We start from the raw sequence: 56980 nt of genomic DNA on the forward strand, positions 1-56980 counted from the left end.
AAGCCTCCGCGGCGGGTGCCGGGAGGCTTTTAATATTTACACAGAGCTGACTTGTATCAGTCGCCTTTGCCAGGCTCAGCGGAGAAGTAGAGGTCGAGCTTGCCCTCGACGCCGTCCATCTCCTTGGCTTCCGGCAGCGGATCGCGCTTGACTGTGATGTTCGGCCAGATAGCAGCATATTCCGCATTGATTTTCAGCCACTTGTCGAGGCCCGGCTCGGTATCAGGCTTGATTGCCTCGGCGGGACATTCCGGCTCGCATACGCCGCAATCGATGCATTCGTCAGGGTTGATGGCGAGAAAGTTTTCACCTTCGTAGAAGCAATCCACGGGGCAGACTTCAACACAATCAGTGTATTTGCAGCGAATGCAATTATCGGTCACGACATACGTCATGAAGAACTCCAGAATATGCAGGCCGGGTCAGTGGCTTTCGAACACAAGCCTTCGCCCGGAATTCAGACAGGGCATTTTCGCAAGTGACGTAATGCCTTTGACCCAAGATAGCAAGGATAAACCATGCTGAAAAAAGCGAGCAAAATAGTCGTTTATTCTAATCTGGATCGTTATCGCTCTCCGAGATGAACCTGTCTAGCGCCCGGCGTTCCTTCTTGGTCGGACGACCGCTGCCTGGCTGGCGAACAGCCTGCTCCAGCAGGGTCAAGCGATCCTTCGGTTCGCGGGGAGGGGTTTGATCGTCATACAGAAGCCTGGCCTCTTCATAAGGCCCGCGCCGCTCGCCCGCCGCCTTGACGATGAGAATGCGGTCCATCCGCTCGACGGAGATATCGAGCTTGTCACCGGGCTTCACCATGTGGCTGGCTTGGCGGATGGGCGCGCCATTGACCCGGATATTGCCCGACTGAATGTAGCTCTGGGCAATCGATCGGGATTTTGCCATACGGGCGAAGAACAGCCACTTGTCGAGGCGCTGACGCCCGGCTTCGAGTGGCTGTTCCTTTTGACCCATAGACTTACTTCTTCAGCTGCTCCTTGAGAGCAGCGAGCTTGGCGAAAGGCGAATCCGGATCCATCGGCTTTTCCTTGCGCGGTGGCTTTGCCTCGAAACGCTGCTGACCCTGCGGCTTGCCGCCGCGATCGTTGCGTTCGGGACGATCCTTGCGCTCGCCCCGATCAGGACGATCGCCACGATTGTTGTTGCCGCGTGCCTTATTGTCCGGACGGCCGCCTTCGCGCTTGCGATCGCCATCACGGTTAGCGTCACGATTGGTATTGTGGCGGTTGCCTGGACGACCTTCGCCCGTTTCGCGACGTTCGCCTTCGCCGCGGTTACCAGCACTGCGGTTGCCCGGGCGGCGGTTATCGCTGCGCTGATTGTCGTTGCGGCCACCTGGACGCCACAGAAGGACCGGCTTCGGCTCAGCGTTTTCAGCCGTCGCTTCCTCGCTCTTGCCTTCTTCAGACGTGCTTCCTTCGGTTTTCGGCTCTTCAGCCTTCACCTCTGCAGCTGTTTCGACCGGCGCTTCGGCAGAGACTTCCTGTTCGGAGGCATCGGAGGCGTCCGCATCGTCATTTGCAGCGTCTTCAGCTGGAGCGGCGTCTGTCGCACCTGCCTTGGCAGGCTCGCCGCTCTGTGCGGCCAGGAAAGTCGCTGCCTCTTCTGCAGAGACCTGATCGGCACGGTAGCCGAGACCCTTGAGAATCTCTTCCATGTCGTCCAGCGTCGCGCCGAGGATCGACAGCATTGCTGTGGTGGTGGTGAAGCGGCGACCGTCATAGGCGCCTTCTGGGCGCGGTTGCTGACCGGGCTTCCACTGCAGCAGCGGACGGATGAGGTCTGCCAGGCGCTCAAGAATATCGATGCGCACGGCGCGCTTGCCGAGGAAACGGAAACCAGCAAGCTTGTAGAACATGCGCTCGAAGCCGGGATCGGTCACCACCGAGGTGCGGCCAGCGGCCAGAACCGGAATGAGATCGCCATAGCCCGGCTTGCCAAGTCCGTCATTCTTCAAGGCCCAGAGCAGTGTCACGAGCTCGGCAGGCGCCGGCTTCAGAAGTGCAGGCAGAAAGACGTGATAGGCGCCGAAGCGGATGCCGTAACGGCGCATGGAAGCGCGCGCGTCCTGATCGAGCGTCTTGACCTCCTCGGCCACATCACGACGGAACAGGATGCCGAGATTTTCGACCAGCTGAAACGCCAGGCCCTTGGCAAGACCCTGCAGGTCTTCGGCACGAGAAATATCGTCGAGCGGCTTCAGAACCGTTGCGATCTGATGATTGACGAAGCGCTCGATGCGGGCAAGTGCGTGGTCACGCGCATTGCCGCTCAACTGCTCGTCGGCCAGCATGATGACGCGTGGCTTCATGATGTTGTCGCCGGCGGCCAGACGCGCCACGGGCTCACCGAGCCAGCGGACGAGGCCGTCCGAGCTCAAGGCGAGGTCGCCGTTGCCACTGGCATGGAGACGGGCGGCACGCGCCTCGTACTCCAATGCGAGCGCCTTTTGCGCTGCCGCCTGCACGGCCTTGGCATCCGGGCCTTCGGTTCCCGAAACCGGGGTGAACCGGAATCCCGCCAATTGACCGACATGATGTCCTTCTACGAAGACATCACCATTCACACTGATTTCAGCTTCAAGCATCGCATTCTCTCTTAGGCGCCTCATGAGCACAGATGTCCTGCGATCAACAAAGCGTTTCGTCAACCTTTCATGTAGCGCATCGGACAATCGATCCTCGATTTCCCGTGTCTTTTCTTGCCAGTGTGTCGGATCGGCAAGCCATCCTGGGCGGTTGGATACATACGTCCATGTTCTGATCTGCGCAATCCTGGCGGAAAGCGTGTCGATCTCACCGTCTGTCCGGTCGGCGCGGCGCACCTGTTCGGCCATGAAATTCTCATTGACCGTACCGCGTTTCACCAAATCGAAATAGAGGGTCGAAATCAGATCGGCATGTTGTGCAGGCGCGATGCGGCGATAGTCCGGCAAAGCGCAGGCTTCCCACAATCTTTCGACACGCTCCGGCGTCGTGGTGACGTCGATGATCTCCGGATAGCGCGCCAGATATTCAAGCGCCTGCTGGTCGATGGCGGGAAGCGCACGTGACAGGCCCTGCACCGTTGGTGCGGCGTCAAGGCTCGCCTGGAGATTTCTGATAGATGAGAAATCGAAATTCTTGGTGCGCCATTGCAGCACTTTGACCGGATCGAACTCGTGTGATTCGATCCGCTCCACCAGTTCATCGTCCAGCGGATCGACCCGGCCCGTGACGCCAAAGGTGCCGTCGCGCAAATGACGTCCGGCACGACCGGCGATCTGGCCCATTTCAGCCGGGTTCAGATTGCGGAACTGGTAGCCGTCGAATTTACGGTCCTGGGCAAAGGCCACGTGGTCGACATCGAGGTTCAGACCCATGCCGATGGCATCGGTCGCGACAAGGTATTCCACATCGCCATTCTGATAAAGGCCGACCTGGGCGTTGCGGGTGCGGGGAGACAGCGCGCCAAGAACGACGGCAGCACCGCCGCGCTGACGACGTACCAGTTCGGCAATCGCATAGACCTCGTCGGCGGAGAAGGCGACGATGGCCGAACGCTGCGGCAGGCGGGTGATCTTCTTCGAGCCCGCATAGAAGAGCTGTGAGAGGCGAGGGCGCTCGACCATCACGATGCCCGGCAGCAGCTTTTCGAGAATGGGCCGCATAGTGCCGGCACCCAAAAGTAGCGTCTCTTCCTTGCCGCGCAAGTGCAGGATGCGGTCGGTGAAGATGTGGCCGCGTTCCAGATCGCCCGCGAGCTGTACCTCGTCGATGGCGACGAAGGCGGCATTGGTTTCGCGCGGCATCGCTTCCACTGTACAGACGGAATATTTGGCGCGGGGAGGGGAGATCTTCTCTTCGCCGGTGATCAGCGCGACGTTGTTGGCGCCGACCTTTTCCACCAGTCGCGTATAGACCTCGCGCGCCAGCAGGCGCAGCGGCAGGCCTATGACCCCGCTTCCATGCGCCACCATTCTTTCAATGGCATAATGGGTCTTGCCGGTATTTGTCGGTCCAAGAACGGCCGTTACACCGCGGCCGCTCAAGATCATGGGGCGAAAATTCAACGTACTATCCGCGAAAACGACGATGCTGCTACTCTTCGGACACGGCGTGAGGGCGCCCGCATTTTAGTCCTTCACACATGGCAATCGAGAGGGCCAAACGCAAGGACGAAAGCGTTATCAGCGGCGTCTTCGCTCATTTGATTGCCGGATACGGTCGCGCAAAACGCTTTTTTACCGAGAAACGCCAAAGCCACAAGATTCGGAACAGGTTGAGAACGAATCAGAGACGAATCGCTGACTCCAGAAGATTCAGTCTTTGTTCACGGCAAGATGTGGCTTTCTCTGCCGTCAAAGCCACCAGATGCTGAATCAGATGTCGCTAAAGAACGATGCCGGCTACAGAGGTTGTCCCGCCAGCAGTTTTGGGCCATTGCGATCCGAGGTTCCGGCAGCTTGGCCGATAAAGTAGGATTTGAGCGCTGGAATCCGGTCGACGAGGCCAAGCCCGAAATCGCGCGCGACGCGGATAGGGCCGACATCGTTTGAAAAAAGACGGTTCAGCACGTCGGTTGTCACGCCCATACGCACGGTATCGAAGCGGCGCCAGGACTGGTAGCGCTCCAGCACGTTGAGAGAACCGATATCGAGCCCGATGCGATCGGCCTCGACGACGGTTTGCGCCAGCGCTGCCGCATCCTTGAAGCCAAGATTGAGCCCTTGGCCGGAAATTGGGTGAATGCCGTGAGCGGCGTCGCCGGCCAGCGCAATGCGCGGTGCGACGAAAGCGCGGGCGAGCGTGAGGCCAAGAGGGAAAGCGCGGCGCGGACCGACAGGGCGGATGGGTCCGAGCTTGTGGCCGAAGCGCCGCTCAAGCTCTTCTTCGAAAATCAGATCGTCGGACGCAACGAGACTGTCGGCGTCCGCAGTACGTTCGGTCCACACCAGCGAGGAGCGATTGCCTTTAAGCGGCAGGATGGCGAATGGGCCGGACGGCAGGAAATGCTCTTCCGCGCAGCCATTGTGCGGGCGTTCGTGCTCGACAGTGGTGACGATGCCAGACTGGTCATAAGCCCAGTGGACAGTCTTGATGCCAGCCATGTCGCGCAGCGCCGATTTGACGCCATCACAGGCAACCAGCAGACGTGTCTCAACCGACGACCCGTCGGAAAGAGAAATCATGTTGCTTTGTGGTCCTGCGGAAAAGCCGGTAACGCTAAGGCCATGGCGTATCTCGATGCCGAGTCGCTCGCAAAGACTACGCAGAGCGCCGACCATGGCGACGTTCGGCACCATATGCGCAAAGGGCTGGCCTTCCGCCACATCGCCATCGAAGGTCAGAAACACCGGACGAACGGGATCTGCCGTGCGCGAATCCGTCACGATCATCTTGTTGATCGGCTGTGCTTCCGGCTCCAACTCCTGCCAGATGCCGAAGACATCCAGCATGCGGCTTGCGGCCGCAATGATTGCGGAAGCCCGCACGTCTTTCTTCCAGACGTCTTCGGGCGCAGCCTCGATGACCTGTATGCCCAGATGCGGCGCTGCCTGCTTGATGGCGACAGCAACGCTCAAGCCCACATATCCGCCCCCGGCAATCACGACATCAAGCATTGCGTCTTCTCCTGCGCCTCGCGTTCTTGTGCATAGTGTCCTCCCATTATAGACCATCCCATCACGTCTTCATACAGCCGGAGCATGCCGAAATGTCGCATTCTTCTCATTCATCAAGCCCGATGGAAAATCTTGTAGCCACGCTTGATCTTGAAAAACTTGAAGAAAATCTCTTCCGCGGCACCAGTCCGCAGGTCGGGTGGCAGCGTGTCTTTGGCGGTCAGGTCATTGCGCAGGCATTGATGGCAGCGCAGCGAACGGTGGATGCGGACCGCTATATCCATTCGCTGCATGCCTATTTCATGCGGCCGGGTGATCCTCTCGTGCCGATCGTCTATCAGGTCGATCGTATTCGCGATGGGGCAAGTTTTGCCACGCGACGCATCGTTGCCATCCAGCATGGCCATGCGATCTTTTCCATGTCCGCCTCGTTCCAGATTGAGGAAGGCGGTTTCGATCATCAAAGCGAAATCCCGAACGTCCCGCAGCCGGAAAGCCTGATGAGCGAGGCGCAGTTGCAGGAAGCCTTTCTCGCTAATGCGCCGCCTGCGATCCGCAAATACTGGGAGAACAAGCGGCCGATCGAAATCCGCCCTGTGTCGCTCACGCATTATATTTCCAAGGAAAAGCTCGACCCCAAGCAGGATATCTGGGTGAGAGCGGTCGGCGATGTGCCAAACGACAGGCATTATCAGGCAGCCGTTCTCGCCTATCTTTCCGACATGACGCTGCTCGATACGTCGCTTTATGCTCATGGAACGACCATCTTCGATCCGACGATCCAGGTAGCGAGCCTCGACCACGCCATGTGGTTTCACCGCCCCTGCAAGTTGGAAGACTGGCTGCTCTACACGCAAGACAGCCCGAGCGCATCTGGTGCTCGCGGATTGACCAGAGGCAGCCTTTTTACCCGCGACGGCGTCCTTATTGCCTCGATGGCGCAAGAGGGCCTGATTCGCAAACGAGCAAATGACTAAAAAATACTCAAATTAAAAAAATCGCCCATAAATTGCTCGCCTAAAGTGCGGACAATTGCCTGTTTTGCGGCCGAATTATTTATAGTCTTTACTTTTCAATTGCTTATGTCCCTCGTGCGCAAACTGGCACGGCCTTTGAATATAGAGTGGCAGTCGCTGTTACTGATCTGCCAGCGGCAAGGAGAGTCGGCTCCATGCCGAGCACAAACAAAGGATGGGAAACCAGATGAAAATTGTGATGGCCATTATCAAGCCGTTCAAGCTGGATGAGGTGCGCGAGGCTCTCACCGCCCTCGGCATTCAGGGCCTGACCGTCACCGAGGTCAAGGGTTACGGACGTCAGAAGGGGCATACCGAGATTTATCGCGGTACCGAATATGCGGTCAGCTTTCTTCCCAAGCTGAAGATCGAGATCGCGGTGGCGTCCGACGTCGTGGAAAAGGCAGTCGATGCAATCGCATCCGCGGCCAAGACGGGGCAGATCGGCGACGGCAAGATTTTCGTCTACTCGATTGAACAGGCAGTGCGTATCCGCACCGGCGAAACGAACACAGAAGCGCTTTAAAGCTCGGCTGACAGGGGAGTCCTCACACTATGAACTTCAAGAAAATTTCCACACTCAGCGCGCTTAGCGCCGGTGCGGCAGCCCTCCTGGCGCCGGTCATGTCTTTTGCACAAGACGCCGCGGCCCCCGCAGCGGCCGCTGCCGCCGCGGTCCCGGACAAGGGCGACACCGCCTTCATGTTCCTCTCCACCCTTCTGGTGCTGTTCATGGCCGTTCCGGGTCTGGGTCTGTTCTACGGCGGTCTGGTTCGCGCCAAGAACATGCTTTCGGTTCTCATGCAATGCACGGTCATCGCTGCGACCGTCATGATCGCCTGGGTCGCCTACGGCTACTCCTTCGCTTTCGGCGGTTCTGAAAGCCCGTTCTTCGGCGGCTTTGCCAAGCTCTTCCTCGCTGGCGTCACCAAGGATACGACCGCTGCGACCTTCTCGCAGGGCGTCGTCATTCCCGAATACATCTTCGTGATGTTCCAGATGACGTTTGCAGCCCTGACACCGGCGCTGATCATCGGTGCCTTTGCCGAACGCATCAAGTTCTCTGCCTCGATCCTCTTCTGCCTGCTCTGGGTCACCTTCGTCTACTTCCCGATCGCCCACATGGTGTGGGATGCCAAGGGCTATCTCTTCGGCCTCGGCGCACTTGATTTTGCTGGCGGCACGGTCGTTCACATCAATGCCGGTGTCGCCGGTCTCATCGGTGCGATCATGGTTGGCAAGCGCACGGGTTACGGAAAGGACATGATGGCTCCGCACTCCATGACGCTGACTTATGTCGGTGCAGCCATGCTGTGGGTTGGCTGGTTCGGCTTCAACGCCGGTTCCAATCTCGAAGCCTCCGGTGGCGCGATGCTCGCAACCGTCAACACCTTCGTCGCCACGGCTGCTGCCATTCTCTCCTGGTGCCTGGTTGAAAGCTTCACGCGCGGCAAGGCTTCCATGCTGGGTGCGGCTTCCGGTATGATCGCCGGTCTCGTTGCCATCACGCCTGCTGCCGGTATTGCTGGTCCGATGGGCGCGATCATCATGGGTCTGCTCGTCTCGCCGATCTGCTACTTCTTCGTCTCGGTGGTGAAGAACAAGTTCGGCTACGACGATACGGCTGACGTCTTCGGCGTTCACGGCGTTGGCGGCCTCTTCGGCGCTCTCGCAACCGGCATCTTCGCCAGCGCGTCTCTCGGTGGCGTCGGTTATGCCGGCGAACAGACCATGGGCGGTCAGTTCATGGTTCAGGTTCAGGCTGTCGTCATCACCATCCTGTGGACGGGTATCGGCTCTGCGATCCTCTACAAGATCGTCGACATCATCGTCGGCCTGCGTGTGCCGGTCGAAGCAGAACGCGAAGGTCTCGATCTCGCGTCCCACGGCGAAGCTGCCTACCACAACTAAGATCATTCGGGTGCCTGCGCACCCGAACCTTGCTTTATCGAAGCCCGGCGATCGCCTCGCCGGGCTTATTCTTTTTGACGCGCTGAGCTTGGTAAACGAGTTTTCCCGTGGTTAATGCCGCATTAACCACCATGCCGCTACTTTGCCCTGTCATCCCTGCTTCGGTCACGAAGCTCCGGAAACACTAAGGACGACAGGTTCAACATATGGGCAGAGTGAATTCTCCGACATTCGAGGGCCGCGACAATCGCTTCGTGCTGACGGCATTCGTCGTGCGACAGATCATGGCGCTGTGTGGTTTTGCCGTTCTGGCAGCATTGGCGCTGGGCGTGACGGCACTCGCGACCTGGAATGTGGCTGACCCCAGTCTTTCCTACGCGACCTCCAACGAGCCCACCAACCTGCTCGGACATAGCGGCGCGATCTTCGCCGATATCATGATGCAGTTTCTCGGCCTGTCGTCGCTGATTGCCATGTTGCCTGTGCTGTCTTGGGCCTTCGTGCTGATTTCCGGCCGAAAACTGACGCGTATGCCAGTCCGTTTGACGGCGTGGATCGGCGGTGCCTTTATCGCTTCGGCTGCGCTTGGCTGTTTTCCGGCCCCTCAGACATGGCCGCTGCCTAACGGGATCGGCGGCGTCATCGGCGACATGATCCTGCGTTTCCCTGCGCTTTTTCTCGGTGCTTATCCTACTGGCACCACAGCGACCGTTCTTGGCTCCATTCTTGCCGTGCCTGCTGCCTGGCTGATGCTGATCGCCTCCGGACTTCTTGGCGCCCTGGATCAGGATGCTGAGGAGCCCTTCGCGCCGCAGGCTGCCACTGCCAGCAAGGTCCGCAAGGTTCAGGAGATCGAAGAGGACGACGAAGATGACGGCGAGGGCTTCTTCGCCAACGCCCTGGCCTTTGGCGCGCTTGCTCATTACTGGTACATCACCCAGGCAAGGTTGCGCCGTATTCTGCGTCTCAAGCCCAAGTCGCTCACCAATGAGTTCGAGCAGCCTTACGATTTCAACGACTACGAATTCGGGACACTAAACGAGCCATCGCGATTGAAAACAGCGATCAACCGTCTGGAAAGAGCGGAGCCGTCCTTCGAGGAACGGGCAGAAGCGCGTGCCCGACGGCAGGCACCATCCGCCAACGGCGGCGATCTCGACGAGCCCTTCGATGACGAGGATAGCCTGCCGGATGGCATACTCTCCGGCGATGCGCCCTTTGCCGCGCGACCCGCACCGGGAAGCCCAACGCGCATTACCGCGCCACCTGCCCGACCAAAGCCGAGCGAGCGGGTTGCACGCGAAGCGCAAACCTCCTTCATCTCCCCGGATGGCTTCCAGGTCCCCTCAATCCACCTGTTGGCCGAGCCAAAGAATGTCGTCAAAGACAACACGCTGAATGCAGACGTGCTGGAGCAGAATGCCCGCCGTCTGGAAGGCGTACTGGAAGATTTCGGCGTCAAGGGCGAGATCATCCACGTGCGTCCTGGCCCGGTCGTAACACTTTATGAGCTTGAACCTGCGCCCGGCATCAAGTCTTCGCGCGTCATCGGTCTGGCGGACGATATCGCCCGCTCGATGAGCGCCATTGCCGCCCGCGTTGCCGTCGTTCCTGGCCGCAACGCCATCGGCATCGAGCTTCCCAACCGCACGCGCGAGACGGTTTTCTTGCGCGAACTGGTCGGCTCGCGCGATTTCGAAAGCAGCAAGGCCAAGCTGCCCATGGCACTCGGCAAGACCATCGGCGGCGAAGCCGTCATCGCCGACCTCGCCAAGATGCCGCATCTTCTCGTTGCCGGTACCACCGGCTCGGGCAAGTCGGTGGCGATCAACACCATGATCCTGTCGCTCGTCTATCGCATGACACCGGAACAGTGCCGCCTGATCATGATCGATCCGAAGATGCTCGAACTGTCGATCTATGACGGCATCCCGCATCTGCTCTCGCCTGTCGTCACCGATCCGAAGAAGGCCGTCGTCGCCTTGAAATGGACGGTGCGGGAGATGGAAGAGCGCTACAAGAAGATGTCGAAGATCGGTGTTCGCAACATCGACGGCTTCAACACCCGCGTTCAACAGGCGCTCGATAAGGGCGAAGTTCTGATGAGAACCGTACAGACCGGCTTCGACCGTCAGACCGGCGAAGCCATGTATGAGACGGAAGAATTCGATCTGAAGCCGCTGCCCTACATCGTCGTCATCATCGACGAAATGGCCGACCTTATGATGGTCGCGGGCAAGGATATCGAAGGGGCAGTTCAGCGTCTGGCGCAGATGGCGCGCGCCGCCGGCATTCACGTCATCATGGCGACCCAGCGTCCGTCCGTCGATGTCATCACCGGTACGATCAAAGCGAACTTCCCGACGCGCATATCCTTCCAGGTCACCTCCAAGATCGACAGTCGCACCATTCTTGGTGAGCAGGGCGCGGAGCAACTGCTCGGCATGGGCGACATGCTCTATATGGCGGGCGGCGGGCGCATCCAGCGCGTTCATGGTCCCTTCGTTTCGGACAATGAAGTGGAGGAGATCGTCTCTTACCTCAAGACGCAAGGTTCGCCCGACTATCTCGAAGCGGTCACCGAAGAGGATGAGGACGAGGATGGTGGCGGTCCCGCAGGGACCGGCAACATGGCCGAGTCCGACGACCCCTACGATCAGGCCGTGGCCGTCGTATTGCGTGATGGCAAGGCCTCGACATCTTACGTCCAGCGCAGGCTTGGTATCGGTTACAACCGGGCTGCCTCGCTGATCGAACGGATGGAACAGGAGGGCATCATCGGCCCTGCCAACCATGCCGGAAAGCGCGAAATCCTCGTGCCGACGGAGAATGATTAAGCCTCACGTACCGGATGCGCCACCGCGGGTTGGTCTTTGGCACCCGCCGCCTGTGTGCCGGTTCAGTAACCGCAACCAGGCGTGTGCTTTCGACGTTATAGCCGTCGCTCCATGTCATGAAGCCGCCGTGTTTTTTCGGCACATGGAATGCGATGAAGGAGAACAGAATGAAGAATACCCGCTCGGTCGTTTCCGCTCAGCATTCCGGCCTTGAAAGCAGCATGACGCGCAGAGCTGTGATGACACTGTTTTCGGCAGCGGCAGCCTCTGTAGCGCTCTCGCCGGTCGCGGCTTTTGCCCAGGGTGCAGGTGACGGCGCAACGGCGCAGAAGATCGCCAATCACTTCTCGTCGGTCAAGACGATGATGGGCGAGTTCGTTCAGTTCGGCCCGCGTGGCGAACAAACCGGCGGCAAGTTTTATATTTCGCGGCCCGGAAAACTTCGCTTCAACTACGAAGACCCGTCGCCCATGCGCGTGATTGCGGATGGCCGCAACGTCGTCATCGGCAATATGAAGCTGAAGACCTGGGATCTCTATCCGCTGTCCAAGACGCCGCTCAGCCTCTTGCTTTCCGACAAGATCGACCTTAGCAACCAGAAGGTTCGCAGCGTCAAGGAAGAGTCCGATCTGATCACTATCGTTCTCGGTGATAAAAGCATTTTCGGCGATTCCACCATCACGCTGATGTTCGACCCGAAAACCTTCGACCTCCGTCAATGGACGACCACGGACGCTCAGAACAAGGACACGACCGTGATGATCTTCAACGTTCAAACGGGCGTGAACCTCGACGACAAGGTTTTTGCCATCAACTACGAAGACGTCCGCAAACGCGGCTGACGATCGCTCGGCAGAAAGCGGTTTCCGTTTTATGTCCGATGTTATAAGCCTGCCTCCACTCAAGACGAGACGGAGCGTGAGGCATGGCTTTTTCAATAACCACCTGGAACATCAACTCGGTGCGGCTACGCATGCCGATCGTCGAGCAATTCCTGGTGCGTTACAAGCCAGACGTTCTCTGCTTGCAGGAAACCAAGTGCCCGAACGGCGAATTCCCGCTGAAGCCTTTGCGAGCGCTCGGCTACGAGCACATCATTATTCACGGTCAGAAGGGCTATCACGGCGTTGCAATCGCTTCGAAGCTGCCGCTCACAGAAGATCATCGCCAGGATTACTGCGGGGTAGGGGACGCCCGCCATATCTCCGCGCTGGTAGAGGTCGGCAGTCGCCGCATTCGCCTTCATAACTTTTATGTCCCGGCAGGTGGCGATGAGCCGGACCGGTCGATCAATCCGAAGTTCGGCCACAAGCTCGACTTCGTGGAAGAGATGAAGGTGCTGAGCGCTGACAGTAGGCCTGGCACTTCGTCTATCCTGGTCGGTGACTTGAACATCGCTCCGTTGGAAAACGACGTGTGGTCGCATAAGCAATTGCTGAAGATCGTCAGCCATACGCCTGTCGAAACGGAGGGGCTCATGGAGGTGATGAAGCGCGGCAACTGGCTCGACCTGATGCGGCTCAACGTGCCGGAGACGGAAAAGATCTACACGTGGTGGAGCTATCGGGCCAAGGACTGGGAGGCCGCCAATCGCGGCCGCCGTCTTGACCATATCTGGTCATCGCAGGATTTGGGCCCGTCGCTCGACCGCATAGAAATCCTGAAGGAAGCCCGCGGTTGGAACCGCCCTTCTGACCACGTGCCTGTCACGGCACATTTCAAGTTCTGAAGATAGCGCCTCTTAGAGAAAGCGCTTTTGCATCGCAGCCGCACTGGAGGCGAGCGCCGCGATATTTCCGCGGATGCGCTCGGTCACCACCTGTGCCACATCCGGAAATTCCTCGATCATACGATGGAAAAGAATACGGGTGATGCGGATGACCTCGGAATCCTGGCGCGCAACGGCCGTAAACTTGCGTTCGCACAGGGTGAAGAGCGCGAGTTCCGACAGAAGGCAGCCACTGCCGACCGTTGCCTGGATTTCGCGCGTACCGTCACGGTCCTCGGTCCAGAGATCGAAGCTTCCATGACAGACGACAAAGGCGCATTCGGCGGGAGAGTGCTGGCGAAAGAGCATATGCCCTTCAGCAACGCGCCGGCGCTCTGCGCCAAACGCGATCAGCCTCAGCTGGTCCTCGCTGAAACCCTGAAACAGCGGCACCTGCGCGAAAAGCTTGATATCGTCGTTCAACGCCATGAGCTGGTCCAGATGGGAGATCGAAGTCGGAAGCCGCGTCTCTCAAACAAGGGCACACGGTCCGACTGGTTTTCAACCAATGTGAGCGCCAACACAAGGGGGCATGCCACAAAAGGCCCTAAGGGACGATTTTGTAGCCGCCGTTCTCGGTGACGAGAATTTCCGCATTTGACGGATCGCGCTCGATCTTCTGACGAAGCCGATAGACATGGGTTTCAAGCGTGTGGGTGGTGACACCCGAATTGTAACCCCAGACCTCTTCCAGCAAAACGTCGCGTGTAACGACGGCGCTGCCAGCGCGGTAGAGGTAGCGGATGATGGCTGCTTCCTTTTCCGTCAGACGGATCTTCTTGCCGTCTTCCGTGGTCAGCAGCTTCTGGCTTGGCTTGAACTGGTAAGGTCCGACAGTAAAGACCGCGTCTTCGCTTTGCTCGTACTGGCGCAGCTGCGCACGGATGCGAGCAAGGAGGACTGCGAAGCGGAAAGGTTTCGTCACATAGTCGTTCGCGCCAGCCTCGAGACCCAGTATGGTGTCGGAATCGGTATCGTGGCCGGTGAGCATGATAATGGGAGACTTGAAGCCGTTCTTGCGCATCAGCTTCACGGCTTCGCGCCCGTCCATGTCCGGCAGGCCCACATCCATGATCAGCAGATCGACCTGCGCGGATTTTACCGTCTGTATAGCGTCGTTGGCGCTCGCGCCAGTGAGAAGCGAGAACTCATCATAGGGCGAAAGCTGTTCGGCAAGGGTGTCGCGCAGATCGTCGTCGTCATCTACCAGAAGCAATGTACGGGCGGTCATAGAATGCCTTCACCTTTCCTATTTAATTTCCAAACCAATTCAGCGGTTTGCGCGCTTCGCGTCAACCCTTGTGCGGCAATAACGCCGTGCTATGACGTCAGGGTGAAGCATCTTCAAAGCAAAATCTCGTGAAGAAGAGTGATGACCAGAAAGATTAAATCTCGAGCCCCACTTCCAAGACTTCTCGTTCGTCCCTCCCCTTTAAGCAAAAGTCGAGCGATCGTTCAGCTAGGTCACTTAACGTTTCAGGCTGCGATTGGTCGCAAGGGTCGCACCGCTTTCAAGTGCGAAGGCGATGGTAAAACACCGATTGCCCAGATGCCGCTGCTTTACGGCTTCATCCGGGGAGAGCGTATGCGGACGGTTCAAACTCGCTTGACATTGCGCAGGGCGGTAAAGTCGATGTTGTGGTGTGATGAGCCAAGCGATCCGAACTACAATCGGATGGTCAAGGCTCCGTTCAAACCGAGCCATGAGGAGATCTGCAGGGAGGACGGCCTTTACGACGTCTGCCTGGTTCTCGACTGGAACGTCAGATGCAGGCAGCGCAATCGTGGCTCAGCCATCTTCATGCATATGATCCGTCCGGGTTACGAGCCGACTGCCGGCTGCGTCGCGCTTCACCCAAGAGATATGCGCCGTCTTTTGTCGCACCTTCATAGAGGACAGATTATCCAGGTTTTATAGTGCCTTAGAGAAAGATCGACGCATCGAGAGACCCTCAACACAGAATGGCCATCTTTGCGAAAGAAACAAAAAACCCGCCACGAAGCGGGCGGGTTTTTTGACATTCTGTAAGTGACAAGCCTTAAGCGGCTTCTTCTTCCGGCGCGTCGTCTTCTTCGACGGCCTTGCCGCGCTTGGGGCCTTTATTGAGGTTGACCTCGACAAGGCGAACAGCTTCGGTCTCGGACATCTTGTTCACGGCTGCAATTTCGCGGGCCATGCGGTCGAGAGCGGCTTCGTAAAGCTGACGTTCGGAGTAGGACTGCTCAGGCTGGTTCTCGGCGCGGTAAAGATCGCGAACCACTTCTGCGATGGCGATCAGATCGCCGGAATTGATCTTGGCGTCATATTCCTGCGCGCGACGCGACCACATGGTGCGCTTGACACGTGCCTTGCCCTGAACAACCTTCAGCGCACGCTCAACGAAATCCCCTTCGGACAGCTTGCGCATGCCGATGCTGACAGCCTTGGCGACAGGCACCTTGAGGCGCATCTTGTCTTTCTCGAAATCGATGACGAAAAGTTCGAGCTTCATGCCCGCGACTTCCTGTTCCTCGATTGCCGAAATGGTACCGACACCGTGAGCGGGATAAACGATCGCTTCTCCGGTTTTAAAACCGTGGCGCGCTGGAGATTTCTTCTGCTGGGTCGTCATTCGTTTTAAAAACTCCCTGTTACATACACCCGGGGGTTTCCGGGGTCGGGTCGGTCAGGCCCGGATGAGACGGGGGAAACCGTCAGGTGACTCCGCACTGGTCCAGCCAAGCACGCAAAAAGAACCCATCTTGCAATCTGGGGATCGATAACACAAAAGTAGGATATGTCACGGAAACCGCGTGCAATTGATGATTTGCTTTCGTGGTGTTTTAGGGCACACAAGTGCCGCGCTGTGGATCAGTTTTATCTGTCTACCACAAAAATACGTGGAAATCAATAATTTGCTTCCACCGTGACTCTGGAGTCACAACAAGGATTATTCAGACGTTAACATCAAGCGCACAATAAACCATCGAAATCGAGCGGCCAAGCGGGGTCAATCGATTAAATTCCAAGCGCTTCTTTAAATTGTCGATTGCCACTTAAACTATTCATAATTCCGAGCCAATATCCGATTCGAGTTTGGGGAAAATCATGATTTTTCTCCCTTTTATCGTCGAGATGGACGGATTTTCGGAAGAAAGAAGGCAAAATGGGCTACCGAAGCAACCCAAAACGCGACAAACAGCTCGAAAAAGCAAAAAATCTGGCGCAAGCCAATGGCAAGCCCTTTATCGATCCAACTACACTTTTTAGTCGTGCCAGCACTGACGATATCGAATACTATTCGCCGGAGATGCTGGCGCTCGCGGCAAGCCATACATCGAGCGAATTGTCGCACTGGAAAGACGGTCGTCCCTATATCGGCATTGCGCAGGTCGAGGGTGTGTCTCCGCGTGAGGTCCCGGTTTCCGTTCTCACGATCATCGGGGGCAATATGCCCTTCCTTTATGACTCGATCATGGGGGAAGTGACCAGCAGCTATCGTAGCCTTTATCTCGCAATCCATCCTATCATGGTGGCCGATGCCCAGGCGATTGGCGGCTATAGGCTGGCCGATCCGGACACCGATGCAGCGCAAGACACTATCAGCCTCATCCAGCTGCATATCGCGCCAATCTCATCTCAGGCTGCAGACGCATTGAAAGAGCGGCTTCGCTTTGTTCTAGCCCAGGTTCAGTCTGCCTATAGCGACTGGAAGCCAATGTTGGCCAAGCTCGATGAGGCGCTGCACGAATTGAAGGAGCGCGGTTCCTCGCGCCGCAAGGCTGACCGCGCAGAAGCCACAGAATTCCTCGAATGGCTACGCAAGGACAATTTCACTTTTCTCGGCATGCGCGACTACATCTATTCCGGCAAAGGAAGTTCGGCGAAGATCGAGCGCGGCGACGGTGTCGGTCTCGGAATCTTGAGCGATCCTGATGTGCGCGTGCTGCGGCTTGGCAAGGATGCTGTTATGACAACGCCGGAAATCCTGGCGTTTCTGGACGGCCCGGATTTTCTCATGGTCACCAAGGCCAACGTCAAGTCGCTCGTCCATCGCCGCGCCTATATGGACTATATCGGCATCAAGCGTTTCGACGCTGATGGCAACGTGATCGGCGAACTGCGCATCGTTGGCCTGTTCACTGCAACCGCTTATACACGCTCGGTCAGGGATATACCCCTTCTGCGCGCCAAGGCCGCCGAGGTGGAAGAGCATTTCGGCTTCGACCCCAACAGCCACTCGGGGCGCATACTGCACAACACGCTTGAATCCTATCCGCGTGACGACCTCTTCCAGATCGAAACCGATCTTCTGGTTCGCTACACAGAGCAGATCATGGAGCTTGCCGACCGTCCGCGGGTGAGGGTGCTTGCCCGTATCGATCGTTTCGACCGCTTCGTCTCCGTCATCATCTATGTGCCGCGAGAGGAGTATAATTCCTATGTGCGCGAAAAGATCGGCGACTATCTCGCCCGCGTCTATGACGGCCACATCTCCGCCTATTACCCGGCGTTTCCGGAAGGGGCACTGGCCCGCGTTCACTTCATCGTCGGGCGCAGTAATGGCAAGACCCCGCGGATTGCGCAGGACAAGCTGGAAGATGCCGTCAGCGATATCGCCGCACGCTGGATCGATCATTTCACCGCACTCTCAGAGCCAGGCGCTCCGTCGCTCGATGTCGATCAGGCCTATCAGGAAGCCTTCACACCAGAGGAAGCGATCGGCGACATGCCCGATATCGTCGCCACCGCCAAGGGCGAGCCGGTTCGCATCGAGTTCTACCGTACGCCTGAGCAGGCTCAGAACATTCTCTCGCTGAAGATCTTCCACCGTGACGGCCATCTGCCGCTGTCGCGCCGCGTGCCGCTTCTGGAAAATCTCGGCTTCAGCGTCATCAGCGAACGGACGTTCGATATCGGCGTCCTTTCCGGCGATCATACCGATGTCATCGTTCTTCATGATATGGAGCTGAGGGTTCAGCCGGGCGTGACGCTTGATCTTTCCGTCAATGGGCCGCGGCTTGAAGAGGCGTTTCTCGCCGCCTTCAACGGCACTGTAGACAATGACAATTTCAACCGCCTGATCATTGCCGCCGGGCTGACGGTACGCGAGGTTTCGGTGCTGCGCGCCTATGCGCGCTATCTGCGCCAGACGGGCATCGTCTATTCGCAGGAGCATATTTCCGAGACGCTGTTCAAATATCCGGCGATTGCGCGGAGAATTTTCGAACTCTTCGCCCATGGTTTCGATCCGAAGCTCGGTGAAAAGGCGCGGCTGCGTAAGCTGTCCGATCTCCACAAAGCCATCGAGGCCGATCTTTCCGGCGTGCCCAATCTGGATGAGGACCGCACGCTTCGTCGCTACGTGAACGCAATCGATTCCACGCTTCGCACCAACTACTTCCAGCGCAACGAAGACGGTTCGCCAAAGGCGATGCTTGCCTTCAAGTTCGATCCGAAGCTTCTAGATGGACTGCCGGACCCACGTCCCTTCCGTGAAATCTTCGTCTACGGCACGGAGGTGGAGGGCGTCCACCTGCGCTTCGGCAAGGTGGCACGCGGCGGTCTTCGCTGGTCGGATCGTGGCCAAGATTATCGCACGGAAGTTCTTGGTCTCGTCAAAGCCCAGCAGGTAAAGAATGCCGTCATCGTGCCGGTCGGCGCCAAGGGCGGGTTCTTTCCAAAGATGCTGCCTGTAGGCGGCAATCGCGACGAGATCTTCAATGCCGGCAAGGATGCCTACAAGACCTATATCCGCACGCTTCTGTCCATCACCGACAATATCGTAGGCGATGATGTTGTTGCGCCTGTTGATACGGTTCGGCTCGATGGTGACGACCCCTATTTCGTCGTTGCTGCCGACAAGGGAACGGCGACCTTTTCCGATACCGCCAACGGGCTTGCCCGAGAGGCTGGTTTCTGGCTCGACGATGCCTTTGCCTCTGGTGGGTCTGCCGGTTACGACCACAAGAAGATGGGCATCACCGCACGTGGCGCCTGGGAAACCGTCAAGCGCCATTTCCGCGAAATGGACACCGATATCCAGACCACGCCATTCAAGGTCGTTGGCGTGGGTGACATGTCCGGCGACGTCTTCGGCAACGGCATGTTGCTATCGGAAAAGATCGAACTGATCGCCGCGTTCGATCATCGTGATATCTTTATCGACCCGACGCCGGATACGGACAAATCCTTTGCCGAGAGAAAGCGGCTCTTCGAACTGCCGCGTTCAAGCTGGCAGGATTACGACCGCTCGACACTTTCCACGGGTGCGATGATCATTTCGCGAGCGGAAAAATCCGTGACTCTAACGGCGGAAGCTGCGGCGGCCATCGGTATCGACAAGACGGTGGCGACACCCTTCGAAATCATGACGGCGATCCTCAAAGCTCCTGCCGATCTCCTGTGGTTCGGCGGTATCGGAACCTATGTGAAGGCGGCGGTTGAAACCAACGCAGAGGTCGGAGACCGTGCCAACGATCCTATCCGCATCAATGCAACGGAAGTGCGCGCCAAGGTGATCGGCGAAGGCGCCAATCTCGGCATCACCCAGAAGGGTCGCATCGCCTATGCGCTGTCCGGCGGACGCTGCAACTCGGATGCCATCGATAATTCGGCGGGCGTCAATTCTTCCGACGTCGAGGTCAATATCAAGATCGCGCTGGCATCTGCCGTCAATGACGGTCGCCTGACCTTGCCTAAGCGCAATCAGCTGCTGGCCTCCATGACGTCGGAAGTGGCGCAACTGGTGCTGCGCAACAATTACCTGCAGTCGCTGGCGATCTCGCTTGTCGAGCGTAAGGGCAGCGGCAACCGCGAGGAGCTCGGCCGTCTGATGGCGGCACTGGAATCCTCCGGCCAGTTGAACCGCAAGGTCGAAACCCTGCCGAACGATGCGGAGTTTAGCGAGCGCTATGCTTCGGGCAAGTCGCTGACCCGGCCGGAAATCGGCGTGCTGCTCTCTTACGCAAAGCTGACCCTGTTCGACACGCTGGTGGCAAGCACCCTGCCGGACGAACCCTATCTGCAGCACCTGCTGACCGACTACTTCCCGAGCAAGATGCAAAAGACTTATGCGGGCGATATTTCCAGCCATCGTCTGCATCGCGAAATCGTCGCCACTGTCCTTGCCAACCAGGTGGTCAACCGTGGTGGTCCGGGTTTCGTGCAGAAGCTGGTGGATGCGAGCGGCCTGCTGGCGCCTGCCGTCGTCAAGGCCGCGATGATCGTCGAGGATGGCTTCGGTCTCAAGCGGCTGTGGGGAGAAATCGACGCACTTGATGGGCAGATTTCCGGCGACGTGCAAAACGATCTCTATGCCAAAATTATGGGGATTTTCGGCGACGCGACGCGGCTTTATCTCCAGACGGCAGGCACCATCACTGGTGCCATGCAGGACGAGGTGGAGCGACTGAGAAGTGCCATCAAGACGCTGTCTCCGGCTGCGGCAAAGTATCAGGATGAAATCGGTCTTGCCGAAGTCGCTGGCGTTTCACCTTCGCTGCTCAAGGAGTTGGAAACGCTTCGATTGCTGGTCTATGTCCCGGAAATCATGCTGATTGCTGATCAGGCCGGCACGACATTGGCGCGGGCTGCGGAAAGCTATGCCGCTGTCTCCACCACCTTCCGCGTCGCAAGGCTTCTTGATGCCAGCCAGCGGGTAAGCCCGGCTGATCACTATGAAAGCCTCGCGCTGCTGCGCAGCCAGGACCAGATTGCCTCATCGCGTCGCCGTATCGTGGTTTCTGCGCTGACCGAGCATGCCAAGGAGAAGAACCCGGTGCAGGCGTGGTATTCAGCCGATCGTGTCCGCGTCAATCGCATCGTCTCGGAACTAGCTGCGCTGAGCGATAGCGGCGAGACGAATCTGGCACGGCTCACCGTTGCCGCTGGTCTGCTTTCGGATATAGTCCAGACCAGAAACGTGTAAGCTCTCATAGTAAAACGATCCGGCCACAACAGGCCGGGTCGTCTGCGTGCGGAAAGGCAACCGAATGACTTCTTCTTCCCGCACGGGAGAACCGACGGCAGCACCAAATGCCGACGCCCCAAAAACGGATGCCAAAGGCATATGGGGTTGGATGCTGTTCGACTGGGCAGCGCAACCCTTTTTTACCGTCGTCACCACCTTCATTTTCGGACCCTATTTCGTCGCGAGGCTGACGGATGATCCGGTCTCGGCGCAAACGCTTTGGAGCAATGTCGCGACCATCTCGTCGGTGGTGATTGCGATTTTCTCTCCGATTCTCGGATCGATTGCCGATCAGTCGGGTTCGCGAAAACCCTGGATCGCGTTCTTTGCCGTCATCAAGATTATCTGTCTTGCGATGTTGTGGTTTGCCGCGCCCGGATCGCCCGTGCTTTGGCCCGCACTGTTCATGATCTTTGCGTCGATTGCGGCCGAATTTTCCATTGTCTTCAACGATTCCATGATGCCGCGTCTGACGACACCTGAAAATGTCGGGCGGATTTCCAACACCGCCTGGGGGCTCGGTTATCTTGGCGGGATGATCGTACTGATCTTCATCGTGCTGTTCATGGCAGCCAGCCCACAGACGGGCCTTACCATCATCGGCCTGCCGCCGCTTTTCGGTCTGGACCCGGCAACGGGAGAGGATGCCCGCATCACCGGACCGATCGCCGCGATATGGTACTTCATCTTTATCCTGCCGATGTTCTTATTCACGCCAGACGTCAAGAAGGGGTTGCCGCTTGGGCGGGCCGTGCGCTCGGGCTTGTCGGAGTTGAAATCCACGCTGAGGGAGTTACGCCACCGCCCGCTCATCATGCGTTTCCTGATCGCGCGGATGCTATACCAGGACGGCGTCAACGGGCTGCTGATCCTCGGTGGTGCTTTCGCGGCTGCCATGTTCGGTTGGGCGACGATGGAAATCGGCATTTACGGCATCATTCTCAACATCGTCGCCATTGGCGGCTGCTTTGCCGCCGGCCGGCTCGATCAGCGGCTCGGCTCACGCACGATGATCATCGTCAGCCTGCTGCTGCTGTTGCTGGCAACGCTTGGCATCGTCTCGACCGAGAAGACATCGACACTGTTTGGCCTGCTGCAGTTCTCGACGGAGGAAACCCAAGGCCTCTTCAGCAGTGGGGCGGAGAAGGCCTATCTGGTCTATGGTGTTCTGATCGGCCTTGCCTTCGGCCCGGTGCAGGCCTCGTCACGCTCCTATCTGGCTCGCAACATTACCGTTGCCGAAGCGGGTCGCTACTTCGGTATCTATGCGCTTTCCGGGCGCGCCACTAGCTTCATGGCAACGCTGATGTTTTCCGCAACCACCTATATAACTGGCTCCGCCCATGTCGGCATGGCAACGCTGATCCTGTTCCTGGGCGCTGGATTTATGCTGCTGCTCAGGGTGTCGAAGACGATCTAAAGCGTGTCGCGATCTTTCAGCTTCGCCCCACGCTTTGGTTTTGTCGCATGTCGTTGTCGCAAACCGCTCAACAGTTTCGCGCTGACCGAGTTTAAAGCTGATCGAGCTTGGTCTGGAGGTTGCGCAGTTGTGCCTTCAACTCGTCGATCTCGGAGGCGTCAGGCTTGCGCTGTTCCTTCGGCGCCGATGCAGGGGCTGCAAAGGGCGTGAACATCTGCATCGTCTGCTTGAAGAGTTCGGTATTGCGCTTGATCTGCTCTTCCATCAGCTGGAACGGTGCCGAGAAATTCTTCGTCAGCGACGGGTCGCCGAACGCCTTGCCCATATGCTCCTGCATATGGCTTTGCTGCTCGGAGAAGGTCTTCATCGAATGCTCGAGAAAGGTCGGCACGACCATCTGCATCTGATCGCCGTAATAGGAAATCAACTGGCGGAGAAAAGCGGTCGGTAGCAGCGTGTTGCCGGTCTTGGCTTCCTGTTCCACGATGATCTGCGTCAAGACGGCGTGCGTGATGTCTTCAGATGTCTTGGCGTCCTGAACCTTGAAGTCCTCGCCGCGCTTGACCATTTTCGCCAGGTCTTCCAGCGTCACGTAGGTGCTGGTGCCGGTATTATAGAGACGCCGATTGGCGTATTTCTTGATAATGGTCTCGCCGCCATGTCTTCCCATGCTCGCCTCCTCGCGATGCCGGTATTGCGCATTTTTTTGGTGTTTTTACTCTTCCCATCCAAAAGACTATGCTGAAACAAAGGCATCTGACAAATGGTTTGTGCGATGCAGCAGTCACTTTCTTGCGCAGCAATTGTACAGCATGTCGATGTTGCTTTGCGGCGTGCCATGAAATCAACCTCGCCAAATTGACTTGCGCTCCAAGCTTTGACAGTCTCGCGCCAAAATTCGGGAGAAAACATTCATGGCTTCATCCTCCATCGTGATCGCAAGCGCTGCCCGCACGCCGGTCGGTTCATTCAACGGGAGCTTTTCCAACACGCCGGCGCACGAACTCGGCGCAGCCGTCATCACCGCTGTTCTGGACCGTGCAGGCGTTGCCGCGACCGATGTCGATGAGGCGATCCTGGGACAGGTGCTGACCGCAGGCGAGGGACAGAATCCCGCGCGCCAAGCGGCACTGAAGGCTGGTATCCCGCAGGAGGCAACCGCGTTCGGTATCAATCAACTTTGCGGCTCGGGCCTTCGCGCCGTGGCACTTGGCGCTCAACAGATCGCGCTTGGCGATGCTTCCCTGATCGTGGCAGGCGGCCAGGAATCCATGTCCATGGCACCGCACTGCGCGCATTTGCGTGGCGGCGTGAAGATGGGCGATTTCAAGATGATCGATACCATGCTGAAGGACGGTTTGATCGATGCCTTCCATGGATATCACATGGGTATCACGGCAGAGAATATCGCTCGCCAGTGGCAGCTTTCGCGCGAAGAGCAGGACGAATATGCGGTGCGCTCGCAAAACCGCGCAGAAGCTGCACAGACAGCCGGGCGTTTTGAAGACGAGATTGCCCCCTTCGTTATCAAGGGCCGCAAGGGTGATGTGACGATTGCCGCAGACGAATATATCCGTGCGGGTGCCTCGCTCGAGGCGCTGACGAAGCTGCGCCCGGCCTTCGACAAGGACGGCAGCGTGACGGCTGGCAATGCCTCCGGACTCAATGATGGCGCAGCCGCCGTGCTTTTGATGACGGAAGAAGAGGCTTCCCGACGCAACATCCAGCCGCTGGCACGCATCGCGTCGTGGGCCACCGCCGGTGTCGATCCACAGATCATGGGAACTGGCCCGATCCCTGCCTCGCGCAAGGCGCTTAGCAAGGCAGGTTGGTCCGTTGGCGATCTCGATCTGGTCGAGGCAAACGAGGCCTTTGCCGCCCAGTCCTGTGCCGTGGTGCGCGACCTCGATCTCAACCCGGAGATCGTCAACGTCAATGGCGGGGCGATTGCCATCGGTCATCCGATCGGTGCGTCTGGCGCGCGTGTCTTGAACACGCTCGTTTTCGAAATGAAACGGCGTCAGGCAAAAAAGGGCCTTGTGACACTCTGCATTGGCGGTGGCATGGGCGTTGCCATGTGCCTAGAGGGTCTGTGATCGTCTGAAAACATTGAAATGCCATGTTGGCCCCTCTAAAGGACCACGCATTGAAATCGAGGGCCTTGAAGATGAGCCGTGTGGTATTGGTAACGGGTGGAACGAGCGGCATCGGCGCAGCAATCGCCAAGGCCTTCCAGGCAGCGGGTTACAAGGTCGCGGTGAATTACGTCTTTACCGAGGATCGCGCCGAAGCCTTTCGGCAGACAACCGGCATCCCAGCCTTTCAATGGGATGTGCGGGATTACGATGCTTGCGTGGCGGGCGTGGGGGAGGTTGAGCGAACGCTCGGACCGATCGACATCCTCGTCAACAATGCCGGCATCACGCGAGATGCCATGTTCCACAAGATGACGCCGCAGCATTGGCGCGACGTCATCGATACCAATCTCAATGGCGTCTTCAATATGACCCATCCGGTCTGGCCTGGCATGCGCGAGCGCGGTTTTGGGCGCATCATCACCATATCCTCGATCAACGGACAGAAAGGCCAGGCAGGACAGGCGAATTATTCCGCCTCCAAGGCTGGCGATATCGGGCTGACGAAGGCGCTGGCACAGGAAGGCGCGGCGCGCAATATCACCGTCAACGCAATCTGCCCCGGCTACATTGGCACAGAGATGGTGCGCGCTATTCCCGAAACCGTTTTGAGCGAGCGCATCCTCCCGCAGATCCCGGTCGGTCGATTGGGTGAGCCGGACGAGATTGCCCGATGTGCGCTCTTCCTTGCATCCGATGATGCCGGGTTCATCACAGGATCGACACTGACGGCCAATGGCGGACAGTACTTCGCCTAACGGACGGCGAAAAAGAGATCACAAACCCGTGAGATCGGATGCCTTTCGCCGATTGAGTTCATCGGGCCGATCAACGCGCTGCTCATCAAGAATCTGCTAAATAGATGAAAAAGACGAAATTTTTCATCTAGTTTAGAAGCGATCTAAGCCGATCACTTGTCCAATCGCGTGATTGTTTTTCTTGACATCGAATGTCCTGTTTTGGTTTAACAGAAAAAACAACGCGTTGGGTCACACAGGCATTGGATCATGCTGGTTTGTAGCTGCAATTACATCACCGATAACGACATTCGCGATGTCATCAACGAGCTTCTGGACGAAGACTGTTGGCAGCTCATCGTTCCTGCGAAAGTCTATCACGCCATGCAGAAGCGCGGTCGTTGCTGTGGCTGTTTCCCGACTGTCGTCGACCTGATCATCAAAACGACGGAAGACTATCATGCACGTCGGCACTCGACTGAGGCCGAAGTTTTTGATTTTATGTCCCGCTTGAAACAATTACATGAAGACCACAGGAGAGCGGACATTGAAAGGCGACAAAAGAGTCATCGAGCAGCTTAACGAGGCACTGTTCCTCGAACTCGGTGCGGTGAACCAGTACTGGCTTCACTACCGGCTGTTGAACGACTGGGGCTACACGAAGCTCGCCAAGAAAGAGCGCGCCGAGTCGATCGAAGAGATGCAGCACGCTGACAAGATCATCGATCGCATCATCTTCCTCGAAGGCCATCCGAACCTTCAGACCGTAGCGCCCCTGCGCATCGGCCAGAACGTCAAGGAAGTGCTGGAAGCCGATCTTGCTGGCGAATATGACGCTCGGACAGCCTACAAGAAGTCTCGCGACATCTGTCACGACGCTGGCGACTACGTCTCGATGAAGCTGTTCGAACAGCTACTCATCGACGAAGAAGGCCATATCGACTTCCTCGAAACACAGCTCGATCTGCTCAACAAGATCGGCGAAGCCAAGTACGGCCAGCTAAACGCCGACTCGGCCGATTCTGCCGAATCCGAGTAATTCTGACAGACGATTGAAAAAGGCGGCAGAGATGCCGCCTTTTTTGTTGCCGTCACTTGGCTGCCAGATGGCGGAACTGGTCCACCACCTGCTCATAGACCGACCGTTTGAACGGGACGATGAGGTCTGGCAGCGTTTCCATCGGCTTCCAGTCCCAGGCGTCGAATTCCGCTTCGTTACTGCCGGGCGGTGGGTTGATCTGGATTTCGCTTTCGTCGCCATCGAACCTGAACGCAAACCATCTCTGCGCCTGGCCGCGATATTTGCCGCGAAGCCCGATGCCGATCAGCTGCGGCGGCAGATCGTAATGGATCCAGTCACGCGCCTCGGCCAGCAGCGTCACCGTCTTCATGCCCGTTTCTTCATAGAGCTCACGAATGGCGGCAGCCAAAGGGGCTTCTCCCTCGTCGATGCCGCCCTGCGGCATCTGCCAGAGTTGAGGCGACCCATCGAACTCTGAATTGCCTTGCGAGATACGGCGTCCGGCCCAGACGAGGCCCTTATCATTTAGAACCATAATACCGGCGCAGGGGCGGTATGGCAGATCGGCTGCTGTGATCGACATTTTCTAATCCGGACGTTGTTGGGTGATGGGGAAGACTTACTGTTTGGCGTCTTGCGAAACAAGCGCGGAAACACCAACGATCTCGATGCCGCGACCAGCTGCCTCGACCGACCATTTGGAAATGGCGGCAACACTTTCATCGAAGGCAGAGGCGACGCCGATAGCGGAGCCGTTTCTGCGGGCAATCCGCTCCAGATCGTCCAGCTTGCGCAGAATGGCTGTCTCGTTCACCTGATCGTCCAGTTGCAGATCGGCAAAGCCTGTCGGCGTGGAAACGGCCTTCGCGATTATGCTGGTGCGCGATTGCGCCGACGAACCGTCATCCAGAAAGAGCAGGCCACGTTGGCCAATATCGCGAAGGACGGGTTCAAGCGACTTGTCATCGGCCATGAATCGCGCGCCAAGATAGTTCATCACGCCGGTATAGTTGGTGATCTTGGCCATGGAGCGGTGCAACCGCTCGATATTGACCTTGGGCGGATCGGAAATGAGCAGCGTATCGGGGCCGGGATTGGTGCCAGGATAGCCGAAAGGCTCGAACGGTATCTGCAGCAGGATTTCATGACCTTCGCGGCGGCCCTCCTGCATCCAGCGCTGCAGGCTGTTCCCCGACGCGGCAAAGCCGAGGGTGACTTCAGGCGGAAGTTCCTTGATGGCCTTCTGCGTGCCGGTCTGGCTGAGCCCCAGGCCACCAACGACGATAGCAATCCGGGTGCCGCGCGCACCGGACCAGGGTCTGGCGTACTGATCCATCGGTTTCAAGCCGTCGGCGCTGACAATCGGCAGTCTGCCGAAGGGGCTATCCTCCAAAAGCTCGTCATTCGGCCGCATGGCCACGCGTGGATCCTGCCCAACCGTCTGGCCGGTCATCAGCACAGGCGCATTATCGGTTCTGTCCTTCGGCGAAAAGACGGAGACGACGTTGCCGTCCGACATGGTATTGCGCTGAACATTGGCGCCGGAACGGCCACTTTGCAGGTCAACGGCGTTACCGTCGTTTGCGGTTACCGCCTGGTCCTGCGGCGCTCCCGCCGGTCCGAGTGTCACGTCCGGCGCGGTGGAGCTTTTTGCCAGATTGCCTGGAGAGAGAGCCGTGTAGAGGGATAGTCCGGCCACACCGCCGCCAACAAGAATTGCAAGCAGCATCGACACAGAAAAGCGCCGGAAGAACCCGGCGCTCTGTTTACGCTTCCGACCCATGAGCGGTTTACGCAGGTCTGATGACAATGATGTTTCCGTGGCTGATGCGTGGGTAACGTCTGAGCGGACATGAAAAGGCACCGGCCTTAGGCCAGTGCCTTTGATGTCCTACTGCTTGTTGACGACTGCCTTTTCCGGGTTCGGCGGGAAGGATGGGTCGTTCTTGGTGCCATGCAGCAGGTCCAGCGCATAGTTCAGCTGGATGTCGTCCTTGGCTTCCGGCGGAACGTAAGCTGCGGAACCCGAGCCCTCTTCGGTTTCGCTCTGGCCCTGGATGTGGCCGCGAAGGCTCGATTCCCCTTCAGCGCGAACACGGCCCTGAAGTTCTGGCGGCAGCGGCTGTTCCACCTTGATGTCAGGCGTAATGCCGGTACCCTGGATGGATTTGCCGGATGGCGTGTAATAGAGCGCCGTCGTCAGACGAAGCGCACCGGTTTCGCCCAGCGGAATGATCGTCTGGACCGAGCCCTTGCCGAAGGACCGCGTGCCGACAACCGTTGCGCGACGCAGATCCTGCAGCGCGCCGGCAACGATTTCAGACGCCGACGCCGATCCACCGTTGATCAGAACGATAACCGGCTTGCCATCGGTCAGGTCGCCAGCCGTTGCATTGAAGCGACGGGTTTCATCCGGGTTACGTCCGCGGGTGGAAACCACCTCGCCGCGCTCCAGAAACGCATCGGAAACATTGATCGCCTGATCGAGCAGACCACCCGGGTTCAAGCGCAGATCGAGCACATAGCCCTTGAGCTTGTCGGCCGGTACATCCTGCTTGATCTTCTTGATCGCCTTTTCGAGATCGTCATAGGTCTTCTCGGTAAAGGAGATGACGCGCAGATAACCGACATCGCCACCTTCGACGCGGGACTTGACCGCGCGAACTGCGATGATGTCACGCATGACGGTGATGTCGAGCGGCTTGTCGGCGCCCTGACGAATAATGGTAAGCTTGATCGGCGTCTTGACGGCGCCGCGCATCTTCTCGACCGCTTCTTCGAGCTTCAGGCCACGCACCGGCTGACCGTCGATTTCGGAGATGAAGTCGCCTGCGAGAATACCAGCCTTGGCGGCCGGCGTATCGTCCATCGGCGAGATGACCTTCACCAGTTCGTTTTCCATCGTCACTTCGATGCCGAGACCGCCGAACTCACCCTTGGTCTGGGTGCGCATGTCATTGGCATCTTCGGCATTCATGAAGCTCGAATGCGGATCGAGCGAGCTCAACATTCCGTTGATGGCGTTTTCGACCAGCTTCTTGTCATCCGGCGGCGTTACATATTGCGCACGCACGCGCTCGAAGACATCGCCGAAGATCGACAATTCCTTGTATGTGGAAGGGCCTGCGGCCTGCGCCGGCAGGCTGGCAGAATAGATAACGCTCATCGCTGTGGCGCCCATGAGCCCACCGATGAGAAGAAGCGAAGCCTTACGAATCATTACGCGCCCTTCCGGTATTTTTTGCGGACCACCAGGGTTGAGAATCAACCGGCACTCCGTCCTTTCTGAATTCAATGTAAAGCGTTGGCTTGTCAGTTTCCAGCGCCAAAGCCGCTGCACTTGCCACTCTTTTTACGCCCATGGAGGCAATCGGTTCACCGGAGAAAACAAACATGCCCTGCCGCGTTCTCACATTGTCCATGCCTGTCAGGACCAGATGATAACCGTCACCAGCATTGAGGATGATCATGCGGCCGTAGCTTCGAAATTCTCCAGCAAAAACCACGAAGCCGTCCGCTGGTGCTGTAACGAGTGCTTCCGGGCCGGTCGCGACGACGATTCCCTTGGAGAAATGCCCGGTTCCATCGGCATCGCCGAAGCGTCGAAGCACTTCGCCTGAAACCGGCATTGCCAGCTTACCCTTCAAGCTCGAAAACGGATATGCGGGCGCAATGCGGTTTTTATCGGGCGTTCCAGCCTCGCTCTGCGCCTCCAATTTGTCACGTTCAGCAGGCGGAAGACGGGCGATCCGCTCTTCTTCCAAACGCGCCTTTTCCTTGGCCTCGCGTACCGACGATATCTCGTTTTCGAGCGATGAAACGAGGCCTTCAAGGCTTGTCGCCTTGCTGGCAAGTTCTTCAGATCGCTTGCGTTCTGCTTCCAGTTCGGCTGCGGTCTGGCTGTTCTTCTTGTCGTTTTCGGCGCGCAGCAGATCGAGGCGTTTTTCCTCCTCCAGACTTGCCGTCATCATGCCTGTCAACTGCTCACGCTCCACAGCGATCGCCTGGCGCAAGTCAGTCAATTCTTTGAGAGCGGTGATGAGCTTGTCGGTTTCGGCCCGGATGCCCGGAACCACAGCTCCCAGCAGGATCGCGCTTCTGACGGAGGCGAGCGCATCTTCAGGGGACACCAGAAGGGCGGGTGGCGGGTTGCGGCCCATGCGCTGGAGGGCGGCCAGAACTTCGGCCAGAACGCCGCGGCGCTCGCGAAGTGACGCCTTTACGGAATCCTCGCGCACGCTCAGCTTTGCCAGCCGGTCCTGCCCATCATTGATTTTGGCTTCCAGATCCTTGCGTCGCTGGGCGGATGCGATCAGCTCTTCCTTGATCCTCGCGGTATCCTGGTTCAGCGCCGCGATGCTCTCTTCAAGCTGGCGCGCCTTGTCTTCAGACAAACCAATACTGTCCACCAGTTCCTCCAAATCCTGGCGGTTCTGGTCACGGCGCGTCTCCAGTTCCTGCAATTCGCTTGGCGTCTCTGCCGGTTGCGTGGCTGGGGGTGTGGCCGGCGCTGCGTCCTGGGCGGAAGCTTGGGGCGTGTGAAGGGATGCGGCGCCAAGGACGACAAGTGCCACGCCCGTCGTCAGCGCAAGCCGGAATTTGTCGCACGTTTGACCCATGACGTCGTTCTTCTACCCGCTCGATAAGATTGGCGACCATACGCTGCTTCGCGGCTTTGCGCCAATAGGCATGAAAGCCAGCCGACATAGATGCGCGTTTGCGACGAAAGCATGTCGGTGAGAGCCGCAGAGGGGAGATTGTCTGCAGCATCGGCCCGAAAATCGAATCGATTTTCGGAGAGCACGATGCGTAAATTCGAAAAGTTAGAGCTTCCTTTGTGCACCCTGAAGGACGCACAAAGGAAGCTCTATACGCGGTGGTAGGGATGGCCTGATAAAATGGTCACGGCCCGGTAAAGCTGTTCGGAAATGAGGAAGCGCACGATCTGGTGCGGCCATGTCAGCTTGCCGAGGCAGAGCGTGGCGGCTGCCTTCTCCGTCAGCGATTGGTCCAGCCCGTCCGCACCGCCGATTGCGATGATGACATCGCGCTTGCCATTATCGCGCATGGTGGCGAAAAGCTCGGCGAAAGCGGGACTGTCGAGCGCCTTGCCGCGCTCGTCCAGAAGGATCAGTGCGGCGCCATCGGCCAGGTGCTTTTCCAGCATCGCCGCTTCTTCGCGTTTGCGCGTATCCGGGTTGGAGGCGCGGCTTTCCTGCACCTCGATCATCTTGCCGAATTCCAGCCCGATGGCCGGGCCGGCCTTGGCGAAGCGATCCAGGTAGCGAGACGCAAGATCTTTCTCGGGGCCGGATTTCAGCCGTCCCACCGCAAAAATTGAAATCCGCATTCACATATCAGCCCGTTCGCAACCCTGTAAGGCTGCGGTTTGTAGCAGAACTGGCTGCGGATTTCCATGCGACCGAGAAAAGCCTTCGGTGTAAAGCGTGTCGCGACCTATCAGATTGGCGCTTACGCCTTATTCCTATGCTTCATCGCATGTCGTTAATGCAAAACCGCTGCATATATTTGCGCGGCATGCTCTAACCCGCGATCAATGCAGTGTTTCTTCCTCGATGTCCGGGGTCGCCCACATCTTTTCGATGTTGTAGAACGCCCGCACTTCTGGACGGAACACATGGATGATGACATCGCCTGCGTCGATCAGCACCCAGTCGCCAGCCTCCAGGCCTTCAACACGCGCGCCGCCGAAACCCTCATCCTTCATGTCGGTGATGAGATGTTCGCAGATCGCCGTCACATGCCTGCTCGAACGCCCGGACACGACCACCATGTAGTCTGCCAGCGCCGACTTTCCGGCAATGTTCAGGGAAACGATATCTTCTGCTTTGGAGTCCTCGACACTCGCAAGGACGGTTTCCAGGGCACGACGGGCGGCATCGACGCCACTCTCCTGGCCCTTCGGGATAGCGCTGTAAGCTCTTCCCTTGGTGTGTACTGTTGTCAGAGGTTTTCCTTTCCGAAATGACAAAACAGATACTGAGCGCCGCGATTCACAACGGCACACAGTAAAGGTGGCATCATTATATTCACTTTTCAAGATGGTGGGCCGTAGCGCAGAGGCTCATACTTCATTTATGCCCGTTGCGTATGGCAGTGGAACTCAAGGTCGAGCGCGGACCGTGAATGAAAACCCAAGCGGGGGCGTCCTTCTTCCACAAGACCCCGGCATCGTCCTCATCGATCCGCGCATGGCTGAAGGCCTGCGCCATGGTGGAGGAGAGGTAGGCAAGCGTTGCCCCCGGGCGGTCGATGACGGCAATTGGAAAGGTCTCAGCAATCACGCGCCATTTCTGCCAATGGTGGAAGGTCCTCAGATTATCCGCACCCATGACCCAGATGAAACGGGCGTGCGGATTTCGCGCTTTGATCTTGGCGAGCGTATTGGCCGTGTAGCTGACCCCAAGGGTCTGCTCGAATGCGGTGATCTTGATGCGCGGATCGGTGACGAGGTCCTCACAGGCGGCGATCCGTTCGGCAAGTGGCGCCAGTCCGGTCTTGCTCTTCAGCGGGTTGCCTGGCGTCACCATCCACCAGAGTTGATCGAGGCCGAGACGACGCATAGCGATTTCCGCCACCAGTGCGTGGCCATCATGCGGGGGATTGAAGGACCCACCAAATAGCCCGATCACCATGCCGCGCTCGGTGTGCGGCATGGTCAGGTAACGTTGGTCAAGAACCGGATCAGCCGCCAAATATCAGATCCGCGTCTGGCCGGTGCCGTGCACACGGTATTTGAAGGAGGTCAACTGTTCGACGCCGACCGGACCGCGCGCATGCATCTTGCCGGTCGCAATGCCGATTTCAGCGCCCATGCCGAACTCTCCGCCATCGGCAAACTGCGTGGAGGCATTGTGCAGAAGAATGGCGCTATCGATCTCGTTGAAGAAGCGGGCAACGACTTCTGGATCTTCGGCGATCACCGCTTCGGTGTGGTTTGAGGAATAGGTGCCGATATGCTGTATCGCACCGTCGATACCGTCCACCAGGGTCACCGATATGATGGCATCGAGATATTCAGTGCGCCAGTCTTCCTCATTCGCCAGCGTCACGCCTGCAACGGCGTTTTGCACCTCATCCGAACCGCGTACCTCGCAGCCTGCCTCCAGCAGGATTTTTACCAGAGGTTCAAGGTGGGTTGCCGCCACGGCGCGATCGACCAGCAAGGTTTCGGCAGAGCCGCAAATACCGGTGCGGCGCATTTTGGCGTTCAGGACGATCTTCTTTGCCATCTCAAGGTCGGCGGATTTGTCGACATAAACGTGGCAGATGCCTTCCAGATGCGCAAAGACGGGCACGCGGGCTTCCGTTTGCACACGCCCTACCAGGCTTTTTCCCCCACGCGGCACGATCACATCGACAGTCCCGCCAAGGCCGCCGAGCAGCAGTCCGACCGCGGCGCGGTCGGTCACCGGCACCAGTTGGATCGCATGCTCTGGAAGCCCAGCGATCTTCAGGCCCTCCACCAGGCAGGCATGGATAGCGCGCGATGAATATTGCGAATCCGAGCCGCCGCGCAGGATCACGGCGTTACCTGCTTTCAGGCAAAGCGCACCGGCATCCGCCGTCACATTCGGACGGCTTTCGTAGATCACCCCGATAACGCCAAGAGGTGTGCGTACCCGCTCGATCTTCAAACCGTTCGGACGATCCCAGGCAGCGATCACTTCGCCGACGGGATCGGCAAGATTGGCGATTGCCCGGATGCCTTCGGAAATGCTGGAAATGCGCGAAGGGTCAAGCTTCAGGCGATCGATGAAGGAGCCCGTCACGCCCGCCTGTTCGGCAGCCGCTACATCCTTTTTGTTGGCGTCGAGAATGCGATCCACCGATGCATCGATGGCGGATGCCATGGCCAGAAGCGCACGGTTCTTCTGCGCGGTCGAAGCGATGGACAACGGTCGTGAAGCAGCTTTCGCCTGTGCGCCGATATTCATCATCAGCGCATCAACGGACTGGCTTTGCTTCACGGCCTGGTCAGGCATCGACTTCATCCTTCTTTGCTTTTTTCACTTTGACCGCGGCTCCGGTCATCACCAGATCGTCGCGATGGATCATCGCCGAGCGTCCGACATAACCGAGAATGGCTTCGATCTCGTTCGACTTGTGACCGTTGATGCGGCGCGCCTCGTCGGCATCGTAACCGGCAAGCCCGCGCGCAATCTCCCGGCCTTGCACCCCGATGATCGCAACGGCATCGCCACGTCCGAAATTGCCTTTGACGAGCTTGACCCCGGCAGGCAGCAGGCTCTTGCCCTGATGCAGCGCCTTTTCCGCGCCCTCATCCACGTGCACCTCGCCTGCTGGCTGAAGTTGACCGGCGATCCATGTCTTGCGGGCTGTCACCGGCGTGCCGGAGGGAGCAAACCAGGAGGAGCGTGCTCCCTCTTCGATGGCCTTCAATGGATTCAGCGTCTTGCCGGAAGCGATGATCATGGCGCAGCCAGCGGCAGTGGCGATCTTTCCGGCATCGATCTTGGTGCGCATACCGCCACGCGACAGTTCGGAGGCCGCACCCCCAGCCATCGCCTCGATCTCGGGCGTGATCTCCGCAATGGTCTCGAGAAACCGGGCGTCGGGATCAAGATGCGGAGGAGCAGTGTAGAGGCCATCGATATCGGAGAGCAGGACAAGCAGATCCGCACCGGTCATGGTCGCGACGCGCGCGGCCAGCCGATCATTGTCGCCATAGCGGATTTCGGTGGTCGCCACCGTGTCATTCTCGTTGATGATCGGCGTGGCACCGATCTTCAGCAGCTGGTTGATCGTCGCGCGCGCATTGAGATAGCGGCGACGTTCTTCCGTGTCGGAAAGCGTCAGCAGGATTTGCCCCGCAACGATATCGTGCTTGGAAAGGCTTTCGGACCAGGCGCGTGCCAGCGCGATCTGCCCGACAGCCGCTGCCGCCTGGCTTTCCTCCAGCTTCAAGGCGCCAGAGGGCAGGTTGAGAACCGTTCGGCCAAGCGCGATCGCGCCCGAAGAGACGACCTGTACATCGGCGCCGTTCTTCTTCAGCTCTGCTATGTCATCGCAGATCGCGTCCAGCCAATCCTTCTTCAGCCCCGTCTTGCGGTCCACCAGCAGGGCAGAACCGATCTTGATGACGATGCGATGATGGCTGCCGAGCGGTTTTCGCGCAAGCGTCATAGATGGTCGTCTCCGTCTTCCAGCTCTTCGATGGGCATGGAGCGGTCGGGAAGGGCGGTCTCGCCACCTTCGCTGGCATCGACGATCACGTCACGCAGTGCGCGCAATGCTTCCGTCATGCCGATATGGGCGGCAGCAGATAGAAGAAGCGGAGGACGGCCACAGGCCTTTTCCAGTTCCTTGGCCTTCTTCTTCAGCTCCTTCTCGTCCAGCACGTCGATCTGCGACAGTGCGACGATCTCGCGCTTGTCGGTCAGGCCGCCGCTATAGGCGTTCAGTTCCGCCTTGACGGTCTTGTAGGCCTGGCCAACCTTCTCTTCCTGAGCGGAAACCAGATGAAGCAGCACGCGGGTGCGCTCCACATGGCCGAGGAAGCGGTCGCCGATGCCCACACCTTCATGCGCGCCCTCGATCAGGCCTGGAATATCGGCAAGAACAAATTCGCGACCGTCAATCGTAGCAACGCCGAGATTGGGGTGAAGCGTGGTGAAAGGATAGTTGGCGATCTTCGGACGTGCGCGTGTGACGGTTGCCAGGAAGGTGGACTTACCGGCATTGGGCAGGCCGACCAGACCCGCATCGGCGATCAGCTTCAGTCGAAGCCAGATGGTCTTTTCTTCACCTGCCAGGCCTGGGTTGGCGTGTGTCGGCGCCTGGTTGGTCGAGGATTTGAAATAGGCATTGCCGAAACCGCCATTGCCGCCAGCGGCCAGACGAAAGCGCTGGCCTTCCTTGGTCAGGTCGACGATCAGCGTTTCGTTGTCTTCTTCGAAAATTTGCGTGCCGACAGGGACTTTCAGCACCACGTCGGAGCCCTTGGCGCCGGTGCGGGTCTTGCCCATGCCGTGCTGGCCGATGGAGGCTTTGAAGTGCTGCTGAAAGCGGAAGTCGATCAGCGTGTTGAGGCCGTTGACGACCTCGACCCACACATCGCCGCCGCGTCCGCCGTCACCGCCATCCGGGCCGCCGAACTCGATGAATTTTTCGCGCCGGAAGGAGACGGCACCTGCGCCGCCATCGCCGGACTTGATATAGACTTTTGCTTCATCGAGAAATTTCATCGGACTGCCGTTCTGTCAGCTTGCATGCGGTCATGGCCTTGCCAGCCGCGTCAAAAAGGTTCTGTCGCCTGGAATATAGCCGCTTGCCCTGAAGGTCAAAGATTATCATGGCCAAGCGCCTATGGAACAGGGCCGGTTTGCGACGAAACCGGCCCTGTCATTCATGACTTGCCTTACGGTCGGACGAAGTCTTCCGCCGTCAGCTCGGTATCGATATGCGCCACCATGGTGGAGCGTGCGACCGCATAGATCTCGCTACAGCCGGTAATGTTGAAGCCGAGCTTTTGCTGCACCTTAAGCGACGCTGGGTTATCGGCAAATACGCCCGAATGCAGCACTTCGTTCGGCACGCGCCGGAAGAAGCGCTCGACGACAGCGCCGACAGCCTCGGTCATATAGCCCTTGCCCCAGTAGAAGCGGTTCAGCCAGTAGCCGAGATGCCACTGGCCGTGACGCCGCTCCACCGAAACCATGCCGATCAGGGTGTCATCACCTGCGGTGATGGCGAAATCCCAATCGGGCAGGGTGCCGGAGGTACGCAGGATCAACCACTCTAGCGCATCCTGCTCGTAGTAGGGTGCGGGAACGCGGGCCAACATCCTGGTAACCTGGAAGTCGGCAAGCGTTTCTGCAATCGAGCCGGCATCGGCAAGCCGCTGGGGCCGAAGCACCAGGCGCCTGGTTTCGATCGTCGGGCAGGGGCCGGGCGGAGCCATGGTTTGAACGCTGCGCGGACGTATCAACTGAGCCGTACTCATCGCATGTCTCCCCAGCTTCTCAATGATACCCATGTCTTGCGATCCAGCCTGTACCATTCTACCGGGACCATGCCGCCAAGCGCCAGCGATCCGACCATGCCGGAACCCTGCAACTGAAAGCCGCACTTTTGTATGACCCGTCGCGAGCCGATATTGGTGACCCGGCACCGCGCATCGATCTGGTCGATCTCACGGGTGCGGAAGGCCATATCGATCAGCGCATGAGCCGCTTCTGTGGTGTAGCCCCTGTTCCAATAGGGTTCCCCAAGCCAGTAGCCCATCTCAAGGGTCTTTTCGTCTTCCTGCGGCTCCAGTCCGCAGCACCCCATAAACTCGCCATTGTCCATGCGCGTAATCGCATAGACGCACTTGCCAATCTCGCCATTTGCTGCACGGCGCACGAAATCCGCGGCGTCTTTCGCCGTGTAAGGGTGCGGCATGCGCGACACCATGGTCGCGATGTTGGCGTTGTTGGCAAGATGGGCAAGGGCGTCGATGTCTTCTTCGTGGGGTTTGCGCAGAACTAATCTCTGCGACAACAAGACGGGGCAATCGCTCCTTGACCGTTCAGGTCTTATCCGTTCTTCGGGTGACCGTGATTGGTCGACCCTCAACAATTCAGCTTGCATGGTTCAGTCCTCCGTGGAGTTAAGAAAAAAGGGGAGTTGGGTGGTGCCCCAACTCCCCTTTTTTGTGACTGAACCTGTTACGTCTCAGCCGGGTCATTGGGACACCGGCTGCATATGACGCTTACCGGCTTATTCTGCGGCTTCCGCTTTCGGCGCTACGGACACGAATACGCGACCATTGGCCTTCGTGCGGAAGTTTACGTTGCCTGCTGTGAGTGCAAAAAGCGTATGATCTTTGCCCATGCCGACATTGGCGTCGGGATGCCACTGCGTGCCACGCTGACGAACAATAATGTTGCCTGGAATGACGGCTTCGCCGCCGAACTTCTTCACGCCAAGGCGCTTGGAGTTGGAATCGCGACCGTTACGCGAAGAACCGCCAGCTTTTTTGTGTGCCATTGGATTGCTCCTTTAAACCTAGTTTCCCGTGTCGCGCCGATTAGGCAGCAACGATGTCCGTGATGCGGACGACAGTGTGATGCTGACGATGGCCGCGCGTACGCTTGGAGTTCTGACGACGACGCTTCTTGAAGGCGATGACCTTCTTGCCGCGATTGTGTTCTACAACTTCAGCCTTGACCGTTGCGCCTGCAACGAAAGGTGCGCCGAACTTTGCATCAGCGCCAACGCCGACAACGAGAACTTCAGTGAATTCTACAGTTGCGCCTGCGTCTGCTTCCAGCTTTTCGATGGTCAGCACGTCGTTGGCGCTTACGCGGTACTGCTTACCGCCGGTCTTGATGACTGCGAACATTTTTTGTCCTTTCATGTTCGTTCCGGCTCTGCGCTTTTGACGCTGGCCGTCTTTTTATCAGTCGGAGTAGCGGAAATTCGTCGAGGCAAATGCCCCTTGAAACTCTGCCGGTGGGCCGCTTTTTTCAAAACGGATTAAACGGAAGGCGCAATACGCCCCCAATTTGGCTGCGGAGTTACGCGAGAGAGCCGCTTATGTCAAGGTTCACAGCGGCCTAAAAACAACGGTCTCTCCTAGAAAATCAGGCCTTTTATGCGGTTGTTGCAAACAGGTCTCGAATTTTGCATCGCAAGGGTTTATATCAGCCCCACAGCAAGGAGCAGAAATGGCCCGCATAGACAGTACCGACGATTGGCGGGATCGCCACGCGCCGACAATATCAGCGTTTGAATCGCTTGCCATTGAGGCATATGGCCACCTGCCGGAAGAATTTCGCGCCCTGACCAAAGACCTCATCATCGAGATCTCGGAGTTTCCGACCGATGATGTGTTCGAGGATATGGCGCTCGAAACCCCGTTCGACCTGCTGGGCCTTTTCGAAGGTCGCGGTCTGTCGGAGCGCTTCACCATGGAAACCGGCGAGATGGTGAACCGCATTACCCTCTATCGCCGCCCGATCCTGGATTATTGGGCCGAGAACGAAGAGACGCTCGGTGACATCATCACCCACGTCCTCATCCATGAAATTGGCCATCACTTCGGCCTCTCCGATGATGACATGGAGCGGATCGAGGAAAGCGCGGACGACGCGGCGACGGACCGCGGGTGAATGTTGTAAGAGAGGGTGCTGTCGAGTGAGGCACCCTTAACGCTTGCTTTTCGTCATCCTCGCCCGCGAGGCGAGGATCCATAAGCCATCGAGGTTTTTGGGGCGTCGGTGGATCCTCGGCTCAAGGCCGAGGATGACGGCAGAGAAGGTGTCGACCGTCACGACAACAGTCGATGACACAGCAGCCCTTACTGTTCGCCCAGCTTCATATCAGGATGGTATTCCTTGCCCTCGACGGTCTTGGTCACCGCTTGGCCGCAGTGCATCACACCGGCGGCAGCATTGAAGGCGTAGCTTGGAGAGCCGGCGAGTTCCCAGCCTTTGTTCAAGGCTTCGGTGACGCGGTGACAAAACTTGGCATCGTCGGGACCGGTGATGAAACGATAGACCTTCATTGGTTTTCTGCCTTTCTTGCGGCGATGATCCCGGCAATGGCGACAAGGCGCTCTGCACCCGTCACATGCAGCCGTTCGATCATTCGCCCGTTCATGTTGATGACGTTCAATCCCACAGATTCGGGTTTTGCGAAAGCCGCGATCGTCTCTCGCGCCTCGGCAAGTGCGGCCTCATCCGGAGCGAAAGCAGCGTTCGCCGCTTCGATCTGCGCTGGGTGGATCAGCATCTTGCCATCGAAGCCCATATCGCGGCCCTGTTCGCATTCCATGGCAAAGGCATCCAGATCGCGAAAATCGTTGGAAACGCTGTCGATAACGTCGAGCCCGTAGGCGCGGGCTGCGAGCACAACCTGCATCAGCCAGGGGACGAGATAGGTGCGTCCGGGTCTTGCCGGAACGCGGGTATCCTTGCGCAGATCGTTTAGCCCCACGACGAAAGCGCCGAGCCTGCTGCCCGTGGTGTGTGCGGCCTCCGCAATCGCCGCGGCGTTCAAAATGCCGCGCGGGGTTTCAATCATCGCCCAGATTTGCATGCCTTCGGGAGCATCGGCCTCATCCAGCAGATCGGCCAGTTCATGAATATCGGAGGGCTGCTCGACTTTTGGCAGCAGCACGGCTTGGGGCAGGCAGTTCAGGACCGCGTCCACATCCTTGCGTCCCGCTGTGGTCGATAGAGGATTGATGCGGATGATCGCTTCACGGTTAACAAGCGGCGTCTCGCGAAAGACGGAGAGGAGATTGTCCCTTGCCTCGTCCTTCACCTCCGGTGCGACCGAATCTTCCAGATCGAAGATCGCGCCATCGCAGGTGAGAGAGCTCAGTTTTTGTAAGGCTCGCAGATTGATAGCAGGCACTGAAAGCAACGAGCGGCGCGGGCGTGCAGTATTATCGACAAAAAATTCGGACATGCCCCACTTGTGTCAATCTTTTGTTACATCTGCAAGATCGATGACGGTGTGAAACCTCTTGCAAGCGTCAAGAAGAAGGCCCACATTCGTCTGGACAGAAAGGTTTGGACCATGCAGGGCATTCGTACATTCTTCATCGCAGCCTCCAGCATTGCAGTTCTGGCGTTGGCCGCGCTCTTCACCGCATCTTTGACGATAGCATTCGTCGGAACGCTTGCGGTCCTTAGCATCGCCAAGATGTTCTCTGCCCGGATGAAGCCGGAGCCGATCCGCGTCAAGACTCAGGATCGCCGCCAGCAGAACATGCGTGTGTGGAACGACGGTCGCGGCACGATCATCGATCTCTGATCGCATTGGCCGGCCTTCAGGCGTTTAGACCCATATTATTAGCGGCGTACCGCATTGGCGTGCTTTGATCTTCAAAAGCGCGCCTTTTTGCTTTAATGGCGGTGATGACGCGGTTTGATACCGCAGTAGAATTTTGGAGTGAGAGATGGATAAGTTCACCAAGCTGACGGGTGTCGCCGCCCCCATGCCGGTCGTCAATGTCGACACGGACATGATCATTCCAAAGGATTACCTGAAGACGATCAAGCGCACCGGCCTCGGCAAGGGCCTGTTTGCCGAGTCGCGCTATCTGGAAGACGGTTCGCCCAACCCTGATTTCGTACTCAACAAGCCTGCTTATCAGAATGCGCAGATCCTGGTTGCCGGCGACAATTTCGGCTGTGGCTCCTCGCGTGAACATGCGCCTTGGGCGCTGCTCGATTTCGGTATCCGCTGCGTTATCTCCACCAGCTTTGCCGATATTTTTTACAGCAACTGCTTCAAGAACGGCATCCTCCCGATCGTCGTCAGCCCGGAAAACCTCGAGAAGCTCTTGGACGATGCTTCGCGCGGCTCGAATGCGGTGATCACCGTCGATCTGGAAAACCAGGAAATCAGCGGCCCCGATGGCGGGCGCATCAGCTTTGAGATCGACGCATTCAAGCGCCACTGCCTGCTGAATGGTCTTGATGATATCGGCCTGACGCTCGAACATGCAGGCGCGATCGATAGCTTTGAGAAGAACAATGCCTCCGCCCGACCCTGGGCTTGATCATTCTTCCAACGAAGCGCCAACACCTCCCTGTCGTCATCCTCGGCCTTGAGCCGAGGATCCATGTCTTCCAGTCTCGTCAATGAGTTATGGATTCTCGGGTCGTGCCCGTGGGTGACGAGGAGGAGAGCTTTGACCTCACGAGGGCTTTGTGCCGAAGACGCCCTCTGACCTCCAACCACGCAGTCGATGCCTGATACATCGTGTGTCATGCATTTTCGGGGATGAGATAATACTGAGATCGTGTGAAAGTCGGTTTGGCGCGTCACCCGTACCGAATCGGCTTTTGCTTTGCTTGAAATGCGCAAGGGTGAGCGTTAAGAAGCCCGCATCTTGCAGGCTTTCGGCATTGCAAACCATGTTTTGACGCGCGCTTCTCATAAAGCGCCCAAGGAGGATTTCATGACTGTGCGCTCGCTCTTCCTGTTGCCCGGCGACGGTATTGGACCAGAAGCCATGGCCGAGGTCCGCAAGTTGATCGATTACATGAACAGCGAGAAAAATGCTGGCTTCACGGTCGAGGAGGGTCTCGTCGGCGGCTCAGCCTATGATGCGCATGGTGTAGCGATTTCGGATGCCGATATGGAAAAGGCGCTGGCCGCCGATGCCATTCTGTTTGGTGCCGTTGGTGGACCGAAGTGGGATGGCGTGCCGTATGACGTTCGCCCCGAAGCCGGTCTTCTTCGTCTGCGCAAGGATCTCGAGCTTTTCGCAAATCTGCGTCCTGCCATCTGCTACCCGGCGCTCGCTTCTGCCTCGTCGCTAAAGCCGGAGCTGGTCGAAGGTCTCGATATTCTCATCGTTCGCGAGTTGACAGGTGGCGTCTATTTCGGCGAGCCGAAGCAGATCATCGATCTCGGTAACGGTCAGAAGCGCGGTATCGACACGCAGATTTACGACACGTTCGAAATCGAGCGTATCGCCAGCGTTGCCTTCGAACTGGCCCGCACCCGTGGCAACCGCGTTTGCTCCATGGAAAAGCGCAATGTGATGAAATCCGGCGTCCTGTGGAACCAGGTCGTCACCGAAACGCATGCGGCAAAGTACAAGGATGTCCAGCTGGAGCATATGCTGGCGGATGCCGGTGGCATGCAACTGGTGCGCAAGCCGAAGCAGTTCGACGTCATCGTCACCGACAATCTCTTCGGCGATATGCTTTCCGATGTTGCCGCCATGCTCACCGGCTCGCTCGGCATGCTGCCATCCGCCTCGCTCGGCGCGCCGGATGCAAAGACCGGTAAGCGCAAGGCGATGTATGAGCCGGTTCACGGCTCCGCCCCGGATATCGCCGGCCAGGGCATCGCCAACCCGATTGCGATGATCGCTTCCTTTGCCATGTGTCTGCGCTATTCCTTCAACATGGTGGATGATGCCACGAAGCTGGAAACCGCCATCGCCAATGTTCTGGAAAAGGGCATTCGCACCGCCGACATCATGGCGGAAGGCGCACGTCAGGTCAGCACCTCCGAAATGGGCGATGCCGTTCTGGCGGAATTCAAGGCTCTGTAAGACCCCTGCTACGGTTCATCGCGCCCGGGCCTGCCTCGGGCGTGACTCTTGTTAGGGATCGGTAGCTTGTTCTAACCAATCCGATAGGCGCATCGCCGTGCGCCCTGCAGAAGGTGCTCGGTCCGCTCAATGGGCGCGGCCAGCACGCTTCGGAAAATATCGATTTCCGATCGGCAAAAGCCTCGACAAGCGGTTGCCGCGGCGCAGATCGGACAATGATTTTCCACCAGGATGAAATGCCCATCTGCCTCCTGCCACCAGCTTGCCATATAGCCCTCAGTCACCCGCAAGGCTGACAGCCGCGCAACCCGTTCCTCCAGCGTTTCGGCGTCGGCAAGCGCTGCGCGATAGATCGCCTCTGTCTTGCGCTCCCGCGCTACCATGATCGTGTCCAGCGCATCCTCGCCAAGCTCGCTGCCGATGGCATCGATAAGCGAAACGGCAACATCGGCATGACCATCCGGAAACTCGCGATGGCCAGCACTGGTCAGACGCCAGCTTTGACGTGGCCGACCGCGACCGATGGCCGGTTGCGTGATGCTTTCCACCAGTCCTTCATCTGCGAGTTTGGCAAGCTGCTGGCGTGCCGCCTCACCCGTCAGGCCAAGGGCGTCACTGAGGGCCGACGTCGCTTGCGGGCCTTCGGTCTTCAAAAGAAAGAGCAATCTGTCACGGGGAGAAGGGCGCATTATTATCTGTCCTGTCGCTTGCTTAATTCGGCGGTAAGTGTAATTTCCAAGTTGTAACTTGGAATAATGCCTCGCCGTCGAGATTGCAACGGCCTTTACCGGAAATCCGATCATGCCTCCTGCCGACGATCCTTCATCGACCAGCCTCTGGACTCTGTTTTCAGCCAAGCATCTTGGGGCAAGCCTGATGCTCGCCGGTGGCATCGCGCTCTATGCGATCGAGACCTATGTGACAGCCACCATCATGCCGTCTGTCGTGCGAGATATTGGTGGCTTGCCCCTTTTTGCCTGGGTGACGACGCTTTACGTCACGGCCTCCGTGCTCGGTTCGGTCTTCATCGCCATCCGTCCAAGGGGCCTCAGCCTCAATCGCACCTATAGTGTCGGCGCAGCGCTCTTTCTTCTCGGTTCGGCGATCTGCGCGGCTGCCCCCACCATGGAAATCGTTCTTGCCGGGCGCGCTGTGCAGGGGTTCGGGGCCGGGACCCTGGCAACGCTCGGCTATGCTTTCATACGCTACGTCTATCCGGAGCATTTATGGAGCAAGGCAACGACGCTCTACGCTGCGATCTGGGGCATCTCGACCTTCATTGGCCCGACGCTCGGCGGATTTTTTGCCGATGGGAGCGCCTGGCGCCACGCGTTTGCGGTCATCGTCCCCTTCGCGCTGCTGATGAGCCTTCTGGCACCGAGGCTATTGCCGAAAGGAGCGGACGAGCGGACCGAGACCAAGGCGCCACTTTGGCAGATGATCCTGCTGTCTGCCTCGCTGTTGCTGGTCAGTTTTGCCAGCACCGCTGAAAAGGTCGATCTGCGCATCTGGCTTGTTATCGGCGCCCTCTTCGCCATAGCGGCACTTGTATGGATGGAGCGACGGGCGACCCTGCGCATTCTGCCACGCGGCGGAACGGTGCTGTCAATGCCGATCGCCCGCGTTTATGGCGCCATGTTCATGCTGCTGGCGGCGCTGACCTGCGACATCTACATTCCGTATTTCCTGCAGAATCTGCATGCGGTGCCGCCGCTGATCTCAGGCTATATCGTTGCTCTCGTTGCTCTCGGCTGGACAGCGTCTGCATTTCTGTGCAGCGATTTGAAAGGCAAGGCCATGCGCCGCTCTATCCTTGCTGGCGCCATGCTGGAATCTGTCTGCATTGGCCTGCTGGCGGTGACCCTGGCGCGGCCGAATCCCGAAGGCGATGTGCTGGTGCTGAGTGCGACCGCGATTTTGATCTTCGGCATGGGCTTTGGCGTTGGACTGGGCTGGGCGCATCTGGTGACCCATATCCTGCATCTCGCCGAGCCCGATGAGAAGGACAAGGCATCGGCTGGCATCACCACCATGCAGTCTCTCGGCAGCGCCTTTGGCGCTGCACTCTCCGGCGTCATCGTCAACAGCACCGGCCTTCTTAATCCGGGTGGCGTTGAAGGGGCGGCATCTGCTGGAACGTGGCTGTTTGCGCTCTTTGCCCTGCCAGCGGTCCTCGCGGCACTGGCAGCCTTCTCATTGCCAGAGCCACGTTATGGCACGCAAACTGCGTGATGACGGCTGATCGGTAGCCGAGCGACCTTTGAAAAGCCTCGGTGTATGCTCAGTTCTTCGCTGCCTCACGGGGGGTAGCGGAGACAGAATGCACTGCCGGATCTTCCGATCTGCCGATATTCTCACCCTTCGCAAGCAGCGGCTCGTAGCGCTTGTCGGTCAACGTCTTCAGGAACGCCACGATTGCGTCGACACGCTTGTCGTCGAGTGCCGGCGCGGATGTCAGTTCTTCCATGGCGATGTTGTCGGGCACTTCCGGGGCATCCCACTTCTCGCCGGTTTCCGGGTTGATCTGGCGGCTCGGCTTCTTGCTTTTGTACTTCACGTAAAAGAGCACGACGGTGCGCAGGTCCTTGAACACGCCATTATGCATATAGGGTCCGGTCACTGCGATGTTGCGCAGTGACGGCACCTTGAACTTGCCGCGTTGCGTCGGATCGTCGCCGACCGCCGGGTTTTGCGCCAGACCGAGATCGACGGCTTCCGGCTTGGAGCCATTGGCGGCACGGGCGAGCTTGTTGGCCGGAACGCCGATATTGAAATATTTGTGGTTGGTGAAGACGCCATCCGAAAGGCCATGCTCACCCTTGATCGTGTGGCAGGTGTTGCAGTTGGTGAACTGCGTCGAGGACATAAGAACGCGGCCAAGTTCTTCCTGATCTGTCAGCTTTTCCTCGCCGCGCAGGAAGCGGTCATATTTGGAATCGAAGGTCGAAAGCGCGTCGGAGCGTTCGTAAGCGGCGAGCGCCTTGCCCATGGCGGCAAAGGCCGCCTCGTCATTTTCGAACACATCGGGCCCGAAATGGGTGGCGAAAGCGCTCATGTAGTCCGGGTTTTCTTTCAGCCGTTTTACGACGCTGCCCTTGTCGCCCATGCCCATTTCAATGGGATTGAGTGGCGGGCCACCGGCCTGATCTTCCAGCGTTGCGGCGCGTCCATCCCAGAACTGGCCGCCGACATAATTCCCCTCCGCTTCCTTGCCAAAGGGTGGTGAGAACTTGGCATAGGTCGCGGTCGGCGCGTTGCGATCCCCGAGCGACTTTCCGTCATCGCCGAGCGAGACAGCATGGCCCACCTTCTCGGTGTCACGAATATCGGTAAAGCCGTTGGCAGATGTGTGGCAGGTAGAGCAGGACATGGTCCGGTTCTTCGACAGATTGGCGTCGTGAAACAGCGCGTCGCCAAGCTTCTCGATGGTCGGATAATCGGTGCCGCCATGGGCCGTCCCGCCCAGGCCCAAGGCCACGGGAAGAAGGATCAGTGCCGAAGCGGCAAGGAAATGAGCAAATTGCCTGACCATGTCAGAGCCGCCGGAAATGATTAAACCGGTGGCTCTATACCATCTTCTTTGCGCCGCGCACAGAAACTTTCTTGAAGCGCTCCACTTTGTCGCGGGGAGCCTTGGGGCCCTCAGATCTCGAAGTAGTTCTCGAAGGATTCTGGGAAGCTCTGGCGCGCCACGCGTTCGTCGATGACCAGCATCGCCTCATAGGAGAGCGGGTCGAAATTCTTCTCGGCGGGGAGAACCTCGCGTCCGAAGAGCAGGCTGAGGCGGGCGGCATCGAGATTGCCCCGCTCAAAGGGTTCAGCGCCGAAATGGTGCCAAAGCGCATGCAGGAAGGCCGCATCGATACGATGTTCCGGCGTGCCGGGGCGCGCCTTGCGCGGCAATTGCTTGATTGGAGTAACGCCGCGCGGATTGGCGCGGCGTATGGTGAACTGGACGCCTGTGCCCGGCATGCCGGATGGAAAACCACGGTGTTTGGTCATGTCGGGCAGGTTCGCCATTTCGTCTATCCTTCAGCTCTTGCCGATCTTGTCCTGCGTCTTGGTGTCGAAGTCGGACGCATCGTGACGCTCATGTAGCTGTTCTGAGGGATCACCGGAAGCCTTGTTGACCATACGACCACGTTTGACGGCAGGACGCTCGGCAATTTCATCGGCCCAGCGCTTCACATTCTTGTAGCTTGCGGCGTCCAGGAACACTTCCGCGTTCGGGTAGGATTGTCCGCGTGCCAGGTTGCCATACCATGGCCATATGGCGATATCGGCAATCGAGTATTCATCGCCTGCCATGTAACGGTTTTCGGCGAGATGGCGATCGAGCACGTCCATCTGGCGCTTGGCTTCCATCGCAAAGCGGTCGATGGCGTATTTGATGTGGATCGGCGCATAGGCATAGAAGTGGCCGAAACCACCGCCGAGGAAAGGAGCAGAGCCCATCTGCCAGAAAAGCCAGTTCAGCGCTTCGGTACGAGCCTTATGCTCCTTCGGCAGGAAGGCACCGAATTTTTCCGCGAGATAAAGCAGGATCGAGCCGCTTTCGAAAACGCGGGTCGGTTCCGGCGTGGAGTGATCGATGAGAGCCGGGATCTTGGAGTTGGGATTGGCCTCGACGAAGCCCGAGCCGAACTGATCACCATCGCCGATCTTGATCAGCCACGCATCATATTCGGCGTCCGAATGACCGGCTGCCAGAAGCTCTTCCAGAAGAATGCCGACCTTCTGGCCGTTAGGGGTGGCCAGCGAATAGAGCTGCAGCGGATGTTTGCCGACCGGTAGTTCCTTCTCATGGGTCGGACCAGCGGTTGGCCTGTTGATGCTGGCAAATGCGCCGCCATTGCCCTTTTCCCACTGCCAGACCTCAGGCGGCTGGTAGCCTGCGGGAAAATTGTTTTCGGGAGACTTGTCGGTCATGAAGATCCGTCCTTGTTCCGGTTTGCAGTTTCAGGTGTGGATGCTGTGTTCTCGCAATATAGGAAACGCAAAGCCATTCCTCCACTCCCGCGGCTGACGTAACACCAGCCTTTATGAAAAAGAAACCGCTAAGCCTTTGCGATCGCGTGAAAAAATGTTCCGCTGACAAGGCCACGCCTGCCGCCGGATGGTCCTAAGGGTTTGCCAAGACCGTCGGCTATGTCTGCGAACGGCTGATCGTTTCCGGTATCCGTGACGCTGGCATAATGGAACTCATGGCCGCGCAGGACATCGCCTGCTTGGCCAAGCGGCCCGCTATGCGCGATCTTTGCCTGACGATAGCCAAGGTTCATTTTTCGCTTGGCAAAGCTGGTGGCATGGGAGAGCAGACCCATCATTGTATGCGTCACCGCGTTCGCGTCCTCCAGCGCTTCCCCCAGTACCATGTAGCCTCCGCATTCACCATGGACCGGCTTCGTCTGCGCAAAGCTTGCGAGCGACGCCTTGAATTGCGAGGCGGCAGCAAGCTGTCCGGCAAAAAGCTCCGGGTAGCCGCCCGGCAGCCAGCAGATATCGCAGGAGGCATCGGGGCCTTCATCGGCAAGCGGCGAGAAAGGCAAGATCTCGGTGCCTGCTTCCCGCCATTGGCGTTTCAGGTGTGGATAGAGGAAGGTGAAGGCAGCATCTTCGGCCAGAGCAATGCGCTGGCCGGGCGGGGCGATGCCGGCTTGCGTTGAGCCCTTAACCAGATCGATGGGGCTAGCGAGAGCAAGCAATGCATCGAGATCGATGGCGCGCTCCATGGTGTCCGCCAGTCTTTCGATATGGGCGTCGATTTCGGGATGTTCGCTCGCCTGCACCAATCCGAGATGCCGCTCGGGCAGGGTGAGCGTCGGATCGCGCATGACGCAGCCCGCGACAGGCAGGCCGATCTTTTCGATAGCCTCGGTGCAGAGTGTGCGGTGGCGTTCGCTGCCAGTCCGATTGAGGACGATGGCAGCCATTTTTACTGCGGGATCGTAATGGGCAAATCCATGTGCCAGGGCGGCTGCCGTCTGCGACTGGCCGGACACATCCAGCACCAGCAGCACGGGAATGTGGAACAGGCGCGCCAGATCTGCCGCCGAACCGGTGCGGTTGTCGGAGACGGCAATGCCGTCAAACAATCCCATGGCGCTTTCGATGAGTAGGAGATCTGCACCCTCTGCCTGCTGGGTGAGAAGGTGGCGCAGCAGATCCGGCTGCATTGCCCAGCTATCCAGGTTGAGGCCGGGCGTTCCGGTTGCGGCGGCGTGAAAGCCGGGATCGATATAATCCGGTCCAGTCTTGATACCGCGCACCTTCACGCCGCGCCGGGCAAAGGCGCGCAGCAAACCGATGGTGACGCTGGTCTTGCCGGAGCCGGAGCGTGGCGCACCGATGATGAGGGCTTTTGCGGTCATGGCGATTGTCTCAACTTTCGGCGCTTTCGATCGTGCAGTTGGTCTGTTGTTTACCGATGACGGCTCGCGCTGCAAGGTCTATAGGACATACATGGAAACGGATGGCAAAAACCTTCGGCGTGGCTGGACCACCGGCACATGCGCTGCCGCGGCGACGAAGGCCGCCTGTCAGGCGCTTTTGACCGGTTCCTTTCCTGATCTTGTCGATGTCGAACTCCCAAATGGGTCGCGCCCGGCTTTCGTCCTGGCGACTGAAGAGAAAGGCGACGGGTTCGCCCGCGCAGGCATCGTCAAGGATGCCGGCGATGATCCCGATGTTACTCATGGCGCGCTGATCGAAAGCACCGTGCGCCGAACCGCGAAGGGGAGCGGCATCCGTTTCAAGGCTGGCAAGGGAGTGGGTATCGTCACCCGGCCCGGTCTGCCGCTTTCGGTCGGAGAGCCCGCGATCAATCCTGTTCCAAGGCAGATGATCGCTTCGGCAATCCATGAGGTAGCGGGCTCGGACGCCGATTTCGAGGTGGAAATCTCAGTGCGCGACGGCGAGAAACTGGCGGAAAAAACGCTGAATGGACGGCTTGGCATCGTCGGTGGCCTCTCCATTCTCGGCACCACCGGCATCGTCATTCCCTTTTCCTGCTCGGCCTGGATCCACTCGATCTGGCGCGGTATCGATGTGGCGCGTGCTGAAGGGCTTCCCCATCTACTGGGAGCGACGGGCGATACATCGGAAAAGGCGGGGCAAGCCTTTTACGGGCTGCCCGAGACCGCCCTGATCGACATGGGCGATTTCATTGGCGGTATGCTCAAATACTTAAAAAGCCATCCGGTTCCAAGGGTAACAGTTGCGGGTGGTGTTGCGAAGATGACCAAGCTGGCGCAGGGCATGCTGGACGTGCACTCCAAGCGCGGGCTGGCGGATCTGGAAGCCTTGGCAAAACTTGCCGAAGAGGCAGGTGCGACGGCCGAGCTATCGGGCGCTCTCCGTCAAGCCAATATGGTGGCGCACGCCTTTCAATTGGCCGAGGCGGCGGGGATCGATCTTGGTGGTATGGTCGCGGAAAAAGCCTGGGCCACAGCAGCGAGCGCACTTGGCCGTAATGATATTGCTCTCGACATTCTGGTATTCGATCGCGACGGTCATCTGAAGGGGCGTACCGCACCAACGCCATCCGATCGAGCGGCCCCTTATTGTGGGGACCGGATCGGCTAGGCTGTCATCAAGGCACGAGGCCGAAGATCACCGCGGCGACAAAGGCGAAGCAGATGCCGACGAGCGCTGTGTGGATCGATGCCTGCCAGCCGCGGTGCGGCGCGGTTGATGGCGTGAAATCTCTCGCTTTTCCTGCTTTGGAATAAGACATCGCACCCTCCTGTTCGTCCAAAAATCGGTACCGCCGATCTGCGGGATCATGACACTGAGAATATCGCTATTCACACGGGTTCAAGTAGGCACAAATTTCCATAAGATTGGTCTTGCGGGGAAAATACTGGTCGTGACTTGCCTCCCAACAAGGTCCGATCTACCGCATTCACGATTCCTTAACGTCCGAGCGCTGTTTCGGTTCAATGGGTAAAAGGTGGGAAAGACGCGTGGCGGATATCGATGCGATCATCATAGGGGCGGGTGTCATCGGCCTTGCGGTCGGGAGGGCGCTCGCGCTTCAAGGCCAGTCCGTTATCGTATTGGAAAAGGAAGCCGAATTCGGCAGTGCGACCTCCTCTCGTAATAGCGAGGTCATTCATGCCGGGCTCTATTATCAGCAAGGCAGCCTGAAGGCGCGGCTTTGCGTGGAGGGGCGACAGCGGCTCTATGACTATTGCGAAAGTCATCGCGTTGCGCATCGCCGGTGTGGCAAGCTGATCGTGGCGACCGCCGAGAGCGAAATTCCTCTCATCGAAGACCTGCAGCGGCGAGGCCTCGACAATGGTTGCGAGGCGCTGGATCTGATCAGTGCGTCCGAGGCCCGGCGTCTGGAACCGGCACTCTCCTGCAAGGCGGCCTTGTCGTCACCGATGACCGGCATCATCGATAGCCATGGCTACATGCTGGCGCTGCTTGGCGATATGGAAGATGCGGGCGGCAGCTTGGCCTACAGGGCGCCGTTCCTGCGCGCGGTCGTGGAGGAGGATGGCTTCCGGGTCTTCGTCGGCGGGAGCGAGCCGGTGAAATTGACCTGCCGAACGCTGATCAATGCGGGAGGGCTGGTTGCGCCGCAGATTGCCAGCGCCATCGAAGGACTGCCTTCGGCACATGTTCCTGAAGCCTATTATGCCAAGGGCTCCTATTTCTCGCTGAAGGGCAAGTCGCCCTTTTCGCGGCTGGTCTATCCGGCACCCCATGCCCATGGTCTTGGTGTGCATCTGACGCTCGACATTGCCGGACAGGCGCGCTTCGGTCCGGATATCGAGTGGATCGACCGCATCGATTACGCCGTCGATCCAAAGCGCTCGGCGGGCTTTGACGAGGCGATCCGTCGATATTGGCCGGGATTGCCGGATAATGCGCTCCAGCCCGCCTATTCCGGCATCAGGCCGAAGATTTCTGGACCTTCAGAGCCCGCGATGGATTTTCGCATCGATGGACCGGAGCGCCATGGCGTTGCCGGCCTCGTCAATCTTTTCGGTATCGAAAGCCCTGGGCTCACGGCCTCTCTGGCGATTGCGGATGAGGTGGTTTTGAGATTGGCGTAGTTACACTCTCGCCGATCGTCAGCCGCCCGCGTATTGCGTGTCGGTTACATGCTCCATCCAGTCCACCACCTTGCCGTCCTTCACTTCCTGAATGGCAATGTGGGTCATGGCAGTTTGCGGCGACGCGCCATGCCAATGCTTTTCCTCCGGTGCAAACCAGACGACATCGCCGGGCGCGATCTTCTCGATAGGGCCGCCTTCACGCTGCACCAGTCCTGAGCCGGATGTCACGATCAGCGTTTGCCCCAGCGGATGGGTATGCCAGGCGGTGCGAGCGCCGGGTTCGAACGTCACCTGCGCGCCTTGCACGCGCTCTGCATCATGCGGATTGAACAGTGGATCGATGCGGACCGTCCCGGTGAAATAGTCGGCAGGACCTTTGCCCGATGGTTTCGTGCCGGCTCGGATAATCTCCATGATCTATTCCTCGTCTCGTTTAACTCTGAGGGTCAGGCGTATTTCGACAGGGCGTCCGCCATGATGGCGGCATCGACATTGCCGCCGGATGCGATGGCGATCACCGTGTCGGTCTCCAGCTCGTCGCCATGGAAAAGGGCGGCTGCCAGTGCCACGGCACCGCCCGGCTCCACCACGATCTTCAGGCGCTGAAAAGCTAGCACCATGGCGCGTAGCGCCTCTTCTTCGGTCACGGCAATACCTGCGCCACACAAGCGTTTGAGTATCGGAAAGGTGATGTTGCCGGGCTGCGGCGTAATGATCGCGTCGCAGATAGAGCCGCTCAGCGCCGCATTTCTTTCGATCTTGCCGGAGGCGAGCGAGCGCGCCACGTCATCGAAGTGTTCGGGCTCCGCCGTGCGCACCTTGAAGCCCGGTGCCTTGGCTTCCAGCGCAAGCGCGATACCCGATGTCAGCCCGCCCCCACCGCAACAAACCAGTACCTCTGCCTTTTCGATGCCGGCCTCCTGCGCCTGTTCGGCAATCTCCAGCCCAACCGTTCCCTGACCCGCGATCACCAGCGGTTCGTCATAGGGGCGGATCAAGGTCAGACCGCGCTCTTCGGAAAGCTTGGCGCCGATCGCGTCACGGTCTTCATTGGCGCGATCGTAGAGCACGACCTCGGCGCCGTAGGCCTTGGTGTTTTCGATTTTGATTTTCGGTGCATCGCGCGGCATGATGATGACGGCGGGCACGCCGTGCAGGCTTGCCGCCAGTGCGACGCCCTGGGCGTGATTGCCGGAGGAAAAGGCGATGACGCCGCGCTTTCGCACCTCTGGTTCCAGTGCCGAGACCGCCGACCAGCCGCCGCGAAACTTGAAGGAGCCGGTGCGCTGCAGGCATTCCGGCTTGACCAGGACCTTGCGTCCGGCAATCTCGTCAAGAAAAGGGGAGGACATCAAGGGGGTGCGGATGGCCTCGCCATTCATGCGCTGGCGGGCCGCTTCGATCATCGCAATATCGGTCATCATCGTCTCACGTCATTCGAACTGCAGGCTACCATAGGGGCAAATGCGGCGACGTGAAGCCAAAAAAATCCCCGGTCGAAGCCGGGGATCTTTGTGCGTCTGAGTTTGGAATTATGCCAGCGTGTAGGCCGTCTTCACCGTGGTGAAGAACTCGTTGGCATACTTGCCCTGTTCGCGCGGGCCGAAGGACGATGCCTTACGGCCGCCGAAGGGAACGTGGAAGTCGACGCCTGCGGTTGGCAGGTTGACCATGACCATGCCGGCTTCGGCATTGCGCTTGAAGTGGGTGGCGTGCTTCAGGCTGGTGGTGGCGATGCCGGAGGACAGGCCGAAGGGCGTGTCATTGGCAACGGCCAGAGCCTCATCATAATCCTTGACGCGGATGACGGAGGCGACCGGTCCGAAGATTTCTTCGCGCGAAATGCGCATGTCGTTGGTGGCTTCGGTGAACAGCGTCGGCTGCAGGAAGAAACCGGGGGTTTCGCGCTTCAGCACTTCGCCGCCAAAGGCCAGCTTCGCGCCCTCTTTTTTGCCGATTTCGATATAGTCGCAATCCTGCTTCAGCTGCTTTTCATCGACGACCGGTCCGACATGGGTGTCCTTCGACATCGCATTGCCGACATTGATCTTGGCCAGACGCTCGGAAAGCGCTGCCACGAACTTGTCGTGAATGCCTTCGGTGACGATGATGCGCGAAGAGGCGGTGCAACGCTGTCCGGTAGAGTAGAAGCCGGAGTTGGCTGCAGCTTCCACGGCGACGCCGAGATCCGCATCATCGAGAACGACGAAGGGGTTCTTGCCGCCCATTTCCAGCTGGAACTTGCGGTTGAAAGGCAGCGACGAAGCTGCGACGCGCTGGCCAGTGCCGGTGGAGCCGGTAAAGGTGATGCCGGCAAGATCCGGGCTGTCGAGCATAGCTTGGCCGACGACGGAGCCGCGACCCATGACGAGGTTCAGAACGCCCTTCGGCAGGCCCGCACGGTGCAGGATATCGACGATCGCCCAGGCGCAACCGGGAACGAGGTCGGCCGGCTTGAAGACGATGGTGTTGCCGTAGCAGAGCGCCGGTGCAATCTTCCACGCGGGAATTGCGATCGGGAAGTTCCAGGGCGTAATGATGCCGATGACGCCGAGAGGCTCGCGTGTGACTTCGACGCCGATATTCGGGCGAGCCGACGGAATGACTTCGCCTGCCAGGCGCAGTGCCTCGCCGGCAAAGAAATCGAAAATCTGCGCGGCACGGATCGTTTCGCCGATGCCTTCAGCAAGAACCTTTCCTTCTTCGCGGGCCAGAAGCGCGCCAAGCTCGTCCTTGCGGGCGAGGATTTCATCGGCGGTCTTCTTCAGGATGGCGTGACGCTCGAGAATGCCGGAGCGCGACCAGGCCGGAAATGCGGCCTTGGCTGCTGCAATCGCCTGCTTCGCGTCATCGGCGGAAGCCTGGGCGTAAAGACCGACGACTTCGTTTGTGTCGGATGGATTGATGTTCTTCGACGTGTCAGCGCCGATCCACTCGCCGTTGATAAGGTTTTGATGAATTGTCATGGGTGTACTCCCTATAATATCTTGAATTCTTCGGCGTTCTGGCAGCGTCTGGGCGCTGCCTTCCTCCCGTGTGGGTGCGTCGCACGACTACGCGCGACGACGTCGGCGGTGACCCTATGTCATGTCATCCCATCGCGAAAGGCGTCTGCGCATCTAATTGTATGATTTTTTAATCAGCCCTCATGCTCTCGCTTGTTGAGCCTTTCCAGATGCAGCAGCAGGCCGCTATGATCCTTGTCTGCGCCACCGTCGTTGACGAAGGCATCGAAGGCGCGGGTCACTTCTTCCGTCAGTGGCAGCGCCAGATCGAGATCCTTGGCGGTTGCCAGAACGCCGTTCAAATCCTTCAGCTGGAACTTCGACGGACCGCCGGGGGTGAAATTGCGTTTCACCATGCGCTCGCCATGCAGTTCCAGAATGCGGCTTTCGGCAAAGCCGCCACGGATGGCGTTGCGGAAGCCTTCGCGCGATGCGCCACCCGCGTCGACCAGCATCATGGCTTCTGCCACTGCGCCGATGGTGATGGCGACGATCTGCTGGTTGGCGAGCTTGCAAAGCTGTCCCGCCCCGGATGGTCCAACATAGGTCAACCGTCCCATGGCGGAGAAGATATCGCCAAGGCTTGTCACCGTCGCCTCGTCGCCACCGGCCATGATCGCCAGCGTTCCGGCTGTCGCCCCCGGCACGCCGCCGGAGACGGGTGCGTCCACATGAGCAATGCCCAGCGCTTGGAGTTTTTGCGAATGGTCACGGGCAATTGGCGGTGCAATCGAACTGCTATCGATGACGATGGCGCCTTTTCCCAGCGCGTTGGCTACGCCCATGTCGAACAGCACATTGCCGACAGCGTTGCCATCGCTCAGCATCGTGATGACGATATTGGCGCCTTTGGCGGCCTCAGCCGGAGAGGCGGCAAGCATGGCGCCATCCTCCATCAGCGCCTGTGCTTTCTCCGTGCTGCGGTTCCAGACGCGGACTGTGAAGCCTGCCTTCAATAGGTTGCGGGCCATGGGACCGCCCATCAGGCCGGTGCCGAGGAAAGCGATGGTGCGCGCTTGTTTGTCAGACCCATTCATTTCAACGAACCTCCCAGCTCATCTTCGATATGGACCTTGATGATCTCTTCGAAGTTCGTCTCGGCTGTAAAGCCCAGTTCGCGGGCGCGGGTCGCCTCGAAACCGGGTGCCCAGCCCTCACACATGCGCATGATCATCTCATTCGGCTCGCGGCGGATGAGGCTGACGGCCTTTTCGCCGGCGATCTTGCGCAGGGCCTCGATCTGCTCGCCGACCGTTGCACTCAGGCCCGGCATGGAAAGATTGCGCCGGGGACCGACCTTGTCGGAATCGATGGTTGCGCCATGCAGCAGGAAGCCGACAGCCGAACGCGGCGAAGCATGCCAGTGGCGGATGGTCTCTGGCACTGGCAGCACGGCTTCCTGGCCGACCAGAGGCTCGCGCAGAATGTTGGAGAAGAAGCCGG

General features: G+C 58.6%; 55 protein-coding genes (1 of these 55 only partly in view). 20 read left to right on the forward strand and 35 right to left on the reverse strand.

Annotation, left to right across the window (positions count from 1 at the left end):
• Positions 1 to 56: 56 nt before the first annotated feature.
• The 4 genes from fdxA to QZ869_RS15725 all read right to left on the reverse strand — a co-directional run bounded on the left by fdxA (position 57) and on the right by QZ869_RS15725 (position 5617).
• Positions 57 to 395: a ferredoxin FdxA gene (gene fdxA, locus QZ869_RS15710; protein WP_062444698.1), complete on the reverse strand. Its 339-nt coding sequence runs from the start codon at positions 393 to 395 to the stop codon at positions 57 to 59.
• 157 nt (positions 396 to 552) lie between these two features.
• On the reverse strand, positions 553 to 969 hold the full coding sequence (locus QZ869_RS15715; RefSeq protein WP_296034904.1) for an RNA-binding S4 domain-containing protein: 417 nt from the start codon (positions 967 to 969) through the stop codon (positions 553 to 555).
• Between the two features lie 4 nt (positions 970 to 973).
• Positions 974 to 4051, reverse strand: coding sequence for a helicase-related protein (locus QZ869_RS15720; RefSeq protein WP_296106069.1), 3078 nt, complete (start codon positions 4049 to 4051; stop codon positions 974 to 976).
• A 351-nt stretch (positions 4052 to 4402) separates the two neighbouring features.
• Positions 4403 to 5617 carry a ubiquinone biosynthesis hydroxylase gene (locus QZ869_RS15725; protein ID WP_296105841.1) on the reverse strand — a complete coding sequence of 405 codons (1215 nt, stop codon included), beginning with the start codon at positions 5615 to 5617 and terminating at the stop codon, positions 4403 to 4405.
• A 92-nt stretch (positions 5618 to 5709) separates the two neighbouring features.
• On the opposite strand from QZ869_RS15725, the gene tesB reads away from it, so the two are divergent.
• The 6 genes from tesB to QZ869_RS15755 all read left to right on the forward strand — a co-directional run bounded on the left by tesB (position 5710) and on the right by QZ869_RS15755 (position 13110).
• Complete coding sequence (tesB, locus tag QZ869_RS15730; protein WP_296019176.1) at positions 5710 to 6594, forward strand: acyl-CoA thioesterase II; 885 nt, start codon at positions 5710 to 5712, stop codon at positions 6592 to 6594.
• Between the two features lie 214 nt (positions 6595 to 6808).
• Positions 6809 to 7159 (forward strand): P-II family nitrogen regulator, encoded by a 351-nt coding sequence (locus tag QZ869_RS15735; RefSeq protein WP_062424736.1) that lies wholly within the window; start codon positions 6809 to 6811, stop codon positions 7157 to 7159.
• Positions 7160 to 7188: 29 nt separating this feature from the next.
• Positions 7189 to 8544: an ammonium transporter gene (locus QZ869_RS15740; RefSeq protein ID WP_296034901.1), complete on the forward strand. Its 1356-nt coding sequence runs from the start codon at positions 7189 to 7191 to the stop codon at positions 8542 to 8544.
• A gap of 206 nt (positions 8545 to 8750) precedes the next feature.
• Entirely contained in the window at positions 8751 to 11381 is a 2631-nt protein-coding gene (locus QZ869_RS15745) for a DNA translocase FtsK (RefSeq protein ID WP_296105843.1), read from the forward strand.
• 116 nt (positions 11382 to 11497) lie between these two features.
• A complete protein-coding gene (locus tag QZ869_RS15750; RefSeq protein ID WP_296078595.1) occupies positions 11498 to 12223 on the forward strand; it encodes an outer membrane lipoprotein carrier protein LolA in 726 nt (241 codons plus the stop codon).
• 83 nt (positions 12224 to 12306) lie between these two features.
• Entirely contained in the window at positions 12307 to 13110 is an 804-nt protein-coding gene (locus tag QZ869_RS15755) for an exodeoxyribonuclease III (RefSeq protein ID WP_296105845.1), read from the forward strand.
• A gap of 12 nt (positions 13111 to 13122) precedes the next feature.
• On the opposite strand, the gene QZ869_RS15760 is transcribed toward QZ869_RS15755, so the two are convergent.
• The gene (locus QZ869_RS15760; RefSeq protein WP_296019188.1) at positions 13123 to 13578 is read right to left on the reverse strand and encodes a cyclic nucleotide-binding domain-containing protein; all 456 of its coding nucleotides are present in this window, start codon (positions 13576 to 13578) and stop codon (positions 13123 to 13125) included.
• A 118-nt stretch (positions 13579 to 13696) separates the two neighbouring features.
• Positions 13697 to 14380, reverse strand: coding sequence for a response regulator transcription factor (locus tag QZ869_RS15765; RefSeq protein WP_296019191.1), 684 nt, complete (start codon positions 14378 to 14380; stop codon positions 13697 to 13699).
• A gap of 141 nt (positions 14381 to 14521) precedes the next feature.
• On the opposite strand from QZ869_RS15765, the gene QZ869_RS15770 reads away from it, so the two are divergent.
• Positions 14522 to 15067 carry a L,D-transpeptidase family protein gene (locus tag QZ869_RS15770; RefSeq protein ID WP_296105848.1) on the forward strand — a complete coding sequence of 182 codons (546 nt, stop codon included), beginning with the start codon at positions 14522 to 14524 and terminating at the stop codon, positions 15065 to 15067.
• A 121-nt stretch (positions 15068 to 15188) separates the two neighbouring features.
• Here QZ869_RS15770 and QZ869_RS15775 read toward each other — a convergent pair whose 3' ends face one another.
• On the reverse strand, positions 15189 to 15761 hold the full coding sequence (locus QZ869_RS15775) for a CarD family transcriptional regulator (RefSeq protein WP_027673546.1): 573 nt from the start codon (positions 15759 to 15761) through the stop codon (positions 15189 to 15191).
• 534 nt (positions 15762 to 16295) lie between these two features.
• On the opposite strand from QZ869_RS15775, the gene QZ869_RS15780 reads away from it, so the two are divergent.
• Together QZ869_RS15780 and QZ869_RS15785 are read left to right on the forward strand one after the other, a co-directional pair.
• A complete protein-coding gene (locus QZ869_RS15780; RefSeq protein ID WP_296105850.1) occupies positions 16296 to 21059 on the forward strand; it encodes an NAD-glutamate dehydrogenase in 4764 nt (1587 codons plus the stop codon).
• 151 nt (positions 21060 to 21210) lie between these two features.
• Positions 21211 to 22521 (forward strand): MFS transporter, encoded by a 1311-nt coding sequence (locus QZ869_RS15785; protein WP_296106070.1) that lies wholly within the window; start codon positions 21211 to 21213, stop codon positions 22519 to 22521.
• A gap of 91 nt (positions 22522 to 22612) precedes the next feature.
• Here the strand turns inward: QZ869_RS15785 and phaR are convergent, their stop codons facing one another.
• Positions 22613 to 23191 carry a polyhydroxyalkanoate synthesis repressor PhaR gene (gene phaR / locus QZ869_RS15790; RefSeq protein ID WP_296019201.1) on the reverse strand — a complete coding sequence of 193 codons (579 nt, stop codon included), beginning with the start codon at positions 23189 to 23191 and terminating at the stop codon, positions 22613 to 22615.
• A gap of 244 nt (positions 23192 to 23435) precedes the next feature.
• Between phaR and QZ869_RS15795 the strand changes: the two genes are divergently transcribed.
• The 4 genes from QZ869_RS15795 to bfr all read left to right on the forward strand — a co-directional run bounded on the left by QZ869_RS15795 (position 23436) and on the right by bfr (position 26432).
• Positions 23436 to 24617 (forward strand): acetyl-CoA C-acetyltransferase, encoded by a 1182-nt coding sequence (locus QZ869_RS15795; RefSeq protein WP_296105852.1) that lies wholly within the window; start codon positions 23436 to 23438, stop codon positions 24615 to 24617.
• Between the two features lie 71 nt (positions 24618 to 24688).
• The gene (phbB, locus tag QZ869_RS15800) at positions 24689 to 25414 is read left to right on the forward strand and encodes an acetoacetyl-CoA reductase (protein WP_296105854.1); all 726 of its coding nucleotides are present in this window, start codon (positions 24689 to 24691) and stop codon (positions 25412 to 25414) included.
• 249 nt (positions 25415 to 25663) lie between these two features.
• A complete protein-coding gene (locus tag QZ869_RS15805) occupies positions 25664 to 25975 on the forward strand; it encodes a bacterioferritin-associated ferredoxin (RefSeq protein ID WP_113326764.1) in 312 nt (103 codons plus the stop codon).
• Entirely contained in the window at positions 25941 to 26432 is a 492-nt protein-coding gene (gene bfr / locus QZ869_RS15810; protein ID WP_027673553.1) for a bacterioferritin, read from the forward strand. The genes QZ869_RS15805 and bfr overlap by 35 nt, the downstream gene beginning before the upstream one ends.
• Before the next feature lie 52 nt (positions 26433 to 26484).
• On the opposite strand, the gene QZ869_RS15815 is transcribed toward bfr, so the two are convergent.
• The 14 genes from QZ869_RS15815 to rplU form a co-directional block, all read right to left on the reverse strand.
• Positions 26485 to 26997 (reverse strand): RNA pyrophosphohydrolase, encoded by a 513-nt coding sequence (locus QZ869_RS15815; protein ID WP_113326763.1) that lies wholly within the window; start codon positions 26995 to 26997, stop codon positions 26485 to 26487.
• Positions 26998 to 27033: 36 nt separating this feature from the next.
• Positions 27034 to 28224: a divergent polysaccharide deacetylase family protein gene (locus QZ869_RS15820; protein WP_296105856.1), complete on the reverse strand. Its 1191-nt coding sequence runs from the start codon at positions 28222 to 28224 to the stop codon at positions 27034 to 27036.
• 81 nt (positions 28225 to 28305) lie between these two features.
• Positions 28306 to 29634 (reverse strand): S41 family peptidase, encoded by a 1329-nt coding sequence (locus tag QZ869_RS15825; RefSeq protein WP_296034870.1) that lies wholly within the window; start codon positions 29632 to 29634, stop codon positions 28306 to 28308.
• Positions 29624 to 31033, reverse strand: coding sequence for a murein hydrolase activator EnvC (locus tag QZ869_RS15830; protein ID WP_296019216.1), 1410 nt, complete (start codon positions 31031 to 31033; stop codon positions 29624 to 29626). The genes QZ869_RS15825 and QZ869_RS15830 overlap by 11 nt, the downstream gene beginning before the upstream one ends.
• A 248-nt stretch (positions 31034 to 31281) precedes the next feature.
• Complete coding sequence (gene rlmH, locus QZ869_RS15835; protein ID WP_296105858.1) at positions 31282 to 31764, reverse strand: 23S rRNA (pseudouridine(1915)-N(3))-methyltransferase RlmH; 483 nt, start codon at positions 31762 to 31764, stop codon at positions 31282 to 31284.
• 204 nt (positions 31765 to 31968) lie between these two features.
• Entirely contained in the window at positions 31969 to 32406 is a 438-nt protein-coding gene (gene rsfS / locus QZ869_RS15840) for a ribosome silencing factor (protein ID WP_296019221.1), read from the reverse strand.
• A 100-nt stretch (positions 32407 to 32506) separates the two neighbouring features.
• Entirely contained in the window at positions 32507 to 33091 is a 585-nt protein-coding gene (locus QZ869_RS15845) for a nicotinate-nucleotide adenylyltransferase (RefSeq protein ID WP_296019317.1), read from the reverse strand.
• 42 nt (positions 33092 to 33133) lie between these two features.
• Entirely contained in the window at positions 33134 to 34420 is a 1287-nt protein-coding gene (locus tag QZ869_RS15850; RefSeq protein ID WP_296105860.1) for a glutamate-5-semialdehyde dehydrogenase, read from the reverse strand.
• The gene (gene proB, locus QZ869_RS15855) at positions 34413 to 35582 is read right to left on the reverse strand and encodes a glutamate 5-kinase (protein WP_296105862.1); all 1170 of its coding nucleotides are present in this window, start codon (positions 35580 to 35582) and stop codon (positions 34413 to 34415) included. The genes QZ869_RS15850 and proB overlap by 8 nt, the downstream gene beginning before the upstream one ends.
• Positions 35579 to 36643 (reverse strand): GTPase ObgE, encoded by a 1065-nt coding sequence (gene obgE, locus QZ869_RS15860; protein ID WP_296105864.1) that lies wholly within the window; start codon positions 36641 to 36643, stop codon positions 35579 to 35581. The genes proB and obgE overlap by 4 nt, the downstream gene beginning before the upstream one ends.
• A gap of 173 nt (positions 36644 to 36816) precedes the next feature.
• A complete protein-coding gene (locus QZ869_RS15865) occupies positions 36817 to 37401 on the reverse strand; it encodes a GNAT family N-acetyltransferase (RefSeq protein ID WP_296105865.1) in 585 nt (194 codons plus the stop codon).
• Entirely contained in the window at positions 37398 to 38030 is a 633-nt protein-coding gene (locus tag QZ869_RS15870) for a GNAT family protein (RefSeq protein WP_296019232.1), read from the reverse strand. Before QZ869_RS15870 ends, QZ869_RS15865 begins: the two co-directional genes overlap by 4 nt.
• Positions 38031 to 38159: 129 nt before the next feature.
• Entirely contained in the window at positions 38160 to 38429 is a 270-nt protein-coding gene (rpmA, locus tag QZ869_RS15875; protein WP_062424761.1) for a 50S ribosomal protein L27, read from the reverse strand.
• Between the two features lie 40 nt (positions 38430 to 38469).
• The gene (gene rplU, locus QZ869_RS15880; RefSeq protein ID WP_062424762.1) at positions 38470 to 38784 is read right to left on the reverse strand and encodes a 50S ribosomal protein L21; all 315 of its coding nucleotides are present in this window, start codon (positions 38782 to 38784) and stop codon (positions 38470 to 38472) included.
• A gap of 325 nt (positions 38785 to 39109) precedes the next feature.
• On the opposite strand from rplU, the gene QZ869_RS15885 reads away from it, so the two are divergent.
• Positions 39110 to 39553, forward strand: a complete 444-nt coding sequence (locus QZ869_RS15885; RefSeq protein WP_296019237.1) for a metallopeptidase family protein — start codon at positions 39110 to 39112, stop codon at positions 39551 to 39553.
• Positions 39554 to 39741: 188 nt separating this feature from the next.
• Here the strand turns inward: QZ869_RS15885 and QZ869_RS15890 are convergent, their stop codons facing one another.
• Positions 39742 to 39948 (reverse strand): DUF1737 domain-containing protein, encoded by a 207-nt coding sequence (locus QZ869_RS15890; RefSeq protein ID WP_296019239.1) that lies wholly within the window; start codon positions 39946 to 39948, stop codon positions 39742 to 39744.
• A complete protein-coding gene (locus tag QZ869_RS15895) occupies positions 39945 to 40856 on the reverse strand; it encodes a CoA ester lyase (RefSeq protein WP_296105866.1) in 912 nt (303 codons plus the stop codon). Before QZ869_RS15895 ends, QZ869_RS15890 begins: the two co-directional genes overlap by 4 nt.
• 111 nt (positions 40857 to 40967) lie before the next feature.
• On the opposite strand from QZ869_RS15895, the gene QZ869_RS15900 reads away from it, so the two are divergent.
• The 3 genes from QZ869_RS15900 to leuB all read left to right on the forward strand — a co-directional run bounded on the left by QZ869_RS15900 (position 40968) and on the right by leuB (position 43464).
• Complete coding sequence (locus QZ869_RS15900; protein ID WP_296080723.1) at positions 40968 to 41204, forward strand: hypothetical protein; 237 nt, start codon at positions 40968 to 40970, stop codon at positions 41202 to 41204.
• 145 nt (positions 41205 to 41349) lie between these two features.
• Positions 41350 to 41955 (forward strand): 3-isopropylmalate dehydratase small subunit, encoded by a 606-nt coding sequence (leuD, locus tag QZ869_RS15905; protein ID WP_296105873.1) that lies wholly within the window; start codon positions 41350 to 41352, stop codon positions 41953 to 41955.
• Between the two features lie 402 nt (positions 41956 to 42357).
• Positions 42358 to 43464, forward strand: a complete 1107-nt coding sequence (gene leuB / locus QZ869_RS15910) for a 3-isopropylmalate dehydrogenase (protein WP_296034851.1) — start codon at positions 42358 to 42360, stop codon at positions 43462 to 43464.
• Between the two features lie 71 nt (positions 43465 to 43535).
• Here the strand turns inward: leuB and QZ869_RS15915 are convergent, their stop codons facing one another.
• Positions 43536 to 44153, reverse strand: a complete 618-nt coding sequence (locus QZ869_RS15915) for a metalloregulator ArsR/SmtB family transcription factor (protein WP_296105876.1) — start codon at positions 44151 to 44153, stop codon at positions 43536 to 43538.
• A 112-nt stretch (positions 44154 to 44265) separates the two neighbouring features.
• Between QZ869_RS15915 and QZ869_RS15920 the strand changes: the two genes are divergently transcribed.
• Entirely contained in the window at positions 44266 to 45696 is a 1431-nt protein-coding gene (locus tag QZ869_RS15920) for an MFS transporter (RefSeq protein ID WP_296105878.1), read from the forward strand.
• A gap of 49 nt (positions 45697 to 45745) precedes the next feature.
• Here QZ869_RS15920 and QZ869_RS15925 read toward each other — a convergent pair whose 3' ends face one another.
• The 4 genes from QZ869_RS15925 to QZ869_RS15940 form a co-directional block, all read right to left on the reverse strand.
• Positions 45746 to 46996 (reverse strand): cytochrome-c peroxidase, encoded by a 1251-nt coding sequence (locus QZ869_RS15925; protein WP_296105880.1) that lies wholly within the window; start codon positions 46994 to 46996, stop codon positions 45746 to 45748.
• Between the two features lie 110 nt (positions 46997 to 47106).
• The gene (locus QZ869_RS15930; protein WP_296019261.1) at positions 47107 to 47484 is read right to left on the reverse strand and encodes a hypothetical protein; all 378 of its coding nucleotides are present in this window, start codon (positions 47482 to 47484) and stop codon (positions 47107 to 47109) included.
• Between the two features lie 12 nt (positions 47485 to 47496).
• Positions 47497 to 48393 carry a glutathione-dependent disulfide-bond oxidoreductase gene (gene yghU, locus QZ869_RS15935; RefSeq protein ID WP_296034843.1) on the reverse strand — a complete coding sequence of 299 codons (897 nt, stop codon included), beginning with the start codon at positions 48391 to 48393 and terminating at the stop codon, positions 47497 to 47499.
• Positions 48394 to 48521: 128 nt separating this feature from the next.
• On the reverse strand, positions 48522 to 49835 hold the full coding sequence (locus tag QZ869_RS15940) for a cobyrinate a,c-diamide synthase (RefSeq protein WP_296105882.1): 1314 nt from the start codon (positions 49833 to 49835) through the stop codon (positions 48522 to 48524).
• Positions 49836 to 49926: 91 nt separating this feature from the next.
• On the opposite strand from QZ869_RS15940, the gene QZ869_RS15945 reads away from it, so the two are divergent.
• Positions 49927 to 51048, forward strand: coding sequence for a cobalt-precorrin-5B (C(1))-methyltransferase (locus QZ869_RS15945; protein WP_296106071.1), 1122 nt, complete (start codon positions 49927 to 49929; stop codon positions 51046 to 51048).
• A 7-nt stretch (positions 51049 to 51055) separates the two neighbouring features.
• Here the strand turns inward: QZ869_RS15945 and QZ869_RS15950 are convergent, their stop codons facing one another.
• Positions 51056 to 51199: a hypothetical protein gene (locus tag QZ869_RS15950; RefSeq protein ID WP_165457044.1), complete on the reverse strand. Its 144-nt coding sequence runs from the start codon at positions 51197 to 51199 to the stop codon at positions 51056 to 51058.
• 229 nt (positions 51200 to 51428) lie between these two features.
• Here QZ869_RS15950 and QZ869_RS15955 point away from each other — a divergent pair, with 229 nt between their 5' ends.
• Positions 51429 to 52529 (forward strand): NAD(P)/FAD-dependent oxidoreductase, encoded by a 1101-nt coding sequence (locus tag QZ869_RS15955; protein ID WP_296105884.1) that lies wholly within the window; start codon positions 51429 to 51431, stop codon positions 52527 to 52529.
• Positions 52530 to 52547: 18 nt separating this feature from the next.
• Here the strand turns inward: QZ869_RS15955 and QZ869_RS15960 are convergent, their stop codons facing one another.
• From QZ869_RS15960 to denD, 5 genes are all read right to left on the reverse strand, one after another.
• Positions 52548 to 52946 carry a cupin domain-containing protein gene (locus tag QZ869_RS15960; protein WP_296019269.1) on the reverse strand — a complete coding sequence of 133 codons (399 nt, stop codon included), beginning with the start codon at positions 52944 to 52946 and terminating at the stop codon, positions 52548 to 52550.
• Positions 52947 to 52978: 32 nt separating this feature from the next.
• Positions 52979 to 53953, reverse strand: coding sequence for a threonine/serine dehydratase (locus QZ869_RS15965; RefSeq protein ID WP_296105885.1), 975 nt, complete (start codon positions 53951 to 53953; stop codon positions 52979 to 52981).
• 111 nt (positions 53954 to 54064) lie between these two features.
• Positions 54065 to 55498, reverse strand: a complete 1434-nt coding sequence (locus QZ869_RS15970) for an aldehyde dehydrogenase family protein (RefSeq protein ID WP_296080848.1) — start codon at positions 55496 to 55498, stop codon at positions 54065 to 54067.
• Positions 55499 to 55671: 173 nt separating this feature from the next.
• On the reverse strand, positions 55672 to 56574 hold the full coding sequence (locus QZ869_RS15975) for an NAD(P)-dependent oxidoreductase (RefSeq protein WP_296105887.1): 903 nt from the start codon (positions 56572 to 56574) through the stop codon (positions 55672 to 55674).
• Positions 56571 to 56980: the final stretch of a D-erythronate dehydrogenase gene (denD, locus tag QZ869_RS15980; RefSeq protein ID WP_296080851.1), read on the reverse strand. Its footprint extends 577 nt past the window's final position; the window shows 410 of its 987 coding nt (coding positions 578–987); its start codon lies beyond the right edge, outside the window; its stop codon occupies positions 56571 to 56573. Before denD ends, QZ869_RS15975 begins: the two co-directional genes overlap by 4 nt.

The sequence above is a fragment of the uncultured Agrobacterium sp. genome, assembly GCF_913777885.1.
GTDB lineage: Bacteria > Pseudomonadota > Alphaproteobacteria > Rhizobiales > Rhizobiaceae > Agrobacterium.

Coding starts and splice junctions, on each gene's coding strand:
- fdxA (WP_062444698.1), bottom strand. CDS start 395: ATGACGTATGTCGTGACCGATAATTGCATTCGCTGCAAATACACTGAT.
- QZ869_RS15715 (WP_296034904.1), bottom strand. CDS start 969: ATGGGTCAAAAGGAACAGCCACTCGAAGCCGGGCGTCAGCGCCTCGAC.
- QZ869_RS15720 (WP_296106069.1), bottom strand. CDS start 4,051: ATGATCTTGAGCGGCCGCGGTGTAACGGCCGTTCTTGGACCGACAAAT.
- QZ869_RS15725 (WP_296105841.1), bottom strand. CDS start 5,617: ATGCTTGATGTCGTGATTGCCGGGGGCGGATATGTGGGCTTGAGCGTT.
- tesB (WP_296019176.1), top strand. CDS start 5,710: ATGTCGCATTCTTCTCATTCATCAAGCCCGATGGAAAATCTTGTAGCC.
- QZ869_RS15735 (WP_062424736.1), top strand. CDS start 6,809: ATGGGAAACCAGATGAAAATTGTGATGGCCATTATCAAGCCGTTCAAG.
- QZ869_RS15740 (WP_296034901.1), top strand. CDS start 7,189: ATGAACTTCAAGAAAATTTCCACACTCAGCGCGCTTAGCGCCGGTGCG.
- QZ869_RS15745 (WP_296105843.1), top strand. CDS start 8,751: ATGGGCAGAGTGAATTCTCCGACATTCGAGGGCCGCGACAATCGCTTC.
- QZ869_RS15750 (WP_296078595.1), top strand. CDS start 11,498: ATGAAGCCGCCGTGTTTTTTCGGCACATGGAATGCGATGAAGGAGAAC.
- QZ869_RS15755 (WP_296105845.1), top strand. CDS start 12,307: ATGGCTTTTTCAATAACCACCTGGAACATCAACTCGGTGCGGCTACGC.
- QZ869_RS15760 (WP_296019188.1), bottom strand. CDS start 13,578: ATGGCGTTGAACGACGATATCAAGCTTTTCGCGCAGGTGCCGCTGTTT.
- QZ869_RS15765 (WP_296019191.1), bottom strand. CDS start 14,380: ATGACCGCCCGTACATTGCTTCTGGTAGATGACGACGACGATCTGCGC.
- QZ869_RS15770 (WP_296105848.1), top strand. CDS start 14,522: ATGACCAGAAAGATTAAATCTCGAGCCCCACTTCCAAGACTTCTCGTT.
- QZ869_RS15775 (WP_027673546.1), bottom strand. CDS start 15,761: ATGACGACCCAGCAGAAGAAATCTCCAGCGCGCCACGGTTTTAAAACC.
- QZ869_RS15780 (WP_296105850.1), top strand. CDS start 16,296: ATGGGCTACCGAAGCAACCCAAAACGCGACAAACAGCTCGAAAAAGCA.
- QZ869_RS15785 (WP_296106070.1), top strand. CDS start 21,211: ATGCTGTTCGACTGGGCAGCGCAACCCTTTTTTACCGTCGTCACCACC.
- phaR (WP_296019201.1), bottom strand. CDS start 23,191: ATGGGAAGACATGGCGGCGAGACCATTATCAAGAAATACGCCAATCGG.
- QZ869_RS15795 (WP_296105852.1), top strand. CDS start 23,436: ATGGCTTCATCCTCCATCGTGATCGCAAGCGCTGCCCGCACGCCGGTC.
- phbB (WP_296105854.1), top strand. CDS start 24,689: ATGAGCCGTGTGGTATTGGTAACGGGTGGAACGAGCGGCATCGGCGCA.
- QZ869_RS15805 (WP_113326764.1), top strand. CDS start 25,664: ATGCTGGTTTGTAGCTGCAATTACATCACCGATAACGACATTCGCGAT.
- QZ869_RS15815 (WP_113326763.1), bottom strand. CDS start 26,997: ATGTCGATCACAGCAGCCGATCTGCCATACCGCCCCTGCGCCGGTATT.
- QZ869_RS15825 (WP_296034870.1), bottom strand. CDS start 29,634: ATGATTCGTAAGGCTTCGCTTCTTCTCATCGGTGGGCTCATGGGCGCC.
- QZ869_RS15830 (WP_296019216.1), bottom strand. CDS start 31,033: ATGGGTCAAACGTGCGACAAATTCCGGCTTGCGCTGACGACGGGCGTG.
- rlmH (WP_296105858.1), bottom strand. CDS start 31,764: ATGCGGATTTCAATTTTTGCGGTGGGACGGCTGAAATCCGGCCCCGAG.
- QZ869_RS15845 (WP_296019317.1), bottom strand. CDS start 33,091: ATGCCGCACACCGAGCGCGGCATGGTGATCGGGCTATTTGGTGGGTCC.
- QZ869_RS15850 (WP_296105860.1), bottom strand. CDS start 34,420: ATGCCTGACCAGGCCGTGAAGCAAAGCCAGTCCGTTGATGCGCTGATG.
- proB (WP_296105862.1), bottom strand. CDS start 35,582: ATGACGCTTGCGCGAAAACCGCTCGGCAGCCATCATCGCATCGTCATC.
- obgE (WP_296105864.1), bottom strand. CDS start 36,643: ATGAAATTTCTCGATGAAGCAAAAGTCTATATCAAGTCCGGCGATGGC.
- QZ869_RS15865 (WP_296105865.1), bottom strand. CDS start 37,401: ATGAGTACGGCTCAGTTGATACGTCCGCGCAGCGTTCAAACCATGGCT.
- QZ869_RS15870 (WP_296019232.1), bottom strand. CDS start 38,030: ATGCAAGCTGAATTGTTGAGGGTCGACCAATCACGGTCACCCGAAGAA.
- rpmA (WP_062424761.1), bottom strand. CDS start 38,429: ATGGCACACAAAAAAGCTGGCGGTTCTTCGCGTAACGGTCGCGATTCC.
- rplU (WP_062424762.1), bottom strand. CDS start 38,784: ATGTTCGCAGTCATCAAGACCGGCGGTAAGCAGTACCGCGTAAGCGCC.
- QZ869_RS15885 (WP_296019237.1), top strand. CDS start 39,110: ATGGCCCGCATAGACAGTACCGACGATTGGCGGGATCGCCACGCGCCG.
- QZ869_RS15890 (WP_296019239.1), bottom strand. CDS start 39,948: ATGAAGGTCTATCGTTTCATCACCGGTCCCGACGATGCCAAGTTTTGT.
- QZ869_RS15895 (WP_296105866.1), bottom strand. CDS start 40,856: ATGTCCGAATTTTTTGTCGATAATACTGCACGCCCGCGCCGCTCGTTG.
- QZ869_RS15900 (WP_296080723.1), top strand. CDS start 40,968: ATGCAGGGCATTCGTACATTCTTCATCGCAGCCTCCAGCATTGCAGTT.
- leuD (WP_296105873.1), top strand. CDS start 41,350: ATGGATAAGTTCACCAAGCTGACGGGTGTCGCCGCCCCCATGCCGGTC.
- leuB (WP_296034851.1), top strand. CDS start 42,358: ATGACTGTGCGCTCGCTCTTCCTGTTGCCCGGCGACGGTATTGGACCA.
- QZ869_RS15915 (WP_296105876.1), bottom strand. CDS start 44,153: ATGCGCCCTTCTCCCCGTGACAGATTGCTCTTTCTTTTGAAGACCGAA.
- QZ869_RS15920 (WP_296105878.1), top strand. CDS start 44,266: ATGCCTCCTGCCGACGATCCTTCATCGACCAGCCTCTGGACTCTGTTT.
- QZ869_RS15925 (WP_296105880.1), bottom strand. CDS start 46,996: ATGGTCAGGCAATTTGCTCATTTCCTTGCCGCTTCGGCACTGATCCTT.
- QZ869_RS15930 (WP_296019261.1), bottom strand. CDS start 47,484: ATGGCGAACCTGCCCGACATGACCAAACACCGTGGTTTTCCATCCGGC.
- yghU (WP_296034843.1), bottom strand. CDS start 48,393: ATGACCGACAAGTCTCCCGAAAACAATTTTCCCGCAGGCTACCAGCCG.
- QZ869_RS15940 (WP_296105882.1), bottom strand. CDS start 49,835: ATGACCGCAAAAGCCCTCATCATCGGTGCGCCACGCTCCGGCTCCGGC.
- QZ869_RS15945 (WP_296106071.1), top strand. CDS start 49,927: ATGGAAACGGATGGCAAAAACCTTCGGCGTGGCTGGACCACCGGCACA.
- QZ869_RS15950 (WP_165457044.1), bottom strand. CDS start 51,199: ATGTCTTATTCCAAAGCAGGAAAAGCGAGAGATTTCACGCCATCAACC.
- QZ869_RS15960 (WP_296019269.1), bottom strand. CDS start 52,946: ATGGAGATTATCCGAGCCGGCACGAAACCATCGGGCAAAGGTCCTGCC.
- QZ869_RS15965 (WP_296105885.1), bottom strand. CDS start 53,953: ATGACCGATATTGCGATGATCGAAGCGGCCCGCCAGCGCATGAATGGC.
- QZ869_RS15970 (WP_296080848.1), bottom strand. CDS start 55,498: ATGACAATTCATCAAAACCTTATCAACGGCGAGTGGATCGGCGCTGAC.
- QZ869_RS15975 (WP_296105887.1), bottom strand. CDS start 56,574: ATGAATGGGTCTGACAAACAAGCGCGCACCATCGCTTTCCTCGGCACC.